Below are 42,803 nucleotides of genomic sequence, written 5' to 3' on the forward strand. Positions count from 1 at the left end.
CGGGCTATATTGTCTGTGATGACGCCAAGCCGCGAATTCAGCGTATCGGCAACCTGCTTGAACGACCTCAGCGTGTCCCTGGCGTCCGCCATCACGCCGTCCGCCTGGCCCGAGCCGAGCAGCTTGTCGACCTTGGCCAGGATGCCGTCGACGCGCACCGAGGCGTCGTTGAGCCGCTGCGCGAGCTGCCTCGCATCCTTGATCGTCTCGTCTATGTCGTCCGCCCTGTTCGCGAATTTGCCGGTCACCTTGGCGATGTCCGAGGCCGCCTTGTCGGCGCTTTCGCTTGCCTTCTGGATGTTGGCCAGAGCCGTGCGCACTTGCGCCGGATCGATGCCGTCGAGCACGCCGTCGACCTTGGCCAGCGTACCTTGCGTCTGCTTGGCGAAATCATTGACCGATCCCACGGCCGTATCGACATTCCTGATCACGCCATCGAGCTGTTTGGACGTTTCCTTGAGGTTGCCGGTCACCGTATCGACATTGGCGACGATGCTCTTGATCTTGTCCTTGTCGACCGCATTGAGCAGCCCTTCGGCCGCCTTCAGCGTGCCGTCGAGCTTGCCCGAGACGCCCTTCAGCTCATCGGACAGCGCGCTGACCGCGGACAGGAACTTGTCGACGCCGTCGGAATTCCTGGCCAGCGCGTCGGAGAACGTCTGCACATTCTGCACGGTCTGCGTCAGCGGCCCGCGCACATCCTTGGTGAACCCCTCCAGCTGCGTCAGCACCGTGTCGGCGCGCGTGAAGATGTTCTGCGCCGTCTGCAAAAGATTGGTCACCGCCGACGGGTTGGCCACGATCTCGGCGACCTTGCCTTCCTTTTCGGCCTGGTCGAGAAGTTTTACTTCCTTGGGGTCGGCCCCTTTGAGTTCGATATTGGCCTGTCCGGTCAGTCCGGCCAGGCCGATATCGGCCTGCGTCGATTTGGTGATCGGCGTCATGCGGTCGATCTCGGTGTCGGCGATTGCGACCGTCGGATTGTCGACATCGATATAGACGCGCCTGACGTCGCCGACCTTGACGCCGTTGAACAGCACGAAGCTGCCGCGGCCAAGTCCGGAAGCCGAGCCAGGGATGCGCACGCGCAACAATGTGGTCTCGCCTTTGTCGCCGATCGCCGCCGTCCAATAGACGAAGCCGAACGCCGCCAGGATCGCCACCAGCGTGAAGATGCCGACAATAACGTAGTTGGCTCTGGTTTCCATTGCTTCACTTATGGCTATGCGCGCGCGGCAAGATCAAGTTGCCGGGCTCGTTTTCCGCGGAAATACGATTTTACCCACGGTTCTTCACTCTTCAGCATGTCGTCTATGGTGCCTTCGACCAGCACTTTCTTCTTGCCGAGCACGGCGACGCGGTCGCAGGCGGTGAAAAGCGTGTCGAGATCGTGGGTCACCATGTAGACGGTCAGGTCCATCGTATCGCGCAGCTTGACCACCAGCTCGTCGAATTCCGCCGCGCTGATCGGATCGAGGCCCGAGGTCGGCTCGTCGAGGAAGACGATGTCGGGATCGAGCGCCAGCGCGCGAGCCAGTGCCGCGCGCTTGATCATGCCGCCCGACAGCTCGGACGGGAATTTCTGCGCCGCGTCCGGCGGCAGCCCGACCAGTTCGACCTTGAGCATCGCCAGTTCGTCCATCAACTTGCGCGGCAGGTCGAGATATTCGCGCATCGGCACCTGGACGTTTTCCAGCACCGTCAGCGCCGAGAACAGCGCGCCGTGCTGGAACAGCACCCCAAGGCGCATGTCGATGCGCAGCCGTTCGGCATCGTCGGCCTTTTCGATATCCACGCCGAACAGCTTGATCGTGCCGGACTGCTTGCGCGTCAAACCAAGGATGGTGCGCAGCAGAACTGATTTGCCGGCGCCCGAAGCGCCGACGAAACCGAGGATCTCGCCGCGCCAGATATCGAGCGACAGTTTGTCGAGGATCAGGTTGTCGCCGAAGGAAACGGTGATGTCATGCGCCGAAAGCACGACCTCGCTGTCATCCGCGCCCTCCTTGGCCCTGGTCTCGATGCCGTTTCCCATCGCCATTTCAGAACTCGATCGCTGCATAGAACATGGCGAAAAGCCCGTCGAGGATGATGACGACGAAGATCGATTTCACCACCGAGGCGGTCACGTGCTGACCAAGCGATTCGGCGCTGCCGCCGACCTTCATGCCCTCGACCGAGGCGATGGTGCCGATGATCATGGCCATGAACGGCGCCTTGATCAGGCCGGCGAAAATGGTGCTGAGGTCGATGGCGACGCGCAGCCGGTCGATGAAGGCGGCGGGTGCGATGTCGGAATAGAGCCAAGCCGCGAGGATACCGCCACCGAGTGCGGCAAAATTGGCGATGATGGTCAGGCAAGGCAGGGCGATCACCAGCGCAACCAGGCGCGGAAAGACCAGCACGCCGATGGGGTTGAGCCCGATGACCTTCAGCGCATCCACTTCCTCGCGCATCTTCATCGAGCCAATTTCGGCGGTGATGGCGCTGCCCGAGCGGCCGGCGATCATGATTGCCGTCATCAGCACGCCGAGTTCGCGCAGGATCAGCACGCCGACGAGGTCGACGACGAAGATGTCGGCGCCGAAATAGCTGAGCTGGTAGGCGCCCTGCTGGGCAACGATGGCGCCGACGATCGCCGACATCAGCACCACCACCGGAATGGCTCCGACGCCCATGCGGTCGATCTGGTTGAAGATCGCCGCCGGATTGACGGCATGGCCGCGGCCGAGCTTCATCTGCGCGCCACGGATCGTGGCGCCCAGTATGTTCATCGAGGCGAGAAAATCGTCGCGCATTTCGTAGACGCGGCGGCCGACCGCCTCCAGCGTGCGAATGACGATGTTGGGCGGCCCGACCGGCCCCGATTCGGGCTCGCGCCGCACCGCGTCGCCGACCGCGCCGAGCAGGATCGAGGCGACGTCACTCTGGCCCTGCAGCCTGACCTCGACACCTTTTTTCTCGAAAGCGCTGACCAGGCGGTCGATCAGCCACGCGCCGGCGGTGTCGATCTTCTCGATGTGCGAAAGATCGAGCGCCAAAGTCTTGAAACCGCTCCGTTTCTCGATTTTGCGCATCTCTGCGTCGATCGCGGCCACGGTGCGCGTCGTCCAGATTCCCGAGAAGGCGCACCCGAGAACGCCTGCTTCCTCACCGACCGACACGCGCGGTTCGTGGTCAGCCTCCGAGGCGGTCTTGCCGCTTGCGTCGCGCTTGCCGATGGTCAACATGGCGTCCTGTTTAGCCTGACGGGTCCGGCCTTGTCGATTTGCCGACGACCCTTCTCGCACAGCCGGAGCAGAAAATTATGGCGCGTGTCATTTCGGTCGAGGCCGAGCGTTTTCCGATCGCCGGCACCTTCACCATTTCGCGTGGTTCGAAGACCGAAGCCGAAGTGATCACCTGCACGATCAGCGAAGGCGATTACACGGGCCGTGGCGAATGCGTGCCGTACAAACGCTATGGCGAGACCATGGATGGGGTTCGCGCCGCGATAGAGGCCATGCGCGGGCAAATCTCTGCTGGCATGGACCGGACAGCCCTGCTCGGCGCCATGCCGGCGGGCGCGGCGCGCAACGCCATCGATTGCGCCTTGTGGGACCTGGAAGCCAAAATCGGCGGCAAGGCGGTGGCTGACGCGGTCTGGCCGGCTCCTTTGCATCAGCTCGAGACGGCCTACACGCTGTCGCTGGGCGAACCCGAGGCGATGGCGGCGCAGGCCCGTGCCAACGCGGCGCGCCCGCTGCTCAAGGTCAAGATCGGCGGCGACAACGACATTGCGCGCATCCGCGCCGTCCGGCAGGCCGCGCCCGACAGCCGCATCATCCTCGACGCCAACGAGGGCTGGAACGACGACACCATCGCCGCGAACCTCGCCTTCGCCGCCGAGCAAGGCATCGCGCTTATCGAACAGCCGCTGCCGGCGGGCCATGACGGCATCCTGCGCCACATCGCGCATCCGGTGCCGATCTGCGCGGACGAGAGCGTGCATGAGGCGGGGGATCTGGCCGCGCTCGCCGGTCTCTACGATGCCGTCAACATCAAGCTCGACAAGTCGGGCGGGCTGACGGCGGCGCTCGTGCTGCGCGACCGCGCCCGCGAACTGGGTTTCGGCGTCATGGTCGGCTGCATGGTCGGCACGTCGCTGGCGATGGCGCCGGCGGTGCTGCTCGCCCAGGACGCCGATTTCGTCGACCTCGACGGACCGCTGCTGCTTGCGCGGGATCGTGTGCCCGGCCTCGCCTATGAGGGATCCTTGGTTTCACCGCCCGATCCGGCGCTTTGGGGCTGAGCGCGCCGCGAGTCCGACCAGCACCAGGCCGATGATCGCGATCGGGATCATGGCCAGGAAGCCGTCGACCCCGAAACGGTCGTAGAGCGGGCCGGAGGCGAGCGTCACGGCGGCCATGAAGAAGCCGTTGAAGAAATAGGCGATGCCCTGTGCGGCACCGGTGCGCTCTTCCGAGACCGTTTCGCCGATCATTTTCTGCAGGCCGATCAGCACCATGGCCACCGACACCGAATGCAGGGTCTGGACGCCGAAAAACCCGGCGACGCCGAGGCCAAGCGGCCAGATCAGCGGAAAGGCGATCCAGCGCACGACCGCGCCGATGCCGGCAATCACCATCACCCTGACGACCGACACGGAGGCGAATATGCGGTTGAAAAACACGAACATGCAGACTTCGGCCACCACGCCCCACGCCCACAGAAGCCCGACGACGGTGTCGCCGATGCCGATCGACTTCCAGTAGATCGACACGAAGCCGTAAAGGAAGGCGTGGCTGGCGGTGAGGATGCCGACACCCAGGGTGAAATAGACGAAATAGGCATTGAAGAGACTTGGTGCCGAGTGCTGGATCTCCGCGGCCGAAAGCGGTGAGGCAAGGCGCGGCCGGCCAAGACGCGGCGCAAGCAGCGCGGCAAAGAGCGCGGCACCCAGTGCCGCGAAAATGATCGCCGGGACGGCTTGCGCCCCTGCCGCGGTCAGGATGAAACCACCGGCCACGTTGGCGCAGAGATACGAGATCGAACCCCACTTACGCATGCTGGTGTAGTTGGAGCCGAAGCGGCGCACGCCCGAAAGCGCGAGCGAATCGGCCATCGGCGAATGCGGCGTCCATACGATCGTCAGCGCCAGCGACACCGCAAGCACGACGGCGTAGGAGGCCGGCAGAAAATAGCCGGCGGAAATGATCATCGATGCCGCGACGAGCGCGATATAGACGTCGGCGCGGTCCCTCGCCCGGTCCGCGAGCGCGGTGAGCAGCGGCGTCGTCACGACGCGCACGAACATCGGAGCCGCCAGGATGACGGCGATCTGCTCGGCGTGAAAACCTTTCGCCTGCAGCCACAGCGGGAAGTAGGGCAGATGCGTGCCCTGCGACACGAACAATGTCGCGAAGATCAGGCTCATGCGCAGTTCGAAATGGCGTGGTTTGACGAGCTGTTCGGGTGAAAGCGGCGGCAGCGGCATGAATCGATCCAATAACGCTGCCGTCCACGAACGGCGAGCAGTGTGGATTGACCCTTAACATGAGGAAAAACCGGACGAAACCGATTGGCCTAATCGATTAACACCGGAATCTGTGCCTGGCACCGGCAGTCAGGCGGCCTGCACCACCCGGTCCTCGATCAGCATCGGGATGAAGGGTTCGTCCGGCGCCTCGGGCAAGACATGCGCCCAGGTCAGGATTTCCATCCGGCCGTCGAAATGTTCGACCACCGCCGTGCAGCTTTCCACCCAGTCGCCGGTGTTGATGTACTGGACGTCGCCATAGCTTTCGATCGCGGCATGATGGATATGGCCGCATATGACGCCGTCGACATGCGAGCGCCGCGCCTCGTCGCTGAGCACCATCTGGAACGAGCCGATGAAGTTCACCGCCTTCTTGACCTTGACCTTGGCCCAGGACGAAAACGACCAGTAAGGCAGGCCGAGCAGCTGGCGCAGCCGGGTGATCACACGGTTGACCTGCATGGCGGCGTCGTAGGCGTGGTCGCCGAGATAGGCGAGCCAGCGCTGATTGTGCACGACCGTGTCGAACTGGTCGCCATGAATAACGAGCAGCCGCCTGCCGTCGGCGGTTTCGTGAATGGCGCGGTCGGCGACGACGATGCCGCCGAAATGCACGCCCTGGAACTGGCGGGCGAATTCGTCGTGGTTGCCGGCGATGTAGGTGATGGTGGCGCCCTTTCGCGCCTTGCGCAGCAATTTCTGCACGACGTCATTGTGGCTCTGCGGCCAGTGCCAACTGCGCCTCAGGCGCCAGCCATCGACGATATCGCCGACGAGATAAATGATGTCGGCATCGTGATGTCTAAGGAAATCGATCAGGAAATCGGCCTTTGCCGCCTTCGACCCGAGATGGACGTCGGAGATGAACATGCTGCGGAACGTGCGGGGCTCTTGGCCGGACATCGCGAATTCACCGTTGCTTTCGCGAGCCTATGCCCCGATTCATGCAACAACCGTATGACGGTTGCGATTGGTCCAGCCCAAGAGCTAGCCTGCCGGCGAATCACAGGAGAAATCGTCATGGATCTCGGCATCCGCGGAAAGAAGGCCATCGTCTGCGCTTCGAGCAAGGGGCTCGGAAAAGGCTGCGCCATGGCGCTGGCCGAGGCTGGTTGCGACGTCGTCGTCAACGGGCGCAACGCCGAGCTGGTGGCCAAAACCGCTGCGGAGCTGCGCGAGCGTTACGGCGTGACCGTCACGGAAGTCGTCGGCGATGTATCGAAGCCCGAGGTGCAGAAGGCGCTTCTCGCCGCTTGCCCCGAACCCGACATACTGGTCAACAATAATGGCGGCCCGCCGCTGCGCGATTTCCGCGAGCTCGATCGTGCCAAGATGCTCGAAGGCGTGACCCAGAACATGGTGACGCCGATCGAGCTGGTGCAGGCGGTGATCGACGGCATGGCCGTGCGCGGTTTTGGCCGCATCGTCAACATCACTTCGCTATCGGTCTATGTCCCCATCCCCGGCCTTGATCTGTCGTCCGGCGCGCGCGCCGGCCTGACCTCCTTTCTTGCCGGCGTGGCGCGCACGGTGATCGACCGCAACGTGACCATCAACAGCCTGCTGCCCGGCAAGCTGGATACCGACCGGCTGCGCGGTCCGCACGAGGCCGGCAGCGTTGAAGACCCGACCGCGGCAGCCGCCCGCAAGGCGCGCATCAGTGCCGACGTGCCGGCCAAGCGGCTCGGCACGCCGGAGGAGTTCGGCCAGATCTGTGCCTTCCTGTGCTCGGTCCATGCCGGCTACCTGACCGGCCAGAACATACCGGTGGACGGCGGCCTCTATGTCAGCGCCTTCTGAGACCCGGTAGCGCCGGCGCCGAAGAAATTCCGCTCAAACCGTTGAAATAGATCGCTTATCCCGGCTTCGTCGATGTGAATGGCGATTGCGTCATTTGGCGTCGCGAAAAATCTCGGCCGCATGCTAAGAAGGCGGCACGCAGGATCGCAGGGAGGCCCGGAATGAACGGCGAGAGCAAGAAAACGGCACGTTCGGACCTCGACGAAGCCGCGCTCTACTTCCACAAGCACCCGACGCCGGGCAAGCTCGAAATCCAGGCCACCAAGCCGCTTGGCAACCAGCGCGACCTGGCGCTCGCCTATTCGCCCGGCGTGGCGGCCCCTTGCCTCGAAATCCGCGACGATCCGGCGACCGCGGCCGACTACACGGCGCGCGCCAATCTGGTCGGCGTCGTTTCCAACGGCTCGGCCGTGCTCGGCCTGGGCAATATCGGCCCGCTCGCTTCCAAGCCGGTCATGGAAGGCAAGGCGGTCCTGTTCAAGAAATTCGCCGGCATCGACGTCTTCGACATCGAGATCGACGCGCCCGAGATCGAGCGCATGGTCGAAACGGTGGCGGCGCTGGAACCGACATTCGGCGGCATCAACCTCGAGGACATCAAGGCGCCGGAATGCTTCGAGGTCGAAGAGCGACTGAAGGCCCGGATGGGCATACCGGTTTTCCATGACGACCAGCACGGCACCGCCATCATCGTCGCCGCCGCAGTGCTCAACGGCCTGGAATTCGCCGGCAAAACCATTGCCGACATCAAGATCGTCACTTCGGGCGCGGGTGCGGCGGCATTGGCCTGCCTCAACCTGCTGGTCTCGCTCGGCGCCAAGGTCGAGAACATCTGGGTCACCGACCGTTTCGGCGTCGCCTATAAGGGGCGCACGGATGAGATGGACCGCTGGAAAGACCCTTATGTGAAGGACACGGAGGCGCGCACGCTGGCCGACGTCATATCGGGCGCAGACGTGTTCCTCGGGCTTTCGGCCGCCGGCGTGCTGAAGCCGGAATTGCTCCAGCACATGGCGCCGAAGCCATTGATCCTGGCGCTGGCCAATCCCAATCCGGAAATCATGCCGGAAGTGGCGCGGGCGGCGCGCCCCGACGCGATGATCTGCACGGGCCGGTCCGATTTTCCAAATCAGGTCAACAACGTACTGTGTTTTCCTTACATCTTCCGCGGCGCGCTGGACTGTGGCGCCAGCGCCATCAATGAGGAGATGAAGATGGCCGCGGTGCGGGCCATCGCCGCCCTTGCCCGCGAAGAACCTTCGGATGTCGCCGCGCGCGCCTATTCCGGCGAGACGCCGGTGTTCGGACCCGAATTCCTGATCCCCTCGCCCTTCGATCCGCGCCTCATCCTGCGCATCGCCCCGGCCGTCGCCAAGGCGGCCTGCGACACCGGTGTCGCGACAAGGCCGATCAGCGACTTCTCCGCCTATATCGACAAGCTCAACCGCTTCGTCTTCCGCTCCGGCCTGGTGATGAAGCCGGTGTTCTCGTCGGCCAAGGCGTCGAGCGCCAAGCGCGTCATCTATGCCGACGGCGAGGACGAGCGCGTGCTGCGCGCCGCGCAGGTGGTTTTGGAGGAAGGCATCGCCGAGCCGATCCTGATCGGCCGTCCGCACGTCATCGAGGTGCGATTGAAGCGCTACGGACTGCGCATCAAGCCCGGCGTCGACTTCGGCCTGATCAACCCGGAGGACGATCCGCGCTACCGCCATTACGTCGACCTCCTGATCGAGCTGGCCGGCCGGCGCGGCGTGACGACGGAGGCCGCGCGCACCATGGTGCGCACCGACAACACGGTGATCGCGGCCCTCGCATTGAAGCGCGGCGACGCCGACGCCATGGTCTGCGGCCTCGAAGGGCGTTTCGAGCGGCACCTGCGCAACGTCACGCTGATCATCGGGCCACGAACCGGCATCAAGGACCGGGATCTGTCGACGCTGTCCATGCTGATCTCGCAACGCGGCATCATCTTCCTGACCGACACCCACGTTTCCGTCGACCCCACCGCCGACGAGATCGCCGAAATGACCGTACTGGCGGCCGAGGAAATCCAGCGCTTCGGCATCGAGCCCAAGGCGGCGCTGCTGTCGCATTCGGATTTCGGCTCGCGCGATTCGCCGAGTGCGCTCAAGATGCGGCAGGCGGCGGCGATCCTGGCGCGCATCGCGCCCGAGCTGCAATGCGACGGCGAGATGCATGCCGATTCCGCGCTGTCGGAACATCTGCGCCAGCGCGTCTATCCGCATTCGCGTCTGAAGGGCGAAGCCAATCTCCTGGTGTTCCCCAACCTCGATTCCGCCAACATCACGCTGACAGCGCTCAGGACCATGATGGATGCCCTGCATGTCGGCCCGATCCTGCTCGGCACTGACAAGCCGGCGCATATCCTGACGCCCTCGGTGACCTCGCGCGGCGTCGTCAACATGACAGCGCTTGCGGTGGTCGAGGCCGCCCACAAGGCGCAGGCTGTCGTCGATCTGGGCTGAACGCCGATTCGGGGGTAAACTGCGGTTTAACCACGAGCACGTAGCGTGCGGCGGAACAATCAGGCGGGTTTCGGGCGGATGATGGGCGAAGGGTGGAAGCAGGCGCATCTTGCCGTGCTGCTTGGCCTGCTGCTTTCGGGCGCCGCCGTCTCCGAGCCGCAGGCTGCCTCGCGTATCTGCCGCCAGCTCGAGGCCGATCTTGCCGCGACTTCGCGCGGCAGTGGCGATCCGGCCCTGATCCGGAAATATGATGCCGCGATCGACCGGCAACGCGAGCAGATTTCAAAGGCGCGCGGCCAGTCCAGCAGCGCCGGCTGCGGCTTCTCCCTGTTCAGCCGCAATGTCAGCCAATGCGCCGGGTTCAACGCCACCATCGAGCGCATGAACGCCAATCTCGATAGCTTGCAGGCCAAGCGCGCCCGCCTCGCCGGCGGCGGTTCACGGCGTGATCGCGCACGCATCCTGGCCGCGCTCGACACCAATGGCTGCCGCGGGGACGCGGTGGCGCCGCGCCGCGAACCTCCGCGCGAAGCGAAACGGGAACAAGGCAACAGCAATCTGTTCGACCAGCTGTTCGGCGGCGACACACGCCGGCTCGATACGCTCGACCAGTCTGACGATCCCGGTGAAGAGCGCAATGTCCGCCGCGTGCCAGGCCGGTCCGGCATACCGGACTTTCCGGGCGTCGGCGGCGAGTTCCGTACCACCTGCGTGCGCACCTGCGACGGCTACTTCTTCCCGATGTCCAATGCCGCCTCGGTCGGCGATTTCGAGCGCGACCAGAAGAACTGCGAATCGAGCTGTCCCGGCACCGAGATCCAGGTCTTCTATTCGCGCGGCATGGGCGACGATTCGGCCGACATGACATCGTCTGTCACCGGCCGGCCCTACAGCGAGCTGCCGACGGCCTATCTTTACAAGCAACCCAATGTGTCGCGGCCGCCGGCCTGCGGCTGCAACGCCGCGCAGAACTTCCAGATCATCGGCGGCAATCCGCCAAGCCAGCAACAGTCGCGGCCGCGAACGGAGGGCGCCCCGTTCATTCCGGTGCCTGCCTCCAAACCCGATCCAGGTGCCGATCCCGAGACGCTGGCAAACGCCGCCGGCGGGCTGGACCGCGACACCATCAAGCGGCTTGCGGTCAAACCGGTCACATCGCCGGTCTCGGTGTTGCCGCCGGAACAGCGGAAGGTCAGGGTCGTCGGGCCAACGTTCCTTCCCGACCCATCAGCGGCAATAGATCTGCAAGCTCCGGTCCCGAAGTCAGTCCGGTAAGGGCGAGCCTCAGCGGCATGAACAGCGCCTTGCCCTTGCGGCCGGTCGCTTCCCTGATCCTGGCCGTCCAGTCCTTCCAGACGGTCCCGTTCCAAGGCTCCTCGGGCAGCAGATCGATGGCCTGGTGAAGAAAATCTCGATCGGCGTCGGAAAATTCCGGCTTCTCCTGCGGCCCTTCGCGCAGGATGCGCCACCAGCCGACAGCATCGGCCAGCCTGTCGAGATTGCCGCGCACAGCCAGCCAGAACGGTTCCGCCTGCTCGCCCGATATGCCGAGCACCACCAGCCGATTCTGCGCTTCGGAGAACGGCATTTGGTGCAGCAGCGTCCGGTTGAGCACGAAAAGCTCGTCCGGGTCGAACTTTGCCGCCGACTTCGAGGTCGCAGCCGGGTCGAAACGGCTGGCGAGTTCGGCCAGGTCGTGCGCGGCGGCGACATTCTCCGACGTGCCGACGAGCACGGCCAGCGATGCGACCGCCATCGGCTCGATGCCGTCCTCGCGCAGGCTTTCGATGGAGAGTGCGCCGGTGCGCTTCGACAGCCCCTCGCCCGAAACGGTGGTCAACAGATTGTGGTGGCCGAATTCCGGCGGCTCGGCGCCCAGCGCCCGGAACAGCGCGATCTGCACGCCGGTGTTGGTGACGTGGTCGTCGCCGCGGATTACATGGCTGACGCCCATCTCGATATCGTCGACAACGGATGGCAGCGTATAGAGATAGGTGCCGTCCTCGCGCACCAGCACCGGGTCCGACAGCGAGGCGAGATCGACGGTTTCCTGCCCGCGCACTAGGTCGTTCCAATGGATTTCGGTGCGCTCCGGCTGCTGCGGATCGCCGGTGAAATTGGGCAGCAGGAAGCGCCAGTGCGGCCGGCGGCCATCGGCCTGATATTCGGCGATCTGTTCCGACGTCAGCGTCAGCGCCTCGCGGCCATAGACCGGCGGCAGGCCGCGCGTACGGCGCACCTTGCGCCTGAGGTCGAGCTCCTCCGGCGTTTCATAGCAGGCATAGAGAACGCCCGCCGCCTTCAGCCGCTCGACCGCCGCGTCATAGATCTCGAAGCGACGCGACTGGTATTCGGTGGTGTCGGGAAAGATGCCAAGCCAATGCAGGTCGTAAAGGATGGCGTCGGAAAATTCCTGCTTCGAGCGCGCGACATCGGTGTCGTCGAAGCGCTGGATGAAGCGCCCCTTATGGTTCATGGCGAACAGCCAGTTGAACAGGGCGGTGCGCGCATTGCCGATATGGATGCGGCCTGTCGGCGAAGGGGCGAAACGAACGGTAACTGTCATGAGCGGGGCGTACCGGATGCTTTTGTGATTGACAAGACGCGCCCCCGTGCCGTGCCGCAGACATAGAACATGGCGCAAGCAATGAAAAGACTTGGCGGACGCGGCTCCGCCAGCAATCGCATGTCCCGCGCCGCCCGCCCGTCAGGCCGCCGGCGCCTGATGGGATGGCCTCCGGGCCAGAGCCGGAGGCCATCCCCGATCAGGTGACAAGTCCCTTGGTCAATTCGAGCGCCTGGCGCTCGAACAGGCGGCGGTAGATGCCGCCCGGCAGCCGGATCAGCGCGTCATGCGAGCCTTCCTCGGCGATCTTGCCGCGATCGAAGACCAACAGCCTGTCGAGCGCCCGCACCGTCGAAAGCCGGTGCGCGATGACCAGCGTGGTGCGGCCGACCATCAGCCGCTCCATCGCCTGCTGGATCAGCACCTCCGATTCTGAATCGAGGCTCGACGTCGCCTCGTCCAGGATCAGGATGCGCGCATCGGCGAGGAACGCGCGTGCGATCGCCACGCGCTGGCGCTCGCCGCCCGACAGCTTCACGCCGCGCTCGCCGACGAGCGTGCCGTAGCCCTTCGGCAGGTTGACGATGAAGTCGTGCGCGCTCGCCAGCTTCGCGGCGTGCTCGATCTCGGCCTGCGTGGCGCCGGGCCGGGCATAAGCGATGTTTTCGGCCAGAGAGCGGTGGAACAGGATCGGCTCCTGCTGCACGATGGCGATCTGCGCGCGCAGCGACGCCTGCGCCACCTCCGAAATGTCCTGGTCGTCGATCAGGATCCGGCCGGCGTTCACGTCATAGAGCCTCTGGATCAGCTTGACGAAAGTCGTCTTGCCCGACCCGGAATGGCCGACCAGCCCGACCCGCTCGCCCGGCGCGATATCGACCGAGAAATCGCGATAGAGCGGCGAACGGTGACTGCCATAATGGAAGGTGACGTCGTCGAAGGCGATGCCCCCTTGCGTGATGCGGATCGGTCCGGCGCCGGGCCGATCCTCGATGCCGAGCGGTTCGGACTGGAAATCGACCAGTTCCTCCATGTCGTTGATCGAGCGCTGCAGGTTGCGGATATGCGTTCCGATATCCCTGAGATAGCCTTGCAGGACGAAGAAAGAAGTCAGCACGAAGGCGACGTCGCCGGCCGTTGCCTGCCCCCACGACCACAGCATCAGCGCCAGGCCGATGACCGCCGCTCTCATCACCAGCAGCAGCACCCCTTGCGTGGTGCCGTTGATGGTGCCGCGCACCCAGGTCCGCCGCGTGCGGGCACGCCATTTGGCGACGACCTTCGCAAGCCGGTTCTCCTCGCGCTCCTCGGCGCCAAACCCCTTGACCACGGCGTTGCAGCTCACCGCGTCGGCCAGCGAGCCGCCAAGGCGCGTGTCCCAGGTGTTGGCGAGCCTGGCCGCCGGCGCGACATAACCAAGCGATAGCATCGCCGTGACGGCGATGAACAGCACCGAGCCGGCGGCGACAACCGCTCCCATCAGCGGCCAGAACCAGCCCAGCAGCAGCGTCGAGCCGACCAGCATGACGACCGACGGCAGCAGCGCGATCAGGATCGTGTCGTTGAGCAGGTCCAACGCCCACATGCCGCGCGTCACCTTGCGCACGGTCGATCCGGCGAAGCTGTTGGCGTGCCAGTCGGTGGAAAAGCGCTGGACACGATGGAAGGCGTCGGCGGCGATGTCGGCCATCATCTTCAGCGTCAGTTCGACGATACCCATGAAGGCCAGATTGCGCAGGACGACACCTGCCAGCGCCAACGCCATCAGCATGGAAAACGCGGTCATCGCGGCATTCCAGGCGATCTCGTCGGCGCCGGCGCTGCTGGCGACGGCATCGACCAGCCGGCCGGAATAGAGCGGCGTCAGCACATCGGCCAGCGTCGACAGCAGGAAACCAGCCATGATCAGCGAAAGCCGCCAGGGCTGGCGCCGCCAGTGGGTGAAAGTAAAGCCAAGAACGCTGCGAAAGGCGCTCGCGCGCAAATCGATTCGAAAACGAGCCATGATGTCATTCGGGCGCAAAAGCCCGATCCCGGTAAGGTCGAAAATGAAAAAACCGCGCAAGGGGCTCAATGCCCAGGAATGCGGAGGTTCGGTTATGAATGGCCGCTTGCCCGAAGGCGGCGACCGGCATCGGCAAAGGCCTGTTCTCGATCCGGCTTCGTTCCGAGGGTGAAAACCCTGCGGCGCGCCGGTCGGGACCTAGGCTTCGCGGCCTCGCATAACGATGTCAAATCCTGGCATTCGGTCCTCCCTAAAGGGAATCGCGGAGAGGCCCTTATAGAGATGCCGCATCGCATCGCCAAGGCTGGCGGTCACCAAAAACGGCATCTGGCCCAAGCACTGGGATAAATTTGCAACAACGGCAATGGCGCTTTTTCAGGGGATCGGCTTACGATCGAGGCGCATGTACCGGCCATCCGTCGATGCCTTGAATCCCAGTCTTTCATAAACCCCATGCGCGTCGTTGGTCGACAGGCTCCAGTGCGAAACGCTACCGAGCTCGGGATGATCGATCAGCGCCCGTACCAGCCGCGAGCCGATGCCCTGCCCGCGATGCTGCGGCCAGACGATGATATCGGCCAGATAGGCAAACACCGTGCGGTCGGTGATCGCCCTGCCGAATCCCACCTGGCTGCCGTCGATATAAGCCGCGGCGCAGAGCGAATTGGCAAAGGCGCAGCGGTGCGTTTCGTCGCTGCGCCCGCCGCCCCAATAGCTTGCCATCAACAGGTCGGATGTCGCCCTGAAGTCGATCCGTGACAGATCGAAGCTGATCTCACAGTCAGGCATCGCTACCCCTCGCCTGCGGCATGACGCGAATTTCGGCCGGAAACGGTGTCTAGCCGCGGTCCCTAAACCGGTTGGTGATGGGATAACGGCGGTCGCGGCCGAAATTCTTCCTGGTGATCTTCACGCCGGGCGCCGCCTGCCGGCGTTTGTATTCGGCGACGTAGAGCAGGTGCTCGATGCGCGTCACCGTCGCCCGGTCATGGCCGCGCGCGACGATGTCGTCGACGCCCATCTCGTTCTCGACCAGGCATTCGAGGATGTCGTCCAGCACCGGATAGGGCGGCAGCGAATCCTGATCGATCTGGTTCTCGCGCAGTTCCGCCGACGGCGCCTTGTCGATGATGTTCTTCGGGATCACCTCGCCCGACGGTCCGAGCGCGCCCGGCGGCACGTGGCTGTTGCGCCAGCGCGACAGTGCATAGACCTGCATCTTGTACAGGTCCTTGATCGGATTGAAGCCCCCATTCATGTCGCCATAGAGCGTTGCATAGCCGACCGACATCTCGCTCTTGTTGCCTGTCGTAACCACCATCGAGCCGAATTTGTTGGAAATCGCCATCAGGATGGTGCCGCGCGCGCGGCTCTGCAAGTTCTCCTCGGTGATGCCTTCCTTGGTGCCTTCGAAAAGCTGCGTCAGCGCATGAAGGAAACCTTCGACCGGCTCGAAGATCGGCACGATGTCATAGCGGCAGCCGAGTGCGCGGGCACAGTCTTCAGCATCCTTGAGCGAATCCTTCGACGTATAGCGGTAAGGCATCATTACCGCGCGCAGCCGCTCCTCGCCCAGCGCATCGACGGCAAGGGCCGCGCAGATGGCCGAATCGATGCCGCCCGACAGGCCGAGCACGACGTTCTTGAAACCGTTCTTGTTGACGTAATCGCGCAAGCCCAGCATGCAGGCGCGGTAGTCGGCCTCCTCCCGTTCGGGGATCTTCGACATCGGTCCTTCCGAACAGACCCAGTTTTCGCCCCGTCTCCTCCAGGTGGTGATGTCGACCGCCTCCTCGAACTGGCTCATCTGGAAAGCAAGCCGCTTGTCGGCACCTATGGCAAACGACGCGCCGTCGAAGATCAGCTCGTCCTGGCCGCCGAGCTGGTTTGCGTAGATCATCGGCAGCCCGCATTCGATGACCTGGCGGATGACGACCTGGTGGCGCACATCGATCTTGGCGCGGTAATAGGGCGAGCCGTTCGGCACCAGCAGGATTTCCGCGCCGCTCTCGGCCAGCGTCTCGCAGACGCCGATGTCGCCCCAAATGTCCTCGCAGATCGGGATTCCCAGACGCACGCCGCGGAAATTGACGGGCCCCTGGATCTCCGGTCCGGCCTGGAAGACGCGCTTCTCGTCGAACTCGCCATAATTCGGCAGATCGAGCTTATAGCGCTCGGCGATGATCTTGCCGCCATCGGCGAAGACGATCGAGTTGTGGGTGCCGGTCTTGCGCTTTAGCGGCGTGCCGATGATGACGCCGGGACCGCCATCGACGGTGTCGGCGGCAATCTCCTGCGCGGCCCGCTCGCAGGCCTTCAGGAAGGCGGGCTTCAGCACCAGATCCTCAGGCGGATAGCCGGCGAGGAAAAGCTCGGTGTAGAGCACGAGATCGGCGCCTTGACGCGCGGCATCCGCCCTCGCCTCGCGGGCCTTGGCGAGATTGCCGGCGACGTCGCCGACTGTCGGATTGAGCTGGGCAACGGCGATGCGCAGTATGTCGGGCTTCTTGGTCATGCTGCTGACTTAGCGCGGCAAAATTCGCCCCGCAATGGCGTTTGCTTGGGCCAATTTCGACATCAGTCGTTGCCCATATAGTCGCGCAGCGCCTGCGGCGAATGGTTCTCCCCGATCGACATCGCCAGGATGCGCGAAATGTGCCGGCGCGGCAGGCCGGTATCCGCAACCCAACGGTTGACCTGGGCCTGGATCTTGTCGAGATCCTTCTTCGACGTCGGGCTTTCGGCGATATCGAGCCCGGCATCGCGAAGGGCGGCCGCCATGTCGGCCGAAATGACGAAGGCGTCCCAACCCAGCCAGCGCAGGAAATACTGGCCGGTATTGCCGCCGAGCCGGCTGCCATGCTTGCCGAGATAGGCCATCAGCCCGACCTGGTCGTCGGCGGGCCACTCGGCGAGGAATGTGCCGAAGCCGCCATGCTCTTTTGACACGCGCTCGACGAAGGCAGCGTTGTCGCGAACGGATTTGATCTTCTGCGGATTGCGCACGATGCGCTGGTCGGATGCCAGTTCATGCCAGAAATCGTCAGGCTGGAACAGCAACCGCTTCGGCTCGAAGCGCAGGAACACCTCTTCGAATCCGGGCCATTTCTGCTCGATGACGCGCCAGACGAAACCGGCGGCGAAGACGCGCTCGGCCATCGTCGACAGGATACGGTCATCGCCGATGTCGGCCACGGCGGCGTTGTCGGGAATCGGCCCGAGCAGCGAGACCAGTTCCTCCTCGCCGCCCTTGCGCTTTGCGGCGCGAGCGCGAATTTTCTTGAAGTCGACCATAAGTCCCTCCGGTTCCCTCAATCTAGCACTTCCCGCGCGGGCCGGCAGCCTCTACCTCTATCGCCAGCCAAGCCCTTGGAGACGGCCATGAACAAGACGATCGACGATCTGGCGAACCGCTGGCTGAGACGAAAGCCGGACGGTCTCAGTGCCCTGGAGAACCGGGTGCTGCAGTCGACGCTCGAGCGCACAACGATCTCCAGGGACACCAACAAGGCCGTCGCCTTCCACCAGACCTTTGGCGACCGCCTTGCCGATAGCATCGCCCGCATTGGCGGTTCCTGGTCGTTCATCCTTGGCTTCATTGCCTTCCTGATCGTCTGGACATCAGCCAATGCCTGGCTTCTGGCGCGCGACGCCTTCGATCCCTACCCGTTCATCTTCCTCAATCTCGTCCTGTCCATGGTCGCGGCGCTGCAGGCGCCGGTGATCATGATGGCGCAGAACCGCCAGACCGAGCGCGACCGCATCGATGCCGCCCACGACTACGAGGTCAATCTGAAGGCCGAGATCGAGATCATGGCGCTGCATGAAAAGCTGGACGAAATGCGCCACGGCCAGATCATCGGCATGCGCGACGAGATCGTGCGGCTGACCGAACTGGTCAAGCGGATCGACGAGAGGCTGTCGCAGCAATCGCCGTCATGAGCGACGCGATCCATCATTTCATCGAACAATACGGGCTGATCGCCGTTTTTCTGGGCTGTGTCGCCGAGGGCGAGAGTGCCGCCATACTCGGCGGCTTCTTCGCCCATCAGCATATCTTCGTCCTCTGGCAGACTGTCGTCGTGGCAGCGCTTGGGGCCTTCGCCGGCGACACCTGCTTCTTCATCCTGGGGAGAAGTTTCGCGGACCATCGCTATGTCGTCGGGTTGCGCAAGCGGCCCGGCTTCCGCCGCGCCTATCGTCTGCTCAACACCCATCCCAACATCTTCGTGCTGTCGAACCGCTACGTCTATGGCATGCGCCTGGTCGGTGGCATCGCGGCCGGCCTGTCGAACATCGCAGCACCCCGCTTCATCGTCTTGAACGCCATTTCCTCGGCGGTCTGGGCGGTGCTGTTCAGCACCATCGGCTATGTCTTCGGGTTGGGCGCCGAGCATTTCATCGGCCAGGCGCTGCTTCGCCATGAGCGGATATTGGTGGGCCTGGCTATCGGCCTGGCCGTGGCCGTACTCGCCTGGCTCATCGCCCGCCATTTCGCCCGAAAGGAACGCGCCAGGGAAAACTGACCGCCGGCCGGCGGTCGAAAGCTCAGATCGGCAGCCCGACGATACGCTCGATGATCGCGATGCCCCAGACGCCGGCGACGATCGCCACGGAGATCAGTACCGCCAGCGAACCGCAGTCCTTGGCCAGCTGGATGTCGACATTGAATTCGCGGCTAAAGGCATCGCAGGCCGCTTCGATGCCGGTGTTCAGCACCTCGACCATGATCAGGAGCAGCACCGCGCCGATCAGCAGCGCGTAGCCGCGCCACGACACCGAAACGAACCAGCCGATCGGAAGGGCAAGGGCGAGCAGCGCCAGCTCCTGCTGGAAAGCTTTTTCAGTTGCGGCCAGCTTGCGGAACGCCCGCAGCGAGTTGAAATAAGCGTCGATCAGCCGCTGCATGCCAAACCCCTTTGCGAATCACCGGCACGGGATAAAGCAATGGCCCGATCAATGGAATAAGCTGGCTCGCCCAAAATTCATTCGTCGGCGACCTTCACCGATGGGGTCGACTTCTCGAATTGAGGCAGCGCGTCGTCGATCGAATAATAATCGCCCTTGTCACCCACGAAAATGTGGCATTGGCCCTCGAGGCCTGTCGGTTCATCGAACGATCCCGCCAGAACCGAAACATAGGCGTTGTCCCGCGGTTTCCAGAAAAGCAGCGATCCGCATGTCTTGCAAAAACCGCGCCCGGCGAAGGCGGACGCCTCATACCAGGTGATGTTGTCGGCGCCGTCGATATCGATATTGGCGTCCGGGACATTGGTTGCGGCGTAGAAATGTCCACTCTGCTTGCGACATTGCGAGCAATGGCAATAGATGACGCCGCGCAACGGCCCTCGTGTCCTGAAGCGAACCGCTCCGCATAGACACGATCCCGTATGATTTTCACTCATCGCACCATCCCAAAAGAAATCGCTGCTGAGAGGATCCCAGCTTTTCGATGGCTGCGCGCAAGAAAATGCGACATGCATTTGGCACGCTCGGGAATTGTTTGTTCACAGATGAAAGGCCTGTCCAGCCGGAATCAGCGAAAAACAGGCCGGATTCAGCGGATTAAGGAAACTTTAGCGCTGCTGCATCTATGATCCTCGCAAGCGAAAGTCGTGAGTGGGGACGCGCCTTCTTCGCAAGATGGACTGGAATGGCCAGCGTTCCCCAGGTCGGCGACATTGGATGCCTGCGAATGTCGCAGCGTGTTCCCGGGGAAGAGTGAACAGAACATGCAGCCGGCAGCCGCCCAGAGCGAACGAAGCACCGATATTGCGAGCACTGTCCTCGCCACAATGCGCCAGCTCGGCGTGCTCGGCCTGCCACGCAACTACGAGATCTTCTACGAGGCCTTGAGCGGATCCAATCGCGAGCTCAGCCTTGCCGTCGTGTCGCTGAGCGGCCGACCGACACAGGACGACATCGACCAGATCGGACGCGCCTTCTTTGCCCAGAACCATGGCTCCGGCATCGTCGAGCACGCCAGGGAAGTCATCGCCAATGAACTTGAGGACATCGCTTCGCTGCTGAGGAGCGAGCGCAGCCACATCGAGAAATACGGCAGGATCCTCAACGAAACGTCGAGCGGACTCGGCAGAAACAGCCTGCTGTCGCCGGATGTTCTGCAGAAGATCGTCAACGCCATGGCGGTCGCCACCAATTCGACGATCGATCATGGCCGGCAAGTTGCCTCGACGCTCAGCGACAAGACCGAGGAACTGGAAAGCGTCAAGTCGAAGCTCGAGGAATACAAGCGCCTGGCCGACACCGACCCCCTGACGCAAATCTGGAACCGTCGCGCCTTCGACAAGGAAATCACCAGGATCTACAACAGCAACAAAGGCATCCTGTTCAATGCATTGATCCTCGCCGACATCGATCGGTTCAAGGACATCAACGACAGGTACGGCCATCCCGTCGGCGACAAGATCCTCCAGATCATCGCCGATATATTCCAGACCAGCATTCGCGCCGACATGTTCGTCGCCCGCACCGGCGGCGAGGAATTCGCGCTGATCGTCGAGGGCGCAAGCGAGGACGCCACCTACGAAATCGCCGAACGCATTCGCGCGCTGATCGAGCAGTCGCCTTTCACCAGCAGCCAGACCGGCATGAATTACGGCACCGTCACCGTCTCGATGGGCATCTGCATGGCATCCGAAGCCGAGGGCCCTGAAGACCTCTACAGCAAGGCAGACCGGGCGCTTTACCGCTCAAAGGTCAGCGGACGTAACCGCGTGACCAGGCATTCGACGATGGCGGGCCGCGCCGGCAAGAGCTGGCTGCTCTACAAGCAAGACTGATTTTTCGGCAGGAAGCGCTTTTCCTGTGAACTGCTTTGGACGGGGGTCAGCCGTTGGCGACCTGCTTGTGTTGCACCGGGTGGCTTTTCTTGAGCAGGTCCGACACCAGGAACGCCAGTTCGATGGCCTGGTCGGCATTGAGGCGCGGGTCGCAATGGGTGTGATAGCGGTCCTGCAATTCCTCGGCGGTGATGGCGCGGGCACCGCCAGTGCATTCAGTCACGTTCTTGCCGGTCATCTCGACATGGATGCCGCCCGGATGCGTGCCTTCGGCGCGGTGCACCTCGAAGAACGTCTGCACCTCCTTCAGGATGCGGTCGAACGGCCGCGTCTTGTAGCCGGCCGCCTCGATCGTGTTGCCATGCATCGGGTCTGACGACCAGACGACGCTACGGCCTTCCTTCTGCACCGCCCGCACCAGCTTCGGCAGATGCTCGGCGACCTTGTCGGAACCGAAGCGCGCGATCAGCGTCAGCCTGCCTGGCTCGTTCTCGGGGTTGAGCAGGTCGATCAGTTCCAGCAAGCCGTCCGGCGTCAGCGACGGGCCGCATTTCAGGCCGAGCGGGTTCTTGATGCCGCGGCAATATTCGACATGCGCATGGTCGGGCTGGCGGGTGCGGTCACCGATCCAGATCATGTGGCCAGACGTCGCGTACCAGTCGCCGGAGGTCGAATCGACACGCGTCAGCGCTTCCTCATAGCCGAGCAGCAGCGCCTCGTGGCTGGTATAGAAATCAGTCTCGCGCAGCGCGAAATTGGTTTCGGAGGTGATGCCGACCGCGCGCATGAAATCCATCGTCTCGGTGATGCGGTTGGCAAGCGACTCGTATTTTTCGGCCTGCGGGCTGTCGGAGACGAAGCCGAGCATCCAGCGATGCACATTCTCCAGGCTGGCGTAGCCGCCCTGCGCGAAGGCGCGCAAAAGATTGAGCGTTGCCGCCGACTGACGGTACGCCATTTCCTGGCGGGCAGGATCGGGAATGCGCGACTTGAGGTCGAATTCGATGCCATTGATGATGTCGCCGCGATAGCTCGGCAGCGTCACCTCGCCCTTGGTCTCGTTGTCGGACGAGCGTGGCTTGGCGAACTGGCCCGCAACGCGGCCGATCTTCACCACCGGCTGCGCACCGGCGAAGGTCAGCACCACCGACATTTGCAGGAAGACGCGGAAGAAGTCGCGGATGTTGTCCGCGCCATGTTCGGCAAAGCTCTCGGCGCAGTCGCCGCCCTGGAGCAGGAACGCCTCGCCGGCGGCAACGCTGGCCAGTTGCTTCTTCAGCTTGCGCGCCTCGCCGGCAAAAACCAGCGGCGGAAAGGTGGCGAGCTGGGCCTCCGTGTTCTTCAGCGCGGCAAGGTCCGGATAAGCAGGGACCTGCTTGATCGGCTTTGCCCTCCACGAATTCGGCGACCATTTCGTCATCGCTGCACCCAACGCTCTTTCCGGCAAGCACCCTCGCCCGCCATTTCCAGCCCCCATGTGGGGTGGCGGCTCCATACACGAAGCCGATTTCCTATTCTAGACCGGAATTTCAGCGCTGGCGAATGGGCCGGGCTGGCTACGCCGCCTTCTCTACCAGCCGCGCCAGTTGCGTCATGACGACAGCCGAGCCCGCCAAACGCTTTTCCGCCGTTGGCCAGTCGCGGGTGAAGACGACACTTTGGTCCGGCCGGATCTTTGCCAGCGAGCCTTGCTCGCCGATAAATTTGACCAGTCCGACCGGGTTGGAAAACTCGCGCTTGCGGAAATGGATGACCACGCCCTTCGGCCCGGCATCGAGCTTCTCGACATTGGCCTTGCGGCAGAGGGCTTTGATGAAGACGATCTTGAGCAGATGCTTCACCTCCTCCGGCAGCGGGCCGAAACGGTCGATCAGCTCGGCGCCGAAAGCATCGATTTCCTCGGTGCTCTCGAGGTCGCCGAGGCGCCGATAGAGCGCCAGCCTGAGCTGCAGGTCCGGCACATAGCTCTCCGGGATCATCACCGCCGTGCCGACGGCGATCTGCGGCGACCAGCCGCCATCCAGCACCTCGCCGGAATCCTTCACCTCCGCGACCGCCTCCTCCAGCATCTGCTGGTAGAGCTCGAAGCCGACTTCCTTGATGTGGCCGGATTGCTCTTCGCCGAGCAGATTGCCTGCGCCTCTGATGTCGAGGTCGTGGCTGGCGAGCTGGAAGCCGGCGCCCAGCGTGTCGAGCGACTGCAGCACTTTCAGCCGACGTTCGGCGGTGTCGGTCAGCTTGCGGTTGGCCGGCAGTGTGAACAGTGCGTAGGCGCGCACCTTCGAGCGCCCGACACGGCCGCGCAACTGATAGAGCTGCGACAGGCCGAACATGTCGGCGCGATGGACGATCAGCGTGTTGGCGGTCGGGATGTCGAGGCCGGATTCGACGATGGTGGTCGACAAGAGAACGTCGTACTGGCCGTCGTAGAAGGCGTTCATGATGTCGTCGAGTTCGCCCGGCGGCATCTGGCCATGGGCCACCGCCACCTTCAGTTCCGGCACGGATTGGTTCAGGAAATCATGGATTTCCGCCAGATCGCTGATGCGCGGCACGACATAGAAGGAATGGCCGCCGCGATAACGCTCGCGCAACAACGTCTCGCGAATGACCAGCGGATCGAAGGGCGAGATGAAGGTGCGCACCGCCATGCGGTCGACCGGCGGCGTGGCGATCAGCGACAGTTCGCGCACGCCGGTCAATGCCAGTTGCAGCGTGCGCGGGATAGGCGTCGCCGACAGCGTCAGCACGTGGACGTCGGTCTTCAGGTCCTTCAGCCGTTCCTTGTGCTTGACGCCAAAATGCTGCTCTTCATCGATGATCAGGAGGCCGAGATTCTTGAACGAGATCGCGCTGCCGAGCAGCGCGTGGGTGCCGACCACGATATCCACCGTCCCTTCGGCAATGCCCTTCTTGGTCTCTGCCAGATCCTTTGCGCCGACCAGCCGCGATGCCTGGGCGACGCGGATCGGCAGGCCGGAAAAGCGCTGCGAGAAGGTCTTGAAATGCTGGCGGGACAACAGGGTTGTCGGCACGACGACCGCCACCTGGAACCCTTCCATCGCCGCGATGAAGGCGGCGCGCAGCGCCACCTCGGTCTTGCCGAAACCGACATCGCCGCAGATCAGCCGGTCCATCGGCTTGCCGGCCGCCAGATCGTCCCTGACGGAATCGATCGCCGTCTGCTGGTCATCGGTCTCCTCATAGGGGAAGCGCGCGGCGAACTCGCCATAGAGGCCTTCCGCCGGCACCAGCGGGGGTGCAGCGCGCATCTGCCGTTCGGCGGCGATGCGGATCAACTGCCCGGCCATGTCGAGCAGGCGTTTCTTCAGCCGCGCCTTGCGCGATTGCCAGGCGCCGCCGCCGAGTTTGTCGAGTGTCGCCTCGGCTGTATCGGAGCCGTAGCGCGACAGGAGCTCGATGTTTTCCACCGGCAGGAACAGCCGGTCGTCGCCGGCATAGTGGATTTCCAGGCAATCATGCGGCGCCCCGACGGCTTCGATTGTGCGCAGGCCGATGAAGCGGCCAATGCCGTGGTCGGCATGGACGACGATGTCGCCAGCCGACAGGGCCGAGGCTTCGGCAATGAAGTCGGACGCGCGCTTCTTGCGCTTGGAGCGCCGGATCAGCCGGTCGCCCAAAATGTCCTGTTCGGCGACGACGACCAGTCTTTCGGTCTCGAAACCGGATTCCAGCGGCAGCACGGCCAATGCCGCCTGCCCCGGCTCGAGTTTCTCCGCCTCCGCCAAGGTCGCCACCGGCGCAAGATTGCCCAGACGATGTTCGGCGAGAATTTGGCCGAGCCGGTCGAGCGAGCCCTCGGTCCAGCCGGCGACAATGACGCGGCGGCGTGCCGCGCGTTCGTCGGCGATGTGCTTCACCGCCACGTCGAAGACATTGACGTTGGGGTCGGCGCGCTCTTCCGCGAAGCTGCGGCCATGGCGCGAGCCGGCGTGGAAGACCTTTCTTGCTCCCGCATCCGGTGCGTCGAAGGCGGTGAAGTCGATCGCTTCGCGCGGTCCGAGAGAAGCGACGAGATTTTCCGGCGAGACGTAAAGCAGGTCCGGCGCCACCGGCTTGTAGGGCACCGCGTCCTTCAGCGCACCTTCGGCCTGCTTTTTGCGCGCCTCGTAGTGATCGAGGATCAGCGTGTGGCGTTCGGCAAGCGCTTCATGCGCCAGATGGTCGAAAACGACAGGCGTGTCCGGCAGATAGTCGAACACGGTCTCCAACCGCTCGTAGAAGAACGGCAGCCAATGTTCCATGCCCGCGAAGCGCCGGCCTTCGCTGACCGCGGCGTAAAGCCCATCGTCCCGCGACGGCGCGCCGAACGCTTCGATATAGGCGCGGCGGAAGCGGCTGATCGTCTCGGGCGTCAGCGCCACCTCGCTCATCGCCTGCAGCGCCATGGACTTGCGCTGCCCGGTGGTGCGCTGCGTGGCCACGTCGAAGACGCGGATCGATTCCAGCGTATCGCCGAAAAAATCCAGCCTCAGCGCCTCGGTCCAGCCAGGCGCGAACAGGTCAAGGATGCCGCCGCGCACGGCGAACTCGCCGATGCCGCGCACCGTCGGCACCCGCTCGAAGCCCGATGTCTCCAGCCGCGACACCAGCGCGTTCATATCGATCTGGTTGCCAGGTTTGGCGTGAAAGGTCTGCGCCTCGATGAGATCCGCGGGCGGAATGCGCTGGAGCAGCGCATTGGCGGTGGTGAGAATGACGGCGCGATGCGGCTTCCTCGCCAGCGCGATCATGGCGGCGAGCGCGTCGAGCCGCCGGGCGGCCGCATCCGAGCCGGGCGAGACGCGGTCATAGGGCAGGCAGTCCCAGGCGGGCAGTTCCAGCACGGGCAGGCCGGGAGCGGCAAAGGCCAGCGCCTCTGTGATTGCCGGCAGGCGCTGCCCGTCGCGCGCCACGAACAGCACCGGCTTGTCGGGCGCGATCTCGCGCGCCGCCTGCACCAGCGCGAAGGCTTCATAGCCGTCGGCGACGCCGTCGACGATGAACTGGCCGGCACGGCCTTTCGGCAAGCCGATGGTGGGAATGAGGCTCATGGAAGCGTTCTTCAAAAGGTCATTGTCCGGCGTGAAGCCATGATTTTTTGCAGGACCGCACAATCAATTTCGGCGGGAACAGGACGTTCGCCGGTGATCAAGGGCAGGAACTCGGTGTCGGGAATATCGAGGAGCTTTTCATATTGGTCGATTTCATCGCCGGTCAAGGCGCCGATCTCAGCATCGGCGAAGGTGCCAAGGATAAGGTCCATCTCGCGCATGCCGCGGTGCCAGGAGCGAAACAAGAGCTTGCGGCGGCGGGCGTCGAGCCCCTCGCTTGATCGTTTCGTTCCCGTCATTGTGCCGCATCCTCGCTTGCTGCGGCGCATATAGCGTGGATAGAAGGGGCTGTCAGCCTTGCGCTGCAGCCGTCGCGACATAAGCTGACATCATGCGTCCTTCCATCCTTGACCCGCTTTTCGTCCCGATCACGTCGCTCGCCGGTGTCGGGCCGAAGGTCGGCGCGCTGATCGAAAAAGTCGTCGCGGCCGATCTCGGCGACCGAGCGGCGCGCGCCGGCGATCTTCTGTTCGTGCTGCCGCATACCGTCATCGACCGCCGCAACCGGCCGGGCATTGCCGGCTCGGCCGAAGGCGCCATCGTCACGCTCGACCTGTGCATCGACCGCCACCAGCCGCCGCCGCGCGGCAACAGGTCGGTGCCTTACCGGGTCTACGCCCATGACGATACCGGCGAAGTGGCGCTGACCTTCTTCCACGCCCATGCTGCCTATCTGGAAAAATCGATGCCTGTGGGCGAGCATGTCGTGGTCTCCGGACGCATGGAATGGTTCAACGGGCGCCCGACCATGGTCCACCCGGATCATATCGCCTTGGCCGGCGACGCCGAAAACCTGCCGCTGGTCGACCCGGTCTATCCGCTCACGGCGGGGCTGTCCGCCAAGGTGCTGCGCCGCGCCATCGGCCAGGCGCTCGGCCGTCTGCCGGAACTGCCTGAGTGGCAGGATGGTGCTTTCATGCGCCGCCAGAGTTTCCCGTCTTTCGGTGACGCGCTGGCCCGCATCCATCATCCCGCGGACCCGATCGATGTCGCCATCGAAGGCGCCGCATGGCGGCGCCTCGCCTATGACGAGTTGCTGGCGGGCCAGGTGTCGCTCGCCCTGGTCCGGTCGAGGGTCCGCAGGCTGTCCGGCCGGCCGCTCACCGGCGACAGCCGGATCGTCGACAAGCTGCGCGCGGCCCTGCCCTACACATTGACCGCGTCCCAGGAATTCGCGCTCGCCGAAATCAATGCAGACCTCGCCGACCCCGAGCGCATGCTGCGCCTCCTGCAAGGCGACGTCGGCTCCGGCAAGACGGTCGTTGCGCTCCTGGCCATGGCGCGTGCCGTCGAGGCTGGCGGCCAGGCTGCCCTAATGGCGCCGACCGAAATCCTGGCGCGCCAGCATCTGGCGACGATCGCCCCTTTGGCGGAACGGGCAGGCATGCGCACGGCCATCCTCACCGGTCGCGAAAAGGGCCGCGAACGCGCCGAAACGCTGGCGGGACTGGCCGGCGGCGAGATCGACATCGTCATCGGCACGCACGCGCTGTTCCAGGAAACGGTGGCGTTCCACGATCTTGTCCTTGCCGTCGTGGACGAGCAGCATCGCTTCGGCGTTCACCAGCGGCTTGCCATCACCGCCAAGGGCGACGCGCCAGACATGCTGGTGATGACGGCAACCCCCATTCCGCGCACGCTGGTGCTGACCGCCTTCGGCGACATGGACGTCTCCAAGCTGACGGAAAAGCCGGCCGGCCGCCAGCCGATCCGCACCGTCACGCTGCCGCTTGAGCGGCTGGACGAACTCGTCGATCGCATGGTGGAAGCGGTGGCCGGCGGCCAGAAAATCTACTGGATATGCCCGCTCGTGGAAGAATCCGAAGAGATAAAGCTGATGTCGGCCGAAGACCGCTTTGCTTCCTTGAAGCCGCTGTTCGGCGACCGGATCGGCCTTGTCCACGGCCGCATGAAGGGCGCCGAGAAGGACGAAGCGATGCGCGCCTTCAAGCAAGGCGAGACGCGCATCCTGATTGCCACAACCGTCATCGAGGTCGGCGTCGACGTGCCGGACGCGACCATCATGGTCATCGAACACGCCGAACGTTTCGGCCTCGCCCAGCTGCACCAGTTGCGCGGCCGCGTCGGGCGCGGCGACAAGCCTTCGTCCTGTGTATTGCTCTACAAGGATCCGCTCGGCGAAACGGCCAAGCGGCGCCTGTCGGTGATGCGCGAGACCGAGGATGGCTTCGTGATCGCCGAGGAGGACCTGAAGCTGCGCGGCGAAGGCGAATTGCTTGGCACCCGTCAGTCCGGCACGCCGGGCTTCCAGGTCGCGCGCATCGAGGCGCATGCGGACCTGCTCGAAGCGGCCCGCGATGACGCAAGACTGATCCTGTCGCGTGATCCGGACCTGCAGACCGAGCGCGGCGAAGCGCTGCGCCTGCTGCTCTACTTGTTCGGCCGCGACGAGGCGGTGCGGCTCCTGCGGGCGGGATAAGGCCCGAGCGGCGGATTGGCCAGGGTGCCCGTGATCGGCTCGCCATTCAGCATCACCAGCTTCGTTTTCACCTCCGGCGCCACCAGCCCGGCCGAGACGATCAGCTTGGCGCCATCCTCGATCGTCATGTCGAGCAGCACGATGTCCGATTTCGGCACATACATCAGGAAGCCCGTCGTCGGATTGGGCGTGCAAGGCATGAAGACAGCGGTCAGCGGATCGCCTTCCTGGTCAAGCTTCTGGTTGATCTCGGTTTCCTTTTCGCTGGCCACGAACACCAGCGACCAGACCCCCTTGCGCGGATATTCGACCAAGCCGACCTGGCGGAACATGTCACCTTTGTTCGACAGCACGGTTTCGAAAATCTGCTTCAGCGAGCGATAGATGCCCCGCACCAGCGGCATGCGGCCAAGCAGGCGCTCGCCGAAATTGACGATGGCGCGGCCGACGATATTGGCGGTCATGAACCCGATCAGCGTGATCAGGACAAGCGCCACGATCAGCCCGAACCCCGGAACCGGGAACGGCAGATAGGTATCGGGACTGTAGCGTGCCGGAATATAGGGTTTGACCCAGGAATCCACCCAACCGATGAAGGACCACGCGATATAGGCGGTGATCGCCAGCGGCGCGCAGACGACGAAGCCTGTGAGGAAATAGTTCCTCAGCCGGGTCATGCCGGAGGTCTTGAGAGCATCTGACATGGGTTCACCGGGGCGCGAGTTGCAGCGCAAACATTAGTGAACCGGAAGGCGCTTTGGAACTGTGAAGTTTTTAAAGCACCTGTTTAAAAAACGCCTACTCCACCGTCACCGATTTCGCCAGATTGCGCGGCTGGTCGACGTCGGTGCCCATGAAAACGGCGGCGAAATAGGCCAGCATCTGGATCGGCAGCGCGTAGATGATCGGCGAGATGATTTCCGGCACGTCCGGAAGGATGATCGTCTCCATCGTCTTCACGCTCGCCTGCGCGGCGCCCTTGGCGTCGGTGATCAGGATGATCTTGCCGCCACGCGCCGCCACTTCCTGCATGTTGGACACCGTCTTCTCGAAGATGCGGTCATGCGGTGCGATGACGATGACCGGCATGTTCTCGTCGATAAGCGCGATCGGGCCATGCTTCAACTCGCCCGCGGCATAGCCTTCGGCGTGGATGTAGGAGATCTCCTTGAGCTTCAGCGCGCCTTCCATGGCGAGCGGGAAATTGGTGTCGCGTCCGAGATAGAGCACGTCCTTGTAGCGCGACAGTTCCCGCGCGATCCGTTCGATCTGCTCTTCGAGTTTGAGCACCTGGTTGGCATAGCGTGGCGCCTCGGAAAGCGCCCGCACCAGCGACTTTTCCTCGTCCCGCGAAATCGTGCCGCGCGCCACGCCTGCCCGGACGGCGAGCGAAGCCAGCACCGACAACTGGCAGGTGAAGGCCTTGGTCGAGGCGACACCGATCTCCGGCCCGGCCAGCGTCGGCAAGATGACGTCGGATTCGCGCGCCATGGTCGATTCCCGCACGTTGACGACGGCGCCGATCTTCATGCCGGCCTTGCGGCAATAGCGCAGCGAGGCCAGCGTGTCGGCGGTCTCGCCCGATTGCGAGATGAAGAAGGCGGCGTCGTTCTTCGACAGCGGCATTTCGCGGTAGCGAAATTCGGAGGCGACATCGATGTCGACCGGGAGCCGAGCGTAGCGCTCGAACCAGTATTTGCTGATCAGCCCGGCGAGATAGGCAGTGCCGCAGGCCGAAATCGCCAACCGGTTAATCATAGCAAAATCGAATGGCAGGTCGAGCGGCTTGGAGACGCCGGAAACAAAATCGACGTAATGGGCCAGCGTGTGCGAGATCACCTCCGGCTGCTCATGGATTTCCTTCTCCATGAAGTGGCGGCGATTGCCCTTGTCGACCATGAAGCTGGTCGAGAGCGACTGCTGGCGCTTGCGGTCGACCTTTTCGCCGTCAATGTCGAAGATGGCGACACCGCTGCGGCGCACCACCGCCCAGTCGCCGTCTTCCAGATAGGTGATCGAATTGGTGAACGGGGCAAGCGCGATGGCGTCGGAGCCCAGGAACATCTCGCCGTCGCCATGGCCGACCGCCAGCGGCGGGCCGTTGCGGGCGCCGACGATGAGGTCCTCGTCGCCCGTGAACATGATCGCCAGCGCAAAGGCGCCTTCCAGCCGCTTGAGCGCCTTGTGCGCGGCATCGACCGGCTTCAAGCCTTTGGCGACTTCCCGCGCCACCAGATGCGCGACGACCTCGGTGTCGGTCTGCGACGAGAAGGAATAGCCGTCGCGGATCAGTTCGTCGCGCAGCTCGGCGAAATTTTCGATGATGCCGTTGTGGACGATGGCGACGCCATTGGAAAAATGCGGATGCGCGTTGGTCTCGTTCGGCACGCCATGCGTGGCCCAGCGGGTGTGACCGATGCCGATCGTGCCGTCGAGCGGCTCGTCCTTCAGCCTGCGCTCGAGATTGACCAGCTTGCCTTCGGCGCGGCGGCGGCCAAGCGCCCCCTTCTCTATGGTGGCGACGCCGGCCGAATCGTAGCCTCGATATTCAAGCCGCTTCAGCGCATCGACGATGAGCGGCGCAACCTGCGAATGGCCGACAATTCCAACGATACCGCACATGCAGACAGTCCCCAATCCCCGGCAGAACCCGGCGCTATCTACGGATTGCCGGGCTCTCGCGAAAGTTACTTTGCGTTTCGTTCCGTGTAATGGGAACAGTCTCGTACGCATGCATCATGACACAGCGCACTTGCAATCCAGTTACTGCAATCGTTCAGTTTTTGAAGACCGGTTTTACCTCTTTTTGGCAACCGCGGCCGACGCGAAGCGCTCGCGCAATTCCTTGCCTTTGCCGGGGATCGTCTTCTGGCGGGCACGCCCGAAGGCCAGCGCATCGTCGGGCACGCTTTCGGTGATGACGCTGCCCGAGGCGATATAGCCGCCCTTGCCAATGGTGACCGGCGCGACAAGCGAGGAATTCGATCCGACGAAGGCGCCCTCGCCGATATCGGTGAAGTGCTTCAGATAGCCGTCATAATTGCAGGTGATCGTGCCGGCGCCGATGTTGGCCCCGGCGCCCACCCGCGCGTCGCCGATATAGGTCAAATGGTTGACCTTGGCGCCCTCCTCGATGACGGCCTGCTTGACCTCGCAGAAATTGCCGACCTTGGCTTTCTGTTTGAGATCGGCGCCCGGCCGCAGCCGCGCGAAGGGGCCGACATCGCAATGAGCGGCGACGATGGCGCCTTCGATATGGCTGAAGGCGTGAATCCTGGCGCCGCCTGCAATCTTCACACCCGGCCCGAACCAGACGTTCGGCTCGACAATGGTATCGGCGCCGATCTCGGTGTCGTGCGAGAAATACACCGTTTCTGGTGCGATCAGCGTCACGCCCGAAAGCATCGCTTCCTGCCGGCGGCGTGCCTGCCAGATGCCTTCGGCCTGCGCCAGCTCGGCGCGGTTGTTGATGCCGAGCGCATTCTCGAAGCTGGCTTCGGTAGCGACGACATCGAGGCCCTGGTTGCTGGCAAGCTCGACGATATCGGTGAGATAGTATTCGCCCTTGGCGTTCCTGTTGCCGACGGCGTCGAGCAATTTCATCGCCTGGCTGCCGGCAATCGCCATCAGCCCGCCATTGCAGAAGGTGATCTTCTTCTCCTCGTCGGAGCAGTCCTTTTCCTCGCGGATGGCGACGAGCTTGCCACCTTTTTCGATCAGGCGGCCATAGCCGGTGGGGTTCGCCGTGCGGAAGCCGATGACCACGACGGCAGCACCTTGCGCCAGCTTCAGGCGCGCGGCCGTGAGGGCGTCCGGATCGATCAGCGGCGTATCGCCGAACATGACGAGGATATCGTCGTAACCTTTTGATATAGCAGCGCGCGCGGCAAGCACCGCATGCGCAGTGCCGAGGCGCTTTTCCTGCACGAAAGCCTCTACCTCCGGCGCGAATTTCTGCGCCGCCTTGCGCATCTCCTCGGCGCCGTGGCCGATCACCAGCGCAAGGTCGCCGGCGCCCGCTGCCTCGGCCGCCTTGACCACATGCGCGACCATCGGCAGCCCGGCGATCTGGTGCAGCACCTTGGGCAGCGCGCTCTTCATGCGCGTGCCTTCGCCGGCGGCGAGGATGACGGATAGGCATGTTCTCTGGTTCATGGAAGGACAACCATAGGAAAAGCGTTGGGAATCAAATTATGCTAGCAGTGGGCGCCATGCTGCACCAATGCGGTTAAATTCCGGTGAGATGGTGAGCAGCCGACTCTTAATCAGCGGGTCACAGGTTCAATCTTGTGCGCACCCGATACCGACAGCCTTATCCCAGCCGGCCCAGCAGCGGAAAATTCTCCAGCAGCCAATACGACACGGCCTGCACCCCGCCGGTGAGGAAAAACACGCCGGCGACGACCAGCAATGCGCCGATCGCCTTCTCGACGCGGCCGAGATGAACGCGGAATTTGCCGAGGAAACGCATGAAGGCGCCGGAAAACAGTGCCGCGATCAGGAATGGGATACCGAGGCCGAGCGAATAGGCGGCGAGCAGCAATGCGCCTTCGCCCACTGTCTCGCGGCCGCCGGCCAGCGTCAGGATCGGCCCCAGCACCGGGCCGATGCACGGCGTCCAGCCGAAGGCGAAGGCCAGTCCCATGACATAGGCCGCGACCGCGCTTGCCGGTTTGCCCTGCGACTGGAAACGCGCCTCGCGCGATAAAAGCGGAATGCGCAGGATGCCGAGGAAATTCAGCCCCATCAGGATGATCAGCACGCCGGCGCCCATTGCCAGCGGCTCCTGCCAGACGCGCAGGAGGCGGCCGATGCTCGAGGCGCCGGCGCCCAGCGCGACGAACACGGTCGAGAAGCCGAGCACGAAGGCAATCGAGGAATAAAGCAGCGCGGTACGGGCGCCGGCTTTGGCGGCTGCCCCGGCATTGCCGCGAAAATCGTCGACCGACACGCCGGCCATGTAGCAGAGATAGGGCGGCACCAGCGGCAGCACGCAAGGCGACAGGAACGAGATCGCCCCTGCCCCGACCGCGCTGACATAGCCTATATCCAGTGCCATTCCAGAACTCCGACTTTACGGGCCGATATAGCGACGCCCGGGCCCCTCTGCCAATCACCATTGTGTTGGCATGCCCGGGAATAAACGTCGGTACCTGCGCGTTGATCGAGCGAGGCCGCGATTGCCGCGCATCCTCGGATCAGCAGGGAGATTTCGATGAAAACCGTGACACTAGGGTTGGCCGCGCTTTTGCTCAGCACCGCCGCGTCTTTCGCAGCAGAGGCCTGGAAGGAGGCCGAGGTCGGCGGCACCAAGATCTACACCGATGCCAACGGCATGACGCTCTATACCTATGACAAGGACGAGAAGGGCAAGACCAACTGCTATGACAAATGCGCCACAAACTGGCCGCCGCTGAAGGCCGAGGCCGGCGCCAAGGCGGACGATGAATGGACCGTAGTCGACCGTACCGACGGCACCAAGATGTGGGCCTATGACGGCAAGCCCGTCTACACATTCATCAAGGACAAGAAGGCCGGCGATGTGTCGGGTGATGGCGTCGGCGGCGTCTGGCATATCGTCAAGGCCGACTAAGGCTGCCACCTTAACTTCGACGTTGCTGCCGGGCGTGCCTCCAACGCCTGGCAGCCCGCACCAGACGCGCTGGCGCGGCATTTGGCTCAATACACAGGGTCGCCGGCGACTCATCGGCGCCAATTTGAGCCGCTCCTCACCGCTCCAGCCATTTGTCTTAGTTACCCCTCAACAATGTGATCTTCTCCATACACTCTTAGAGTGTATTGCTGCCGGCACTCTTGCAATTTGGCCGCTTCCCCTTGACCGGATGCAAAAGCGCGGCCATGTGAGCGACGAACAGAACCGAGATTTCGTCGCGCGCAGCGGAATTCTTCTGCCGCATCACAGCTGATATGAGCCCTCATGGACGTCGTCGTCGTCGAATCGCCGGCCAAGGCGAAGACAATCAACAAATACCTCGGCAAGAATTACAAGGTCCTGGCCTCGTTCGGCCATGTCCGTGATTTGCCGGCCAAGGATGGCTCGGTGCGACCGGACGAGGATTTCGCCATGTCCTGGGCGGTCGACACGGCATCCGGCAAGCGCCTCGCCGACATCGCCAAGGCGGTCAAGGACGCCGACGGCCTGATTCTCGCCACCGACCCGGACCGCGAGGGCGAGGCCATTTCCTGGCACGTTCTGGAAGTCTTGCGGCAGAAGCGCGCGCTGAAGGACAAGCCGGTCAGCCGCGTCGTCTTCAACGCCATCACCAAGAGCTCGGTGCTCGAGGCGATGGCCAATCCGCGCCAGATCGATGCGCCGCTGGTCGACGCCTATCTCGCCCGCCGGGCGCTCGACTATCTCGTCGGCTTCACTCTCTCGCCGGTACTGTGGCGCAAGCTCCCCGGAGCCCGTTCCGCCGGCCGCGTGCAGTCGGTCGCCTTGCGGCTGGTCTGCGACCGCGAATCCGAGATCGAACGCTTCATCCGCGAGGAATACTGGCAGATCGCTGCCATCCTCGGCACGCCGCGCAACGAAAATTTCGAGGCGCGCCTGACCGCTTTCGAGCGCAAGAAATTGCAAAAGCTCGACATCGCCAACAAGGCGCAGGCCGACGACATCAAGGCCATGCTCGAGGGCGCGGCCTTCAAGGCGCTGTCCGTCGAGGCAAAACCCACCAAGCGCAATCCAGGCCCGCCCTTCACCACCTCGACATTGCAGCAGGCCGCCTCGTCGGGCCTCGGCTTTTCGGCCAACCGCACGATGCAGGTGGCGCAGCGCCTCTATGAGGGAATGGAGATCGGCGGCGAGACCACCGGCCTGATCACCTATATGCGAACCGACGGCGTGCAGATGGCGCCCGAGGCGATCGACGCGGCACGCGATGCCATCGCCAAGGAATTCGGCCCCAAATACCTGCCGGAAAAGCCGCGCCTGTACACGACCAAGGCCAAGAACGCCCAGGAAGCGCACGAAGCGATCCGCCCGACCGACTTCATGCGCACGCCGGCATCGGTTAGGCAATATCTCGATGCCGACCAGATGCGGCTCTATGAATTGATCTGGAAGCGCGCCATCGCCAGCCAGATGCAGCCGGCGGAGATCGAACGCACCACGGTCGAGATCGAGGCGGTCAACGGCGCGCGCACGGCCGAGTTGCGCGCCGTCGGTTCAGTCGTGCGCTTCGACGGTTTCATCGCCGCCTATACCGACCAGAAGGACGATGATTCCGAGGACGAGGAAAACCGCCGCCTGCCCGAAATCCGCGCCGGCGAGCAGCTTGCCCGCCAGGCGATCAACGCCACCCAGCACACGACCGAACCGCCGCCGCGTTATTCCGAAGCTTCGCTGATCAAGAAGCTGGAGGAGCTCGGCATCGGCCGGCCGTCGACCTACACGGCGATCCTAAAGACGCTCGAGGACCGCGACTATGTCACCATCGACAAGCGCCGGCTAGTGCCGCAGGCAAAGGGCCGGCTGCTGTCGGCCTTCCTGGAGAGCTTCTTCGAGCGTTATGTCGAATATGACTTCACCGCATCGCTCGAGGAAAAGCTCGACGAGATCTCCGACGGCAAGCTCGCCTGGAAGGACGTCCTGCGCGATTTCTGGAAGGATTTTTCCGGCGCGGTCGCCGACATCAAGGAACTGCGCGTCACCGACGTGCTCGATGCGCTGAACGAGGAACTGGCGCCGCTGGTTTTCCCTGCCCGGGAGGACGGCTCCAATCCGCGCATCTGCCCCAAATGCGGCACCGGCAATTTGTCGCTCAAGCTCGGCAAGTTCGGCGCCTTCGTCGGCTGCTCGAACTATCCCGAATGCTCCTTCACCCGCCAGCTCGGCGACGCCGCCAACCCCAATGGCGAGAATGGCGGCGGCGAAGACGGCACCAAAGTGCTCGGCAAGGATCCCTACACGGCTGAGGAGATCACGCTGCGCAGCGGCCGCTTCGGTCCCTATATCCAGCGCGGCGACGGCAAGGAAGCCAAGCGTTCCAGCTTGCCCAAGGGCTGGACGCCCGATTCGATCGACCATGAGAAGGCGCTTGCCCTGCTTTCCCTGCCGCGCGATGTCGGCAAGCATCCGGAAACCGGCAAGATGATCTCGGCAGGGCTTGGCCGCTACGGGCCTTTCGTGCTGCATGACGGCACCTACGCCAATCTCGACAGCATCGAGGATGTGTTCTCGATCGGCCTCAACCGCGCCGTTTCGGTGATCGCCGAGAAGCAGTTGAAGGGCAAGGGCGGCCGCAATGGCGGCACTGCGGCAGCCCTCAAGGAGCTTGGCGATCATCCCGACGGCGGCGGCAAGATCGTCGTGCGCGACGGCAAATACGGGCCTTATGTCAATTTCGGCAAGGTCAATGCCACGCTGCCCAAGGGCAAGGATCCGCAATCGGTGACGATGGAGGATGCGCTGGCGCTGATCGCCGAGAAGGAAGCCAAGGGCGGCGGCGGCAAGAAGCCTTTCCGCAAAGCGGCGGCGGCCAAGGCGCCCGCTACCAAGAAGACGGCGGCCAAGAAGCCTGCCGCCAGGAAAAAGGGATAGAACGGCGTGGCGCGCAGGATCTCCGCAACAACCCACGGCGACCCGCGCACCGCCGACACAACGGCCCAGGTCAAGGGCGATTACAGGCCCTCGCGTGACGAAATCCTGCGCTACATCGCCGAAAATCCGGATCGCGCTGGAAAACGCGACATCGCCAAGGCGTTCGCGCTGCGCGGCCCGGACCGCATTTGGCTGAAGGATCTCCTGCGCGACCTGCAGGACGAAGGCGTCCTGACCAAGGAGCGTAAGCGCCTGGCCCGCGTTGGCGCCCTGCCCCATGTCACAGTGCTCGACATTTTCGACCGCGACGCCGACGGCGTGCTGCTGGCGCGTCCCACCGAACACACCGCCAATGGACCGCCCCCCATCGTTTCCATCCGCCTGTCGCGCAGTGGCGGCGGACCGGCGCCTGGCATTGGCGATCGCGTGCTGGCCAAGACCTTTCCCGCCGACGACACGAATGTCGCCTTGGGCGGCCCGGCCTACACAGGGCGGGTGATGAAGATATTCGAGAAGCGCACGGATGCCGTTCTCGGCGTCTTTCGGGTGCTTCAGGACGGCAGCTTCCGCATCGAGCCGGTGGAGCGCCGGCAACCCGAACTGATCGTCGACAAGGAATTCCAGAACGGAGCCAAGAACGGCGATCTCGTCGAGGTCGAGCCCGCCCGGGCCTCGCGCTATGGCTTGCCGAGAGCAAAAGTGCTCAACGTGCTGGGCTCGCTGACCAGCGAAAAGGCGGTCTCGATGATCGCCATCCACGCACATGACATTCCGCATGTCTTCCCGGCCGACGTCATCGCCGAAGCCGAAGCCGTCAAGCCTGCGACGATGGCCAACCGCGAGGACTGGCGCGAACTGCCGCTGGTCACCATCGACCCGGCCGACGCCAAGGACCACGACGACGCGGTGTTCGCTACGCCCGATCTCGATGAGAAGAACCCCGGCGGCGTGGTCATCACGGTCGCCATCGCCGACGTGGCTGCTTACGTCCGCTACGGCACGGCACTCGACCGCGAAGCGCTGAAGCGCGGCAACTCGGTCTATTTCCCCGACCGCGTCGTGCCGATGCTGCCCGAGCGCATCTCCAACGATCTCTGCTCGCTGCGCGAAGGCCAGGATCGCCCGGCACTGGCAGTGCGCATGACCTTCTCGGCGGACGGGCGCAAGGTCAGGCATTCCTTCCACCGCATCATGATGAAATCGGCGGCCAAGCTCGCCTACCCGCAGGCGCAGGCGGCGATCGACGGCGTGCCGGACGACAAGACCGGGCCGATCCTCGACGCAGTGCTGAAGCCGCTATGGGATGCCTATGCGGTCCTCAAGCGCGGACGCGATGGCCGCCAGCCGCTCGAACTCGACCTGCCCGAGCGCAAGATCCTGCTGAAGCCCGACGGCACTGTCGATCGCGTCGTCGTGCCGGAACGGCTCGATGCCCATAAACTCATCGAAGAATTCATGATCCAGGCCAATGTCGCCGCCGCCGAGACACTCGAGGCGAAGAAGCAGGCGCTGGTGTACCGCACCCACGACGCGCCCTCGCTGGCCAAGCAGGAATCGCTGCGCGAATTTCTGCAAACCCTGGGCCTGTCGCTGGCGCGCGGTGCGCAGATGCGGCCCGCCCAGTTCAACGGCATTCTCGAGCGCGTGCGCGGCGCCGACAATGAAGGTCTGGTCAACGAGGTGGTGCTGCGCTCGCAGAGCCAGGCCGAATATTCACCCAAGAACATCGGCCATTTCGGCCTCAACCTGAACCGTTACGCGCATTTCACCTCGCCGATCCGCCGTTACGCCGACCTCATCGTGCACCGCGGGCTTATCGCCGCACTCGGCCTCGGCCCAGGGGGCCTGACGCAGGAGGAGGAAGCGCGGCTCGAGGATGTTTCGGTGCTGATTTCCGGCACAGAACGCCGTGCAATGGCGGCCGAACGCGACACGATCGACCGGCTGATCGCCGCTTATCTCGCCGAGCGCATCGACGACCGTTTCGACGCCCGCATTTCGGGCGTCACCAAATCGGGACTATTTGTCCAATTGCCGCAGTATGGCGCGGATGGTTTCATCCCCGTGTCAACTCTGGGCGGCGATTACTATATATATGACGAAACGGCCCGCTCGCTCTACGGAGAACGCTCGGGCAAGGGTTATCAGCTGGCGGACCGTGTCGAGGTCCGTCTCGTCGAAGTGGCGCCGATGGCCGGCGCGATGCGCTTTGAGATGTTGACCGACCCGAAGCCCCTGCCTGGCTCCGTCAGGTCGTTTCACAAGGCAAAAGGCCGCGCCCGTGCGTCACAATCGCGCCCAGGCTCGCGTGGCAGGAGACGATGATGGCAAGAGTCACGGAAGAACAGGTTTTCGGCGGTGAACATCACTCGGGCCGGGTCGCGCGTCCGCTGTGGACGGCGATGAAGCGCGGCATGCTCGGCCGCTGCCCGCATTGCGGCGAAGGCAAGCTGTTTCGCGGCTTCACCAAGACCGTCGAGACATGCAGCGTCTGCGGCGAGGAGATACACCATCACCGCGCCGACGACCTGCCCGCCTATCTGGTCATCGTCATCGTCGGCCACATCGTGCTCGGCGCCTTCATGGGCGTGGAGGCGACGTCGACCCTTTCCACCTGGCAGCACATCGCCATCTGGGTACCCTTGACGATCCTGCTGTCGGTTGCACTGCTGCAGCCGGTGAAAGGTGCCGTCATCGGATTGCAATGGGCATTCTATATGCACGGTTTTGCTGGCGAACACGACGTGGCTGAACCCCATCCCGGTGCCTGAGGTGCTGGCTGGCGCAACATGCCAACCGTCAAGGCTACTTTCGCATGCAAGACGTTTCCGCTAGGTCCTGCGCATGGAAGGAATGACCAAGGCGGACGTCGACAGGATCGACAAGGGTCTGGCCACGCATGGTGGCCGGGCGATTCGTCCACGTGATGCCGCGACCCTGATCCTGCTCGACGGCAAGGCCAACGACTTGCGGGTCCTGATGGGTCGCCGTCATGCCGGTCACGCCTTCATGCCAGGCAAGTTCGTTTTTCCCGGCGGCCGTACCGACCCGGCGGACAGCCGCATCCCCACCGCCACCGCGCTGCATCCCGAGCAGGAAGCAAAGCTCATCGCCGGCCCCGGCCGCACGAGCGAGGCGCGTGCCCGCGCCATCGCCTTGTCGGCCATCCGCGAGACCTATGAGGAAGCCGGGCTGCTGATTGGTCGCAAAGGCGCCTTCGCCACGACAAGGTCTGATTGGCAAGGCTTTGCCGAACATGGGGTGCAACCTGCCCTGGACATGCTGCGCTTCATTGCGCGCGCCATCACGCCGCCCAACCGGGTGCGCCGCTTCGACACCCGCTTCTTCTGCGCCTGGCGCGATGATGTCGCCGTCGAACTGACGGGCGGCGGTCCGACCAACGAGCTCGAGGAACTGGTCTGGCTGCCGCTTGCCAAGGCCAGGGAAGCCGACATTCCCGACATCACCCGGATGATCCTGGACGAGCTGGAAAGCCGCCTCGCCCATGATCCGCTGTTGCGTCCGGGCGGTCCCGTGCCCTTCTACCGGCTTGTCCGCAACCGCTTCACCCGCGAAATTCTGTAGAACATCGAGTATTCAGACATAACATGACGGTCGATACCCAACCAAAGGGCGACGAGCGCGTACACTGGCTGCCGATGGTGGCGGCGATCTCGTCGATCAGCGTCGTCGGCATCGCCATCGGCCTCGGCATGCCGCTGCTCAGCGTCATCCTGGAAACGCGCGGCCATTCGGCCTCGATGATCGGCCTCAACACGGCAGTCGCCGGCCTGGCCTCGATCGCCGGCGCCCCTCTGGCCACGCCGCTCGCCATGCGCTTCGGCGTCGCCTGGACGATGATCGCCATGATTGCCGCCGGTGCGCTGGCCTTCGTCGGCTTCCACTTCGCACCCGATTTCTGGATGTGGTTTCCGCTGCGCGTCGTGCTGCACATCGCGCTGACGGTGCTGTTCATCCTGTCCGAATTCTGGATCAGCACCTCGGCGCCGCCGCATCGGCGAGGTCTTGTGCTCGGCATCTACGCCACCGTGCTGTCGCTCGGCTTTGCCGCGGGGCCGTGGCTGTTCGCCCATCTCGGCAGCTCCGGCTTCAGGCCGTTCGGAGTCATCATCGCATTGGTGGCGCTGGCCGCGATCCCGGTGCTGGCGGCGCGCAACGAGAGCCCGACGATTGTATCCGACGGCGAAACCAGCAATTTCCTGCGCTACATCTGGCTGGTGCCGACCGCGACCGCCGCCGTTCTGGTGTTCGGCGCTGTCGAAACCGGCGGTTTCGCCCTGTTTCCGGTCTATGGCAACCGCATCGGCTATTCCGAAGCCGACGCAGCCTTGCTGCTCACCATGATCGGCCTCGGCAACGTGCTCTTGCAGATCCCGATCGGCATGATCAGCGATCGCGTCTCGGACCGCCGCTATCTGCTTCTGGCGTGCGCCACTGTCGGACTCGCCGGTACGATCTTCATGCCGCATCTGGCCGGCAACTGGCACCTGATGGCGGGCCTTCTGTTCGTCTGGGGCGGCGTGGTCGCGGCCATGTACACGATCGGCCTCGCCCATCTCGGCTCGCAGCTTTCCGGCCATGAACTGGCTTCCGCCAATGCCGCCTTCGTGCTGTGCTACGGCGTCGGCATGGTGCTCGGCCCGCAGGCGATAGGCATCGGCATGGATGCGTTCGGTCCCTCTGGCTTCGGCTGGTCGCTCGGCCTGTTCTTCGCCGCCTACATGGTTCTTGCCAGCGTCAGGTTGGTCCGCAAGATCTTGTAAGCCGCCACCGGCGCAAACCGGATTCACGATCGCCCACTACCGGCTGGCCCATAACTGGCTACCCCCGGATGACTGGCTGCTGACAGAACCGTGTCAGCAGCCACGGTTTATACGGAGACCTCAAAACACCTGAAGTTGAGGAGACTCCGATGATCGACAGCGGCTTTGAAACCACATCATTGCGGATGACGCTGCTCCTGCTTGTCACTTTCCAGGCGCCGGCCGCGGATGTCGACCGCATCATGGACGCCGTGGTGGCGCTGGCGCCGCTGGCCATGGGTAAATATGACCGCAACGCCTACCAGTCGGCGCATGGCATCGAGCGCTACCGGCCACTTGACGGCGCAGCCGCCGGCGCCGAGACCGAATTGCGGCGGCGCCCCGGCACGGTCGAGGTTTCGTTCGAATTGCCCGATGACCAGGAATTGGCGGCGCGCGTCGTAGAAGCGATCTTTCAGGCGCACAGCTACCAGGAACCGGTGATCCGCATTCAGCCGGTCCTTGCCAGCCGTTCCAAGGGACTGGACGACCGCGCCAATCCGAATCGCTGGTGGAACACCACGGGAGATTGGAAGAAAACCATCGTTCTGGAGGCGGAACACGTGTGAATGCCGACAGGCATTGGCTTCCGTGACGGCGGCAAGGCGCGTCGGGCTGTCGGTAGCTAATCAAGTTGTCCGGTTTGGTAGCACATGATCTGTCCGCTTCTGTTTTGGCGTCGAAGCGG

General features: G+C 63.8%; 35 protein-coding genes (1 of these 35 only partly in view). 16 read left to right on the forward strand and 19 right to left on the reverse strand.

Translation table 11 applies throughout. The annotated features are described in order from the left end of the window. The 3 genes in view from FJ973_RS22690 to FJ973_RS22700 are tightly spaced (at most 14 nt apart) and all read right to left on the reverse strand, a layout consistent with a single transcriptional unit that may run on beyond the window. Positions 1–1,208, reverse strand: partial view of an MlaD family protein gene (locus FJ973_RS22690; RefSeq protein WP_140498920.1) — the 5' portion only. The gene continues 166 nt to the left of window position 1, outside the view; only the first 1,208 of its 1,374 coding nucleotides appear in the window; its start codon is at positions 1,206–1,208; the stop codon falls past the left edge of the window. A gap of 14 nt (positions 1,209–1,222) precedes the next feature. Further along, positions 1,223–2,041, reverse strand: a complete 819-nt coding sequence (locus FJ973_RS22695; protein ID WP_140498922.1) for an ABC transporter ATP-binding protein — start codon at positions 2,039–2,041, stop codon at positions 1,223–1,225. A 1-nt stretch (position 2,042) separates the two neighbouring features. Then, the gene (locus FJ973_RS22700) at positions 2,043–3,230 is read right to left on the reverse strand and encodes an ABC transporter permease (protein WP_140525381.1); all 1,188 of its coding nucleotides are present in this window, start codon (positions 3,228–3,230) and stop codon (positions 2,043–2,045) included. A gap of 77 nt (positions 3,231–3,307) precedes the next feature. On the opposite strand from FJ973_RS22700, the gene dgcA reads away from it, so the two are divergent. Continuing rightward, the gene (gene dgcA, locus FJ973_RS22705; RefSeq protein ID WP_140557799.1) at positions 3,308–4,291 is read left to right on the forward strand and encodes an N-acetyl-D-Glu racemase DgcA; all 984 of its coding nucleotides are present in this window, start codon (positions 3,308–3,310) and stop codon (positions 4,289–4,291) included. Here the strand turns inward: dgcA and FJ973_RS22710 are convergent. Both FJ973_RS22710 and FJ973_RS22715 read right to left on the reverse strand, forming a co-directional pair. Continuing rightward, positions 4,262–5,476, reverse strand: a complete 1,215-nt coding sequence (locus FJ973_RS22710; protein ID WP_140557800.1) for an MFS transporter — start codon at positions 5,474–5,476, stop codon at positions 4,262–4,264. The two genes, dgcA and FJ973_RS22710, sit on opposite strands and share 30 nt — an antisense overlap. A 129-nt stretch (positions 5,477–5,605) precedes the next feature. Next, on the reverse strand, positions 5,606–6,421 hold the full coding sequence (locus FJ973_RS22715; protein WP_140525384.1) for a UDP-2,3-diacylglucosamine diphosphatase: 816 nt from the start codon (positions 6,419–6,421) through the stop codon (positions 5,606–5,608). A 117-nt stretch (positions 6,422–6,538) separates the two neighbouring features. Between FJ973_RS22715 and FJ973_RS22720 the strand changes: the two genes are divergently transcribed. From FJ973_RS22720 to FJ973_RS22730, 3 genes are all read left to right on the forward strand, one after another. Further along, positions 6,539–7,318, forward strand: coding sequence for an SDR family oxidoreductase (locus FJ973_RS22720; RefSeq protein WP_140557802.1), 780 nt, complete (start codon positions 6,539–6,541; stop codon positions 7,316–7,318). A gap of 161 nt (positions 7,319–7,479) precedes the next feature. Beyond that, a complete protein-coding gene (locus tag FJ973_RS22725; protein ID WP_140498933.1) occupies positions 7,480–9,804 on the forward strand; it encodes an NADP-dependent malic enzyme in 2,325 nt (774 codons plus the stop codon). Between the two features lie 78 nt (positions 9,805–9,882). Beyond that, a complete protein-coding gene (locus tag FJ973_RS22730) occupies positions 9,883–11,079 on the forward strand; it encodes a DUF2865 domain-containing protein (protein ID WP_140557829.1) in 1,197 nt (398 codons plus the stop codon). Here FJ973_RS22730 and gltX read toward each other — a convergent pair. Both gltX and FJ973_RS22740 read right to left on the reverse strand, forming a co-directional pair. Beyond that, positions 10,997–12,370: a glutamate--tRNA ligase gene (gltX, locus tag FJ973_RS22735; RefSeq protein WP_140557804.1), complete on the reverse strand. Its 1,374-nt coding sequence runs from the start codon at positions 12,368–12,370 to the stop codon at positions 10,997–10,999. The genes FJ973_RS22730 and gltX overlap by 83 nt on opposite strands. 199 nt (positions 12,371–12,569) lie before the next feature. Further along, positions 12,570–14,375: an ABC transporter ATP-binding protein gene (locus FJ973_RS22740; protein ID WP_140557805.1), complete on the reverse strand. Its 1,806-nt coding sequence runs from the start codon at positions 14,373–14,375 to the stop codon at positions 12,570–12,572. Between FJ973_RS22740 and FJ973_RS31005 the strand changes: the two genes are divergently transcribed. Continuing rightward, positions 14,272–14,547, forward strand: a complete 276-nt coding sequence (locus FJ973_RS31005; RefSeq protein WP_181170939.1) for a hypothetical protein — start codon at positions 14,272–14,274, stop codon at positions 14,545–14,547. The genes FJ973_RS22740 and FJ973_RS31005 overlap by 104 nt on opposite strands. Positions 14,548–14,750: 203 nt before the next feature. Here the strand turns inward: FJ973_RS31005 and FJ973_RS22745 are convergent, their stop codons facing one another. The 3 genes from FJ973_RS22745 to FJ973_RS22755 form a co-directional block, all read right to left on the reverse strand. Continuing rightward, complete coding sequence (locus FJ973_RS22745; protein WP_140557807.1) at positions 14,751–15,164, reverse strand: GNAT family N-acetyltransferase; 414 nt, start codon at positions 15,162–15,164, stop codon at positions 14,751–14,753. A 49-nt stretch (positions 15,165–15,213) separates the two neighbouring features. Beyond that, positions 15,214–16,890: an NAD+ synthase gene (locus tag FJ973_RS22750; protein WP_140557808.1), complete on the reverse strand. Its 1,677-nt coding sequence runs from the start codon at positions 16,888–16,890 to the stop codon at positions 15,214–15,216. A gap of 62 nt (positions 16,891–16,952) precedes the next feature. Beyond that, positions 16,953–17,669, reverse strand: a complete 717-nt coding sequence (locus FJ973_RS22755; protein ID WP_140498945.1) for a DNA-3-methyladenine glycosylase I — start codon at positions 17,667–17,669, stop codon at positions 16,953–16,955. Between the two features lie 87 nt (positions 17,670–17,756). On the opposite strand from FJ973_RS22755, the gene FJ973_RS22760 reads away from it, so the two are divergent. Next, positions 17,757–18,317, forward strand: a complete 561-nt coding sequence (locus tag FJ973_RS22760) for a DUF1003 domain-containing protein (protein WP_140498947.1) — start codon at positions 17,757–17,759, stop codon at positions 18,315–18,317. Then, the gene (locus tag FJ973_RS22765) at positions 18,314–18,901 is read left to right on the forward strand and encodes a DedA family protein (protein WP_140498949.1); all 588 of its coding nucleotides are present in this window, start codon (positions 18,314–18,316) and stop codon (positions 18,899–18,901) included. The genes FJ973_RS22760 and FJ973_RS22765 overlap by 4 nt, the downstream gene beginning before the upstream one ends. Before the next feature lie 22 nt (positions 18,902–18,923). Here FJ973_RS22765 and FJ973_RS22770 read toward each other — a convergent pair whose 3' ends face one another. Next, the gene (locus FJ973_RS22770; protein WP_140557810.1) at positions 18,924–19,283 is read right to left on the reverse strand and encodes a diacylglycerol kinase; all 360 of its coding nucleotides are present in this window, start codon (positions 19,281–19,283) and stop codon (positions 18,924–18,926) included. 77 nt (positions 19,284–19,360) lie between these two features. Continuing rightward, positions 19,361–19,780, reverse strand: coding sequence for a GFA family protein (locus tag FJ973_RS22775; RefSeq protein WP_140515267.1), 420 nt, complete (start codon positions 19,778–19,780; stop codon positions 19,361–19,363). 327 nt (positions 19,781–20,107) lie between these two features. Between FJ973_RS22775 and FJ973_RS22780 the strand changes: the two genes are divergently transcribed. Next, positions 20,108–21,178, forward strand: a complete 1,071-nt coding sequence (locus FJ973_RS22780) for a diguanylate cyclase (RefSeq protein WP_140525394.1) — start codon at positions 20,108–20,110, stop codon at positions 21,176–21,178. Between the two features lie 46 nt (positions 21,179–21,224). Here FJ973_RS22780 and FJ973_RS22785 read toward each other — a convergent pair whose 3' ends face one another. From FJ973_RS22785 to FJ973_RS22795, 3 genes are all read right to left on the reverse strand, one after another. Continuing rightward, complete coding sequence (locus FJ973_RS22785) at positions 21,225–22,598, reverse strand: 3-deoxy-7-phosphoheptulonate synthase class II (RefSeq protein ID WP_140515265.1); 1,374 nt, start codon at positions 22,596–22,598, stop codon at positions 21,225–21,227. A gap of 136 nt (positions 22,599–22,734) precedes the next feature. Continuing rightward, entirely contained in the window at positions 22,735–26,232 is a 3,498-nt protein-coding gene (gene mfd / locus FJ973_RS22790) for a transcription-repair coupling factor (RefSeq protein ID WP_140557811.1), read from the reverse strand. An 11-nt stretch (positions 26,233–26,243) separates the two neighbouring features. Then, the gene (locus FJ973_RS22795; protein WP_140498959.1) at positions 26,244–26,531 is read right to left on the reverse strand and encodes a succinate dehydrogenase assembly factor 2; all 288 of its coding nucleotides are present in this window, start codon (positions 26,529–26,531) and stop codon (positions 26,244–26,246) included. Positions 26,532–26,623: 92 nt separating this feature from the next. Here FJ973_RS22795 and recG point away from each other — a divergent pair, with 92 nt between their 5' ends. Continuing rightward, the gene (recG, locus tag FJ973_RS22800) at positions 26,624–28,732 is read left to right on the forward strand and encodes an ATP-dependent DNA helicase RecG (RefSeq protein WP_140557813.1); all 2,109 of its coding nucleotides are present in this window, start codon (positions 26,624–26,626) and stop codon (positions 28,730–28,732) included. Here recG and FJ973_RS22805 read toward each other — a convergent pair. The 4 genes from FJ973_RS22805 to FJ973_RS22820 form a co-directional block, all read right to left on the reverse strand. Further along, complete coding sequence (locus FJ973_RS22805) at positions 28,684–29,436, reverse strand: DUF502 domain-containing protein (protein ID WP_140557815.1); 753 nt, start codon at positions 29,434–29,436, stop codon at positions 28,684–28,686. The genes recG and FJ973_RS22805 overlap by 49 nt on opposite strands. Positions 29,437–29,530: 94 nt before the next feature. Continuing rightward, positions 29,531–31,354 (reverse strand): glutamine--fructose-6-phosphate transaminase (isomerizing), encoded by a 1,824-nt coding sequence (gene glmS, locus FJ973_RS22810; RefSeq protein WP_140557816.1) that lies wholly within the window; start codon positions 31,352–31,354, stop codon positions 29,531–29,533. Positions 31,355–31,528: 174 nt separating this feature from the next. After that, positions 31,529–32,887 (reverse strand): bifunctional UDP-N-acetylglucosamine diphosphorylase/glucosamine-1-phosphate N-acetyltransferase GlmU, encoded by a 1,359-nt coding sequence (gene glmU / locus FJ973_RS22815; protein WP_140557818.1) that lies wholly within the window; start codon positions 32,885–32,887, stop codon positions 31,529–31,531. Between the two features lie 157 nt (positions 32,888–33,044). Next, complete coding sequence (locus FJ973_RS22820) at positions 33,045–33,791, reverse strand: cytochrome c biogenesis CcdA family protein (protein ID WP_140498969.1); 747 nt, start codon at positions 33,789–33,791, stop codon at positions 33,045–33,047. Positions 33,792–33,947: 156 nt separating this feature from the next. On the opposite strand from FJ973_RS22820, the gene FJ973_RS22825 reads away from it, so the two are divergent. The 7 genes from FJ973_RS22825 (at position 33,948) to FJ973_RS22855 (ending at position 42,684) form a co-directional block, all read left to right on the forward strand. After that, positions 33,948–34,325, forward strand: a complete 378-nt coding sequence (locus FJ973_RS22825) for a hypothetical protein (protein WP_140525400.1) — start codon at positions 33,948–33,950, stop codon at positions 34,323–34,325. A gap of 345 nt (positions 34,326–34,670) precedes the next feature. Further along, positions 34,671–37,292 (forward strand): type I DNA topoisomerase, encoded by a 2,622-nt coding sequence (topA, locus tag FJ973_RS22830; protein ID WP_140557820.1) that lies wholly within the window; start codon positions 34,671–34,673, stop codon positions 37,290–37,292. A 6-nt stretch (positions 37,293–37,298) separates the two neighbouring features. Then, the gene (gene rnr, locus FJ973_RS22835) at positions 37,299–39,617 is read left to right on the forward strand and encodes a ribonuclease R (protein ID WP_140557821.1); all 2,319 of its coding nucleotides are present in this window, start codon (positions 37,299–37,301) and stop codon (positions 39,615–39,617) included. Further along, the gene (locus tag FJ973_RS22840; RefSeq protein WP_140501566.1) at positions 39,617–40,063 is read left to right on the forward strand and encodes a DUF983 domain-containing protein; all 447 of its coding nucleotides are present in this window, start codon (positions 39,617–39,619) and stop codon (positions 40,061–40,063) included. Before rnr ends, FJ973_RS22840 begins: the two co-directional genes overlap by 1 nt. Positions 40,064–40,136: 73 nt before the next feature. Further along, entirely contained in the window at positions 40,137–40,877 is a 741-nt protein-coding gene (locus FJ973_RS22845) for an NUDIX domain-containing protein (RefSeq protein WP_140501564.1), read from the forward strand. 23 nt (positions 40,878–40,900) lie between these two features. Continuing rightward, a complete protein-coding gene (locus FJ973_RS22850; protein WP_140501562.1) occupies positions 40,901–42,076 on the forward strand; it encodes an MFS transporter in 1,176 nt (391 codons plus the stop codon). Positions 42,077–42,225: 149 nt separating this feature from the next. After that, positions 42,226–42,684, forward strand: coding sequence for a hypothetical protein (locus FJ973_RS22855; protein WP_140501560.1), 459 nt, complete (start codon positions 42,226–42,228; stop codon positions 42,682–42,684). The last annotated feature ends 119 nt before the right edge of the window (positions 42,685–42,803 follow it).

The sequence above is a fragment of the Mesorhizobium sp. B2-1-3 genome, from assembly GCF_006442495.1.
In the GTDB taxonomy this organism is placed as follows: domain Bacteria; phylum Pseudomonadota; class Alphaproteobacteria; order Rhizobiales; family Rhizobiaceae; genus Mesorhizobium.

Bases quoted from the DNA above. Each gene is read 5' to 3' on its own strand.
- FJ973_RS22795 (WP_140498959.1), bottom strand. From the start codon at position 26,531: ATGACGGGAACGAAACGATCAAGCGAGGGGCTCGACGCCCGCCGCCGC.
- FJ973_RS22805 (WP_140557815.1), bottom strand. From the start codon at position 29,436: ATGTCAGATGCTCTCAAGACCTCCGGCATGACCCGGCTGAGGAACTAT.
- FJ973_RS22765 (WP_140498949.1), top strand. From the start codon at position 18,314: ATGAGCGACGCGATCCATCATTTCATCGAACAATACGGGCTGATCGCC.
- FJ973_RS22785 (WP_140515265.1), bottom strand. From the start codon at position 22,598: ATGACGAAATGGTCGCCGAATTCGTGGAGGGCAAAGCCGATCAAGCAG.
- FJ973_RS22850 (WP_140501562.1), top strand. From the start codon at position 40,901: ATGACGGTCGATACCCAACCAAAGGGCGACGAGCGCGTACACTGGCTG.
- recG (WP_140557813.1), top strand. From the start codon at position 26,624: ATGCGTCCTTCCATCCTTGACCCGCTTTTCGTCCCGATCACGTCGCTC.
- glmU (WP_140557818.1), bottom strand. From the start codon at position 32,887: ATGAACCAGAGAACATGCCTATCCGTCATCCTCGCCGCCGGCGAAGGC.
- FJ973_RS31005 (WP_181170939.1), top strand. From the start codon at position 14,272: ATGATCAGCGAAAGCCGCCAGGGCTGGCGCCGCCAGTGGGTGAAAGTA.
- FJ973_RS22770 (WP_140557810.1), bottom strand. From the start codon at position 19,283: ATGCAGCGGCTGATCGACGCTTATTTCAACTCGCTGCGGGCGTTCCGC.
- mfd (WP_140557811.1), bottom strand. From the start codon at position 26,232: ATGAGCCTCATTCCCACCATCGGCTTGCCGAAAGGCCGTGCCGGCCAG.
- FJ973_RS22840 (WP_140501566.1), top strand. From the start codon at position 39,617: ATGGCAAGAGTCACGGAAGAACAGGTTTTCGGCGGTGAACATCACTCG.
- FJ973_RS22720 (WP_140557802.1), top strand. From the start codon at position 6,539: ATGGATCTCGGCATCCGCGGAAAGAAGGCCATCGTCTGCGCTTCGAGC.
- FJ973_RS22710 (WP_140557800.1), bottom strand. From the start codon at position 5,476: ATGCCGCTGCCGCCGCTTTCACCCGAACAGCTCGTCAAACCACGCCAT.
- FJ973_RS22755 (WP_140498945.1), bottom strand. From the start codon at position 17,669: ATGGTCGACTTCAAGAAAATTCGCGCTCGCGCCGCAAAGCGCAAGGGC.
- gltX (WP_140557804.1), bottom strand. From the start codon at position 12,370: ATGACAGTTACCGTTCGTTTCGCCCCTTCGCCGACAGGCCGCATCCAT.
- FJ973_RS22750 (WP_140557808.1), bottom strand. From the start codon at position 16,890: ATGACCAAGAAGCCCGACATACTGCGCATCGCCGTTGCCCAGCTCAAT.
- dgcA (WP_140557799.1), top strand. From the start codon at position 3,308: ATGGCGCGTGTCATTTCGGTCGAGGCCGAGCGTTTTCCGATCGCCGGC.
- FJ973_RS22700 (WP_140525381.1), bottom strand. From the start codon at position 3,230: ATGTTGACCATCGGCAAGCGCGACGCAAGCGGCAAGACCGCCTCGGAG.
- FJ973_RS22740 (WP_140557805.1), bottom strand. From the start codon at position 14,375: ATGGCTCGTTTTCGAATCGATTTGCGCGCGAGCGCCTTTCGCAGCGTT.
- topA (WP_140557820.1), top strand. From the start codon at position 34,671: ATGGACGTCGTCGTCGTCGAATCGCCGGCCAAGGCGAAGACAATCAAC.
- FJ973_RS22725 (WP_140498933.1), top strand. From the start codon at position 7,480: ATGAACGGCGAGAGCAAGAAAACGGCACGTTCGGACCTCGACGAAGCC.
- FJ973_RS22760 (WP_140498947.1), top strand. From the start codon at position 17,757: ATGAACAAGACGATCGACGATCTGGCGAACCGCTGGCTGAGACGAAAG.
- glmS (WP_140557816.1), bottom strand. From the start codon at position 31,354: ATGTGCGGTATCGTTGGAATTGTCGGCCATTCGCAGGTTGCGCCGCTC.
- FJ973_RS22825 (WP_140525400.1), top strand. From the start codon at position 33,948: ATGAAAACCGTGACACTAGGGTTGGCCGCGCTTTTGCTCAGCACCGCC.
- FJ973_RS22775 (WP_140515267.1), bottom strand. From the start codon at position 19,780: ATGAGTGAAAATCATACGGGATCGTGTCTATGCGGAGCGGTTCGCTTC.
- FJ973_RS22820 (WP_140498969.1), bottom strand. From the start codon at position 33,791: ATGGCACTGGATATAGGCTATGTCAGCGCGGTCGGGGCAGGGGCGATC.
- FJ973_RS22745 (WP_140557807.1), bottom strand. From the start codon at position 15,164: ATGCCTGACTGTGAGATCAGCTTCGATCTGTCACGGATCGACTTCAGG.
- FJ973_RS22855 (WP_140501560.1), top strand. From the start codon at position 42,226: ATGATCGACAGCGGCTTTGAAACCACATCATTGCGGATGACGCTGCTC.
- FJ973_RS22845 (WP_140501564.1), top strand. From the start codon at position 40,137: ATGGAAGGAATGACCAAGGCGGACGTCGACAGGATCGACAAGGGTCTG.
- FJ973_RS22695 (WP_140498922.1), bottom strand. From the start codon at position 2,041: ATGGCGATGGGAAACGGCATCGAGACCAGGGCCAAGGAGGGCGCGGAT.
- FJ973_RS22715 (WP_140525384.1), bottom strand. From the start codon at position 6,421: ATGTCCGGCCAAGAGCCCCGCACGTTCCGCAGCATGTTCATCTCCGAC.
- FJ973_RS22780 (WP_140525394.1), top strand. From the start codon at position 20,108: ATGCAGCCGGCAGCCGCCCAGAGCGAACGAAGCACCGATATTGCGAGC.
- FJ973_RS22730 (WP_140557829.1), top strand. From the start codon at position 9,883: ATGATGGGCGAAGGGTGGAAGCAGGCGCATCTTGCCGTGCTGCTTGGC.